At 55.1% G+C, this 57,671-nt stretch carries 54 protein-coding genes, 5 tRNA genes and 1 pseudogene (2 of these 60 only partly in view); 20 read left to right on the plus strand and 40 right to left on the minus strand.

Annotated elements, in window-relative coordinates:
• Window positions 1-210 carry the 3' portion of a galactose-1-epimerase gene (galM, locus tag AC2T6E_RS06615; RefSeq protein ID WP_214605442.1) on the plus strand. 834 nt of this gene lie to the left of the window's left edge, so only the last 210 of its 1,044 coding nucleotides appear in the window; its start codon lies beyond the left edge, outside the window; its stop codon occupies window positions 208-210.
• 275 nt (window positions 211-485) lie between these two features.
• Window positions 486-1,238, plus strand: a complete 753-nt coding sequence (gpmA, locus tag AC2T6E_RS06620) for a 2,3-diphosphoglycerate-dependent phosphoglycerate mutase (RefSeq protein WP_089598926.1) — start codon at window positions 486-488, stop codon at window positions 1,236-1,238.
• Window positions 1,239-1,299: 61 nt separating this feature from the next.
• Here the strand turns inward: gpmA and aroG are convergent, their stop codons facing one another.
• The gene (aroG, locus tag AC2T6E_RS06625; protein ID WP_486690984.1) at window positions 1,300-2,352 is read right to left on the minus strand and encodes a 3-deoxy-7-phosphoheptulonate synthase AroG; all 1,053 of its coding nucleotides are present in this window, start codon (window positions 2,350-2,352) and stop codon (window positions 1,300-1,302) included.
• 304 nt (window positions 2,353-2,656) lie between these two features.
• On the opposite strand from aroG, the gene AC2T6E_RS06630 reads away from it, so the two are divergent.
• On the plus strand, window positions 2,657-3,037 hold the full coding sequence (locus AC2T6E_RS06630; RefSeq protein WP_029485008.1) for a YbgS-like family protein: 381 nt from the start codon (window positions 2,657-2,659) through the stop codon (window positions 3,035-3,037).
• A gap of 99 nt (window positions 3,038-3,136) precedes the next feature.
• Window positions 3,137-4,072: a CDF family zinc transporter ZitB gene (zitB, locus tag AC2T6E_RS06635; protein ID WP_100165265.1), complete on the plus strand. Its 936-nt coding sequence runs from the start codon at window positions 3,137-3,139 to the stop codon at window positions 4,070-4,072.
• Here the strand turns inward: zitB and pnuC are convergent.
• The 20 genes from pnuC to mngA all read right to left on the minus strand — a co-directional run bounded on the left by pnuC (window position 4,069) and on the right by mngA (window position 20,951).
• Complete coding sequence (pnuC, locus tag AC2T6E_RS06640; protein ID WP_486690987.1) at window positions 4,069-4,788, minus strand: nicotinamide riboside transporter PnuC; 720 nt, start codon at window positions 4,786-4,788, stop codon at window positions 4,069-4,071. The genes zitB and pnuC overlap by 4 nt on opposite strands.
• Window positions 4,789-4,810: 22 nt before the next feature.
• Window positions 4,811-5,854 (minus strand): quinolinate synthase NadA, encoded by a 1,044-nt coding sequence (gene nadA / locus AC2T6E_RS06645; RefSeq protein ID WP_109081185.1) that lies wholly within the window; start codon window positions 5,852-5,854, stop codon window positions 4,811-4,813.
• 234 nt (window positions 5,855-6,088) lie between these two features.
• Window positions 6,089-6,164, minus strand: a tRNA-Lys gene (locus tag AC2T6E_RS06650).
• A 24-nt stretch (window positions 6,165-6,188) separates the two neighbouring features.
• A tRNA-Lys gene (locus AC2T6E_RS06655) sits at window positions 6,189-6,264 on the minus strand.
• 146 nt (window positions 6,265-6,410) lie between these two features.
• Window positions 6,411-6,486, minus strand: a tRNA-Lys gene (locus AC2T6E_RS06660).
• Window positions 6,487-6,489: 3 nt separating this feature from the next.
• Window positions 6,490-6,565, minus strand: a tRNA-Val gene (locus AC2T6E_RS06665).
• A 27-nt stretch (window positions 6,566-6,592) separates the two neighbouring features.
• Window positions 6,593-6,668: transfer RNA gene (locus tag AC2T6E_RS06670), tRNA-Lys, on the minus strand.
• Between the two features lie 161 nt (window positions 6,669-6,829).
• Complete coding sequence (cpoB, locus tag AC2T6E_RS06675) at window positions 6,830-7,624, minus strand: cell division protein CpoB (protein ID WP_100165267.1); 795 nt, start codon at window positions 7,622-7,624, stop codon at window positions 6,830-6,832.
• 9 nt (window positions 7,625-7,633) lie between these two features.
• Window positions 7,634-8,155, minus strand: a complete 522-nt coding sequence (gene pal, locus AC2T6E_RS06680; RefSeq protein ID WP_003858578.1) for a peptidoglycan-associated lipoprotein Pal — start codon at window positions 8,153-8,155, stop codon at window positions 7,634-7,636.
• Between the two features lie 35 nt (window positions 8,156-8,190).
• The gene (gene tolB / locus AC2T6E_RS06685; RefSeq protein WP_486691221.1) at window positions 8,191-9,483 is read right to left on the minus strand and encodes a Tol-Pal system beta propeller repeat protein TolB; all 1,293 of its coding nucleotides are present in this window, start codon (window positions 9,481-9,483) and stop codon (window positions 8,191-8,193) included.
• 134 nt (window positions 9,484-9,617) lie between these two features.
• Window positions 9,618-10,871 carry a cell envelope integrity protein TolA gene (gene tolA, locus AC2T6E_RS06690; protein ID WP_486690990.1) on the minus strand — a complete coding sequence of 418 codons (1,254 nt, stop codon included), beginning with the start codon at window positions 10,869-10,871 and terminating at the stop codon, window positions 9,618-9,620.
• 28 nt (window positions 10,872-10,899) lie between these two features.
• Window positions 10,900-11,328, minus strand: a complete 429-nt coding sequence (gene tolR / locus AC2T6E_RS06695) for a colicin uptake protein TolR (protein ID WP_003858589.1) — start codon at window positions 11,326-11,328, stop codon at window positions 10,900-10,902.
• 3 nt (window positions 11,329-11,331) lie between these two features.
• A complete protein-coding gene (tolQ, locus tag AC2T6E_RS06700; RefSeq protein ID WP_089598919.1) occupies window positions 11,332-12,024 on the minus strand; it encodes a Tol-Pal system protein TolQ in 693 nt (230 codons plus the stop codon).
• Window positions 12,021-12,425, minus strand: a complete 405-nt coding sequence (ybgC, locus tag AC2T6E_RS06705) for a tol-pal system-associated acyl-CoA thioesterase (RefSeq protein ID WP_003858593.1) — start codon at window positions 12,423-12,425, stop codon at window positions 12,021-12,023. The genes tolQ and ybgC overlap by 4 nt, the downstream gene beginning before the upstream one ends.
• Window positions 12,426-12,573: 148 nt before the next feature.
• Window positions 12,574-12,864 carry a cyd operon protein YbgE gene (gene ybgE, locus AC2T6E_RS06710; RefSeq protein WP_010428735.1) on the minus strand — a complete coding sequence of 97 codons (291 nt, stop codon included), beginning with the start codon at window positions 12,862-12,864 and terminating at the stop codon, window positions 12,574-12,576.
• A complete protein-coding gene (gene cydX, locus AC2T6E_RS06715; RefSeq protein ID WP_003858598.1) occupies window positions 12,864-12,977 on the minus strand; it encodes a cytochrome bd-I oxidase subunit CydX in 114 nt (37 codons plus the stop codon). The genes ybgE and cydX overlap by 1 nt, the downstream gene beginning before the upstream one ends.
• Before the next feature lie 14 nt (window positions 12,978-12,991).
• Complete coding sequence (gene cydB / locus AC2T6E_RS06720; protein ID WP_010428732.1) at window positions 12,992-14,131, minus strand: cytochrome d ubiquinol oxidase subunit II; 1,140 nt, start codon at window positions 14,129-14,131, stop codon at window positions 12,992-12,994.
• Window positions 14,132-14,146: 15 nt separating this feature from the next.
• Entirely contained in the window at window positions 14,147-15,715 is a 1,569-nt protein-coding gene (gene cydA / locus AC2T6E_RS06725; RefSeq protein WP_108415875.1) for a cytochrome ubiquinol oxidase subunit I, read from the minus strand.
• A gap of 674 nt (window positions 15,716-16,389) precedes the next feature.
• Entirely contained in the window at window positions 16,390-19,020 is a 2,631-nt protein-coding gene (gene mngB / locus AC2T6E_RS06730) for a mannosylglycerate hydrolase (protein ID WP_486690994.1), read from the minus strand.
• Between the two features lie 23 nt (window positions 19,021-19,043).
• Window positions 19,044-20,951: a PTS 2-O-a-mannosyl-D-glycerate transporter subunit IIABC gene (gene mngA, locus AC2T6E_RS06735; protein WP_486690996.1), complete on the minus strand. Its 1,908-nt coding sequence runs from the start codon at window positions 20,949-20,951 to the stop codon at window positions 19,044-19,046.
• 170 nt (window positions 20,952-21,121) lie between these two features.
• Here mngA and AC2T6E_RS06740 point away from each other — a divergent pair, with 170 nt between their 5' ends.
• On the plus strand, window positions 21,122-21,838 hold the full coding sequence (locus AC2T6E_RS06740) for a GntR family transcriptional regulator (RefSeq protein WP_108415872.1): 717 nt from the start codon (window positions 21,122-21,124) through the stop codon (window positions 21,836-21,838).
• An 83-nt stretch (window positions 21,839-21,921) separates the two neighbouring features.
• Here AC2T6E_RS06740 and sucD read toward each other — a convergent pair whose 3' ends face one another.
• From sucD to sdhC, 8 genes are all read right to left on the minus strand, one after another.
• The gene (gene sucD, locus AC2T6E_RS06745) at window positions 21,922-22,791 is read right to left on the minus strand and encodes a succinate--CoA ligase subunit alpha (RefSeq protein ID WP_008501094.1); all 870 of its coding nucleotides are present in this window, start codon (window positions 22,789-22,791) and stop codon (window positions 21,922-21,924) included.
• The gene (gene sucC, locus AC2T6E_RS06750; RefSeq protein WP_047347067.1) at window positions 22,791-23,957 is read right to left on the minus strand and encodes an ADP-forming succinate--CoA ligase subunit beta; all 1,167 of its coding nucleotides are present in this window, start codon (window positions 23,955-23,957) and stop codon (window positions 22,791-22,793) included. Before sucC ends, sucD begins: the two co-directional genes overlap by 1 nt.
• Window positions 23,958-24,074: 117 nt before the next feature.
• A complete protein-coding gene (gene odhB, locus AC2T6E_RS06755; RefSeq protein WP_089598913.1) occupies window positions 24,075-25,295 on the minus strand; it encodes a 2-oxoglutarate dehydrogenase complex dihydrolipoyllysine-residue succinyltransferase in 1,221 nt (406 codons plus the stop codon).
• Window positions 25,296-25,309: 14 nt separating this feature from the next.
• Window positions 25,310-28,117 (minus strand): 2-oxoglutarate dehydrogenase E1 component, encoded by a 2,808-nt coding sequence (sucA, locus tag AC2T6E_RS06760; protein ID WP_089598912.1) that lies wholly within the window; start codon window positions 28,115-28,117, stop codon window positions 25,310-25,312.
• A gap of 238 nt (window positions 28,118-28,355) precedes the next feature.
• On the minus strand, window positions 28,356-29,072 hold the full coding sequence (gene sdhB, locus AC2T6E_RS06765; protein WP_010428707.1) for a succinate dehydrogenase iron-sulfur subunit SdhB: 717 nt from the start codon (window positions 29,070-29,072) through the stop codon (window positions 28,356-28,358).
• 15 nt (window positions 29,073-29,087) lie between these two features.
• A complete protein-coding gene (sdhA, locus tag AC2T6E_RS06770; RefSeq protein WP_089598911.1) occupies window positions 29,088-30,854 on the minus strand; it encodes a succinate dehydrogenase flavoprotein subunit in 1,767 nt (588 codons plus the stop codon).
• Window positions 30,854-31,201, minus strand: coding sequence for a succinate dehydrogenase membrane anchor subunit (sdhD, locus tag AC2T6E_RS06775; RefSeq protein ID WP_010428702.1), 348 nt, complete (start codon window positions 31,199-31,201; stop codon window positions 30,854-30,856). The genes sdhA and sdhD overlap by 1 nt, the downstream gene beginning before the upstream one ends.
• Window positions 31,195-31,599 (minus strand): succinate dehydrogenase cytochrome b556 subunit, encoded by a 405-nt coding sequence (sdhC, locus tag AC2T6E_RS06780; protein WP_020684965.1) that lies wholly within the window; start codon window positions 31,597-31,599, stop codon window positions 31,195-31,197. The genes sdhD and sdhC overlap by 7 nt, the downstream gene beginning before the upstream one ends.
• Window positions 31,600-31,971: 372 nt before the next feature.
• Here sdhC and AC2T6E_RS06785 point away from each other — a divergent pair.
• Together AC2T6E_RS06785 and AC2T6E_RS06790 are read left to right on the plus strand one after the other, a co-directional pair.
• Window positions 31,972-32,034 (plus strand): annotated as a pseudogene (locus AC2T6E_RS06785) (hypothetical protein); the annotation flags it as partial.
• A 204-nt stretch (window positions 32,035-32,238) separates the two neighbouring features.
• A complete protein-coding gene (locus tag AC2T6E_RS06790; RefSeq protein ID WP_010428698.1) occupies window positions 32,239-33,522 on the plus strand; it encodes a citrate synthase in 1,284 nt (427 codons plus the stop codon).
• A gap of 84 nt (window positions 33,523-33,606) precedes the next feature.
• Here the strand turns inward: AC2T6E_RS06790 and nei are convergent, their stop codons facing one another.
• From nei to AC2T6E_RS06825, 7 genes are all read right to left on the minus strand, one after another.
• On the minus strand, window positions 33,607-34,398 hold the full coding sequence (gene nei / locus AC2T6E_RS06795; protein ID WP_108415870.1) for an endonuclease VIII: 792 nt from the start codon (window positions 34,396-34,398) through the stop codon (window positions 33,607-33,609).
• An 18-nt stretch (window positions 34,399-34,416) separates the two neighbouring features.
• Window positions 34,417-35,157, minus strand: a complete 741-nt coding sequence (pxpA, locus tag AC2T6E_RS06800; RefSeq protein WP_320741747.1) for a 5-oxoprolinase subunit PxpA — start codon at window positions 35,155-35,157, stop codon at window positions 34,417-34,419.
• Window positions 35,144-36,076 (minus strand): 5-oxoprolinase subunit PxpC, encoded by a 933-nt coding sequence (pxpC, locus tag AC2T6E_RS06805; protein ID WP_214594364.1) that lies wholly within the window; start codon window positions 36,074-36,076, stop codon window positions 35,144-35,146. Before pxpC ends, pxpA begins: the two co-directional genes overlap by 14 nt.
• Window positions 36,070-36,726, minus strand: a complete 657-nt coding sequence (gene pxpB, locus AC2T6E_RS06810; protein WP_100165275.1) for a 5-oxoprolinase subunit PxpB — start codon at window positions 36,724-36,726, stop codon at window positions 36,070-36,072. The genes pxpC and pxpB overlap by 7 nt, the downstream gene beginning before the upstream one ends.
• A gap of 14 nt (window positions 36,727-36,740) precedes the next feature.
• A complete protein-coding gene (locus tag AC2T6E_RS06815; protein ID WP_120159168.1) occupies window positions 36,741-37,484 on the minus strand; it encodes a type 2 GTP cyclohydrolase I in 744 nt (247 codons plus the stop codon).
• A gap of 10 nt (window positions 37,485-37,494) precedes the next feature.
• Complete coding sequence (gene phrB, locus AC2T6E_RS06820) at window positions 37,495-38,907, minus strand: deoxyribodipyrimidine photo-lyase (RefSeq protein WP_486691004.1); 1,413 nt, start codon at window positions 38,905-38,907, stop codon at window positions 37,495-37,497.
• Window positions 38,908-39,506: 599 nt separating this feature from the next.
• Window positions 39,507-39,713: a YbfA family protein gene (locus tag AC2T6E_RS06825; protein WP_003858637.1), complete on the minus strand. Its 207-nt coding sequence runs from the start codon at window positions 39,711-39,713 to the stop codon at window positions 39,507-39,509.
• A 309-nt stretch (window positions 39,714-40,022) separates the two neighbouring features.
• Here AC2T6E_RS06825 and kdpF point away from each other — a divergent pair, with 309 nt between their 5' ends.
• The 9 genes from kdpF to potE all read left to right on the plus strand — a co-directional run bounded on the left by kdpF (window position 40,023) and on the right by potE (window position 51,954).
• Window positions 40,023-40,112 carry a K(+)-transporting ATPase subunit F gene (gene kdpF / locus AC2T6E_RS06830; RefSeq protein WP_014069365.1) on the plus strand — a complete coding sequence of 30 codons (90 nt, stop codon included), beginning with the start codon at window positions 40,023-40,025 and terminating at the stop codon, window positions 40,110-40,112.
• Window positions 40,112-41,791, plus strand: a complete 1,680-nt coding sequence (gene kdpA / locus AC2T6E_RS06835; RefSeq protein WP_486691007.1) for a potassium-transporting ATPase subunit KdpA — start codon at window positions 40,112-40,114, stop codon at window positions 41,789-41,791. Before kdpF ends, kdpA begins: the two co-directional genes overlap by 1 nt.
• 18 nt (window positions 41,792-41,809) lie before the next feature.
• Window positions 41,810-43,858, plus strand: a complete 2,049-nt coding sequence (kdpB, locus tag AC2T6E_RS06840) for a potassium-transporting ATPase subunit KdpB (RefSeq protein ID WP_486691009.1) — start codon at window positions 41,810-41,812, stop codon at window positions 43,856-43,858.
• A gap of 12 nt (window positions 43,859-43,870) precedes the next feature.
• The gene (gene kdpC / locus AC2T6E_RS06845) at window positions 43,871-44,446 is read left to right on the plus strand and encodes a potassium-transporting ATPase subunit KdpC (RefSeq protein ID WP_260663055.1); all 576 of its coding nucleotides are present in this window, start codon (window positions 43,871-43,873) and stop codon (window positions 44,444-44,446) included.
• A complete protein-coding gene (gene kdpD / locus AC2T6E_RS06850; RefSeq protein WP_486691012.1) occupies window positions 44,447-47,134 on the plus strand; it encodes a two-component system sensor histidine kinase KdpD in 2,688 nt (895 codons plus the stop codon).
• Window positions 47,131-47,808: a two-component system response regulator KdpE gene (gene kdpE, locus AC2T6E_RS06855; RefSeq protein ID WP_182402575.1), complete on the plus strand. Its 678-nt coding sequence runs from the start codon at window positions 47,131-47,133 to the stop codon at window positions 47,806-47,808. The genes kdpD and kdpE overlap by 4 nt, the downstream gene beginning before the upstream one ends.
• Window positions 47,809-48,086: 278 nt before the next feature.
• A complete protein-coding gene (speFL, locus tag AC2T6E_RS06860) occupies window positions 48,087-48,191 on the plus strand; it encodes a leader peptide SpeFL (protein WP_003858645.1) in 105 nt (34 codons plus the stop codon).
• A 254-nt stretch (window positions 48,192-48,445) separates the two neighbouring features.
• Complete coding sequence (gene speF / locus AC2T6E_RS06865) at window positions 48,446-50,644, plus strand: ornithine decarboxylase SpeF (RefSeq protein ID WP_486691015.1); 2,199 nt, start codon at window positions 48,446-48,448, stop codon at window positions 50,642-50,644.
• Window positions 50,641-51,954, plus strand: a complete 1,314-nt coding sequence (gene potE, locus AC2T6E_RS06870; RefSeq protein ID WP_108415862.1) for a putrescine-ornithine antiporter — start codon at window positions 50,641-50,643, stop codon at window positions 51,952-51,954. The genes speF and potE overlap by 4 nt, the downstream gene beginning before the upstream one ends.
• A gap of 144 nt (window positions 51,955-52,098) precedes the next feature.
• Here potE and pgm read toward each other — a convergent pair whose 3' ends face one another.
• Window positions 52,099-53,739: a phosphoglucomutase (alpha-D-glucose-1,6-bisphosphate-dependent) gene (gene pgm / locus AC2T6E_RS06875; protein WP_148401320.1), complete on the minus strand. Its 1,641-nt coding sequence runs from the start codon at window positions 53,737-53,739 to the stop codon at window positions 52,099-52,101.
• A gap of 24 nt (window positions 53,740-53,763) precedes the next feature.
• Entirely contained in the window at window positions 53,764-54,312 is a 549-nt protein-coding gene (seqA, locus tag AC2T6E_RS06880; protein WP_010428659.1) for a replication initiation negative regulator SeqA, read from the minus strand.
• A 183-nt stretch (window positions 54,313-54,495) separates the two neighbouring features.
• Between seqA and ybfF the strand changes: the two genes are divergently transcribed.
• From ybfF to fur, 4 genes are all read left to right on the plus strand, one after another.
• Window positions 54,496-55,269 (plus strand): esterase, encoded by a 774-nt coding sequence (gene ybfF / locus AC2T6E_RS06885; RefSeq protein ID WP_486691019.1) that lies wholly within the window; start codon window positions 54,496-54,498, stop codon window positions 55,267-55,269.
• A 128-nt stretch (window positions 55,270-55,397) separates the two neighbouring features.
• Entirely contained in the window at window positions 55,398-55,685 is a 288-nt protein-coding gene (ybfE, locus tag AC2T6E_RS06890; RefSeq protein ID WP_010428654.1) for a LexA regulated protein, read from the plus strand.
• Between the two features lie 155 nt (window positions 55,686-55,840).
• Window positions 55,841-56,371 carry a flavodoxin FldA gene (fldA, locus tag AC2T6E_RS06895; protein ID WP_089598899.1) on the plus strand — a complete coding sequence of 177 codons (531 nt, stop codon included), beginning with the start codon at window positions 55,841-55,843 and terminating at the stop codon, window positions 56,369-56,371.
• 291 nt (window positions 56,372-56,662) lie between these two features.
• Window positions 56,663-57,109, plus strand: coding sequence for a ferric iron uptake transcriptional regulator (gene fur / locus AC2T6E_RS06900; protein ID WP_010428651.1), 447 nt, complete (start codon window positions 56,663-56,665; stop codon window positions 57,107-57,109).
• 102 nt (window positions 57,110-57,211) lie between these two features.
• Here fur and chiQ read toward each other — a convergent pair whose 3' ends face one another.
• Window positions 57,212-57,538 (minus strand): ChiQ/YbfN family lipoprotein, encoded by a 327-nt coding sequence (chiQ, locus tag AC2T6E_RS06905; protein WP_010428646.1) that lies wholly within the window; start codon window positions 57,536-57,538, stop codon window positions 57,212-57,214.
• A gap of 47 nt (window positions 57,539-57,585) precedes the next feature.
• Window positions 57,586-57,671, minus strand: the 3' portion of a protein-coding gene (chiP, locus tag AC2T6E_RS06910) for a chitoporin ChiP (protein WP_486691023.1). 1,312 nt of this gene lie beyond the right edge of the window; 86 of the gene's 1,398 nt are visible here — the last part of the coding sequence; its start codon lies off the right edge, out of view; the stop codon is at window positions 57,586-57,588.

The raw sequence follows: 57,671 nt of genomic DNA on the forward strand, positions 1-57,671 counted from the left end.
CCTGCCCTGCAGTTCTATTCAGGCAACTACCTCGGCGGCACGACGGCGCGCGAGCACGAGGAGTACAGCGACTGGCAAGGGCTGGCGCTGGAAAGCGAGTTCCTGCCCGACAGCCCGAACCATCCGGAATGGCCGCAGCCGGACTGCGTGCTGCGCCCGGGTGAAGAGTACGTGAGCGTCACAGAGTATCATTTCACTCCGCGCGCTTAATGCCCGGCGGCGCTACGCTTGCACGGGCCTACGGGTAGGCCGGATAAGCGAAGCGCCATCCGGCAAAAAATGCCAGCCCTCACAGCGAGGGCTTTTTTCTGCTCGTCTTGCTGAAAATACCGCCGATCGCAGACAAAATCATAACCCTGGATTCACAAGCATCTTACACTCAGAGACTATTTTCGCTATGGTTAGGGTTAAGCGTTGCTGCTGGCACGTCCACGGCAATATAATGAGAATTGTTATCATTCAATAAAGCTTATGAGGAGTACGATATGGCTGTAACTAAGCTGGTTCTGGTGCGCCACGGCGAAAGCCAGTGGAACAACGAAAACCGCTTCACCGGTTGGTACGACGTTGATCTGTCTGAGAAAGGCGTAAGCGAAGCCAAAGCGGCAGGTAAACTGCTGAAGGATGAAGGCTTCACCTTTGATTTTGCTTACACCTCTGTGCTGAAACGTGCCATCCACACCCTGTGGAACGTGCTGGACGAACTGGATCAGGCCTGGCTGCCGGTTGAGAAATCCTGGAAACTGAACGAGCGTCACTACGGTGCGCTGCAGGGTCTGAACAAAGCGGAAACCGCTGAGAAATATGGCGACGAGCAGGTTAAACAGTGGCGTCGCGGCTTCGCGGTAACCCCGCCAGAGCTGACCAAAGATGACGAGCGCTACCCGGGTCACGACCCACGTTACGCTAAACTGACCGACGCAGAACTGCCGCAGACTGAAAGCCTGGCGCTGACCATCGACCGCGTTGTGCCTTACTGGAATGAAACCATTCTGCCACGCCTGAAAAGCGGTGAGCGCGTGATCATCGCCGCTCACGGTAACTCCCTGCGTGCGCTGGTGAAATACCTGGACAACATGGGTGAAGACGAAATCCTCGAGCTGAACATCCCAACCGGCGTACCGCTGGTGTATGAGTTCGACGAAAACTTCAAACCAATCAAACATTACTATCTGGGTAACGCGGACGAGATCGCAGCGAAAGCAGCGGCTGTCGCGAACCAGGGTAAAGCGAAGTAATTTCCGCAAGGCATAAAAAAAGCGCGGAGCCTTCCGCGCTTTTTTATTTGTGCCTGAGGACTCAGCCGCGACGCGCTTTTACCGCATTCGCCAGCTGACGCAGGATGGCGTCGGTATCGTCCCAGCCAATGCAGGCATCGGTGACGCTCTTACCGTAAACCAGCGGTTCACTGCCTTCCAGATTCTGGTTACCTTCAACCAGATGGCTTTCAATCATCACCCCGATCACCGCTTTCTCACCGCTGGCGATCTGCTGGCAAACGTCTGCCCCCACTTCCATCTGCTTTTTAAACTGCTTGCTGGAGTTGGCGTGGCTAAAGTCGATCATCACCTGCGGCGACAGTCCGGCTTTTTCCAGCCCGACTTTCACTTCCGCGACATGTTTAGCGCTGTAGTTTGGCTCTTTGCCGCCGCGCAGAATGATATGGCAGTCGCCGTTACCGCTGGTGTTCACGATGGCGGAATGACCCCATTTGGTCACGGAGAGGAAGCAGTGCGGCGCGCCCGCTGCGTTGATGGCGTCGATAGCCACCTTAATGGTGCCGTCAGTGCCGTTTTTGAAGCCAACCGGACAAGAGAGACCGGACGCCAGCTCGCGGTGAACCTGAGATTCCGTGGTGCGGGCACCAATTGCGCCCCAGCTCATCAGGTCTGCCAGGTATTGTGGCGTAATCATGTCCAGGAACTCACCCGCGGCAGGCAGGCCGCTGTCGTTGATTTCCAGCAGCAGCTTGCGGGCAATGCGCAGACCGTCGTTGATCTGGAAGCTGTTATCCATATGCGGATCGTTAATCAGCCCTTTCCAGCCCACGGTGGTGCGCGGTTTTTCAAAATAGACGCGCATCACGATTTCCAGCTCGCCTTTCAGCTCTTCACGCAGGGTGAACAGGCGGGCAGCATACTCTTTCGCGGCAGCAGGGTCGTGAATAGAGCACGGGCCAATCACCACCAGAAGACGATCGTCGCTGCCTTTCAGGATCTTGTGGATCGCTTTGCGGGCATGAGACACCGTATTTGCAGCATTTTCAGTGGCGGGGAATTTTTCAAGGAGTGCTACAGGAGGTAATAACTCATTGATCTCTTTAATGCGTAAATCGTCGTTCTGATAATTCATCTTCTTTCCGGCTCTGCCATATCTTTAGTAGTGAAAGCAATGCTTTCAATCTAACTTGTCGGCCAGGAAGTGTAAACGGGCTTTTACACTTCACGCAGATAATTCCTGGAATTCGCCTAAAAATCGCCACAAAATAGCGAAAAATGAGATCTAACCTAAGCTTTTTAACTGTAACAACCATTTTTGTGTGATTAAACACGATTCCATACTGACGTAAGTCCGTATGCTGGTATCTTTCGCCTTTGAACAAGATGCACTGTTGGAGAATGTTATCCAGCGTAACGAAAAGAACAGGAGCAGCATGATGAAAATGACGAAACTGGCAACTCTCTTTCTGACCGCCACACTCACCCTGGCAAGCGGTAGCGTCCTGGCCGCTGACACGGGCTCATCAGACAGCAACGGCGATGCCAATGCAGCCGCCGCTGCGGGCCAGGTCGCCCCTGATGCTAAACAAAACATCGCACCAAATAATGTCGATAACAGTCAAATCAATTCCGGAAATACCCAAACCGGCGGCACCATGCTACATCCCAATGGTACGGATTCCGGCACGATGAATCACGACGGCATGACCAAAGATGAAGTGCACAAAAACTCCATGTGTAAAGACGGCCGCTGTCCGGATCCAAATGACAAAGTCGGCAGTGATGCGGATACCAAAACTGACGGTACCACGCAGTAACGCTGAGTAATCTGAATAAAGGAGAGCGCGTGCTCTCCTTTTTTATTTAAGCTCTTAAAAACGCTACACTAAAAATAATAACAAATCAGGAAAGATGACATGGCGCACACACACTCCCCTTCCCCCACCTCCGGCGATGAAAATGCCAAACGGCTGCTGTTGGCGTTTGGCGTCACGGCAACGTTTATGGTTATCGAGGTCATTGGGGGGATAATCTCAGGTTCTCTGGCCCTGCTGGCAGATGCGGGACATATGCTTACCGATGCGGCTGCCCTGCTGTTTGCTCTGCTCGCCGTCCAGTTCTCACGCCGTCCACCCAATGCTCGCCACACGTTTGGCTGGCTCAGGCTCACTACGCTTGCCGCTTTCGTTAACGCAATTGCGCTGGTGGTAATTACCATCCTGATCGTCTGGGAAGCCGTTCAGCGCTTCAGACACCCGCAGCCCGTCGCCGGAACCACCATGATGGTCATCGCAATAGCGGGCCTAATTGCCAATATTCTGGCGTTCTGGATTTTGCATCGCGGCAGCGGGGAAAAGAATCTCAATGTGCGTGCCGCGGCATTGCATGTTCTGGGGGATCTGCTGGGCTCCGTTGGGGCGATTGTGGCTGCGCTGATTATTCTCGGGACGGGATGGACACCCATCGACCCGATTCTTTCGGTGCTCGTCTCCTGTCTGGTGCTACGCAGCGCCTGGCGGCTGTTGAAAGAGAGCGTCAATGAGTTGCTGGAAGGTGCCCCCACGTCAATTGACATTGGTGAGCTGAGACGAAATCTGAGCCGCTCGATTCCGGAAGTGCGAAACGTCCACCATGTTCACGTGTGGCTGGTCGGAGAAAAGCCTGTCATGACGCTGCACGTTCAGGTGATCCCACCCCACGATCACGACGCGCTGCTCGAACGTATCCAGCATTTTCTGGAACATCACTATGAGATTGCCCATTCGACGATCCAGATGGAGTATCAGCCCTGTAGCGGGCCAGACTGCCACCTGAACGAGGCGCAGTCCGGCCATTCACATCATCACCATTAGTGGGAAAGCGCGCGAGAGCCACGCTCACGCGCGCTGTTAATCCACATACGGCTGCCGTTCAGGGCAATGAAGGTTAGCAGCAGATATTCCAGCGACATGGCATAGACGCCCTGCAGGGCGAAAATCACCACGCTAATGACATTGATGATGACCCACAGCAGCCAGTTCTCGACATATTTTCGGGTCATCAGGATCATCGCCGCAATCGACAGCACCATCATGCAGGAATCCCAGAACGGGAAGGCATCCGGCTGGAGTTCAGGCATTGTGACACTCAAACCGAGTCCGGACATGGCCGAAACGGCAACGCGCGTCAGAAACGCAAACACCGGGTTGATATAAACGGTCATCAAACCAATGGCCGCCACGCAGGCGACAAGCCAGGCGATGGCTTTCGGCAACGGCAGCCAGCGGATCTGCAGCTCGGCTTCCTGCTGGCTGTTTTGACGCGACCACGCGTACCAGCCGTAAATATTGGCGGCAAAGAAAAACAGCTGCAATAGCAGGCTGGCGTAGAGCTGGATCTGGAAGAAGATAATCGCAAACAGCGTGACGTTAATCAGCCCGAACGCGTAATTGCTGATCTTCTCCAGGCTCGCCAGCCAGATGCAAAGTAACCCCGCCAGCGTGCCAACGGCTTCAATCCATGACAGGTCATAGCCACCCGCACCAATCGGTATATGAACCAAAATGTTTTGCGTGCTAAAAAAATCCATCTTTTCCCCGGTTCTGAATAAGTTAAGTACGTAGTGTAGCCGCAAAATCCAGCATGCGGTTAAGCGGAATTAACGCACCTTCCCGCAACGCCGCATCAACATGAATTTCATGCGCTGCCCCGCCCGTCTCGAGCCCTTCGGCAATCGCTTTCAGGCCGTTCATCGCCATCCACGGGCAGTGCGCACAGCTGCGGCACGTTGCCCCCTCGCCTGCGGTTGGCGCTTCGAGTAGCTCTTTTTCCGGCACCGCCTGCTGCATTTTGTAAAAGATACCGCGATCGGTAGCCACGATAAGCTGCTTGTGAGGCAGCGTCCTGGCCGCGTTGATAAGCTGGCTGGTTGAGCCAACCGCATCGGCCATATCGACAATCGACTGAGGCGACTCTGGATGCACCAGAATGGCCGCTTCCGGGTACAGCGCCTTCATACGCGTCAGCGCCTGAGTCTTAAATTCGTCGTGAACGATACACGCGCCCTGCCAGCAGAGAACATCTGCGCCGGTTTGCTTCTGAACGTAATTACCGAGATGGCGGTCAGGCGCCCAGATAATTTTCTCGCCCAGGCTATCCAGATGTTCAATCAGTTCAACGGCGATGCTGGAGGTCACCACCCAGTCTGCGCGGGCTTTTACCGCCGCAGACGTATTGGCATAGACCACCACGGTGCGGTCAGGATGGGCATCGCAGAATGCGGTGAACTCCTCAACAGGGCAGCCGAGATCGAGAGAACACTCTGCGTTGAGCGTCGGCATCAGAATAGTTTTTTCCGGGCTGAGAATTTTTGCCGTTTCACCCATAAAGCGCACGCCAGCAACCAGCAGCGTGGAAGCGGGATGCTTTGCACCGAAGCGTGCCATCTCCAGTGAATCAGAAATACACCCGCCGGTCTCTTCCGCCAGCTGCTGGATTTCCGGGTCGGTGTAGTAATGGGCCACCATTACCGCATCTCGTTCTTTGAGAAGACGCTTGATCTTCTCGCGGTAGAACTGCTTTTCATCCTGGCTCAGCGGGACAGGCTTTGGCGGAAACGGATAGATTGCGGCTTCGGGATCAAACATCACACTCATTATGGCTTCTCGTTTTACTGGCTTAACAATATTGCCTTTATTTTGCGCAACATAGCAAAACAGTCGGCAATTGTGTTTTGTATACTAAACAAGATAGCGAATTTGAGAAGAAAAGTCACCGGGTATAGGTGCGGTTAGCATTTGTCGGGTGGCGGCTTCGCCTTACCCGACCTACAAGAGAGGATTCTGAAACTTCAGATAGCAAAAAAGCGCCTTTAGGGCGCTTTTTTACATTGGTGGGTCGTGCAGGATTCGAACCTGCGACCAATTGATTAAAAGTCAACTGCTCTACCAACTGAGCTAACGACCCCTTGCGGGATTTTTTTCTTCGAAGTGGTGGGTCGTGCAGGATTCGAACCTGCGACCAATTGATTAAAAGTCAACTGCTCTACCAACTGAGCTAACGACCCATTCGGGTGCTGACTTCGAAGATTTTTACTCGGTACCACCGGAAAGTGGTGGGTCGTGCAGGATGACTCGGCTTCGCCTCGCCCTTCGGGCCGTTGCTAAAGCAACGTTATCCTTCACGTTTAATATCTCAGTAAGATATTAAAATTGGTGGGTCGTGCAGGATTCGAACCTGCGACCAATTGATTAAAAGTCAACTGCTCTACCAACTGAGCTAACGACCCGAGTGGTGGGTGATGACGGGCTCGAACCGCCGACCCCCTCCGTGTAAAGGAGATGCTCTACCAACTGAGCTAATCACCCACTCTGTACTACTGGTTTTGCGTTAAGTGGTGGGTCGTGCAGGATTCGAACCTGCGACCAATTGATTAAAAGTCAACTGCTCTACCAACTGAGCTAACGACCCACTTTTACGCTGTTTTCACGTTGTTTGATATCCCGTGGCAACGGCGGCATATATTACTGATTTAAGAATTCTGCGCAACAAAAATTTCGATGAAGATCACTTAACTGCTTACGAATCATGCGGCACGACCAGAAATAACACGATTTCTGGTCATGCGATAATCATCCCATCGAACTCAGACGTTTTTGCGCCTGTTTGGCACCTTCGGTACCCGGGAATTTTGTGACAACCTGCTGATACACCGCTTTGGCCTTCGCAGTGTCACCTTTGTCCTGCATGATCACGCCGACCTTATACATCGCATCCGGCGCTTTTGGCGATTTCGGGTAATTTTTCACCACTGAGGCAAAATAAAACGCCGCATCGTCCTTTTTACCCTTGTTGTAATTCAACTGACCGAGCCAGTAGTTCGCATTTGGCTGGTAAGTGGAATCAGGGTACTTCTTCACGAAGTTCTGAAACGCAACGATAGCGTCGTCCTGGCGAGATTTGTCCTGTACCAGGGCGATAGCCGCGTTGTAGTCAGTATTCGCGTCACCGCTCTGTACAGGCGCGCCTGAAGAGGCTGGCGCATCTGCTGTCGGAGCAGGTGTCGCTGTCGCCGCACCGCTTTGGTCGCCCGCAGCTGGCTGTGCTGCTGCACCACCGCTACTCAGGCTATCCATCTGCAGTAAGATCTGCTTCTGGCGTTCCACAACCTGGTTCAACTGATACTGGCTTTCCTGGATCTGGCCGCGGAGAGAGTCAATATCATTTTGGTTATCGGAAAGCTGCTGCTGGAGTTGGGTTAAAAGCTGACTGTGAGCGTTAGAAATACGCTCGAGTTGAGTGACCCGGTCTTCTACCGAGCCTGAGCCGACACTACTGATTGGTGCCTGAGCAAAAGCGGCCCAGGGGGCCGCTATTCCAACCAGTAACGACAGACTCATGAGATGATGTCTGAAGTTACTGCTCATGCCATTCTCTTAGTAAACCAGTACGGCACGACGGTTTTTGGAGTAAGCCGCTTCGTCGTGACCCAGTACTGCAGGTTTTTCTTTACCGTAAGAAACGATGGAGATCTGGTCAGCAGAAACGCCTTTACCCTGCAGGTACATTTTAACAGCGTTAGCACGACGTTCACCCAGGGAGATGTTGTACTCTGGAGTACCACGTTCGTCCGCGTGACCTTCTACGGTGACTTTGTAAGACGGGTTGCTACGCAGGAAGTTAGCGTGAGCATCCAGCATCGCAGCGAAATCAGAACGGATGTCGTATTTATCCAGATCGAAGTAAACGATGTTGTTCTGCTGCAGCTGCTGCATCTGAAGACGCGCTTGCTCTTCAGAAGACATGTTGCCATTGCCGTTAGCGTCCATACCGGTGCCGGCACCCATCATGCCTTCACCGCTCTGGTCATTGCTTGCGTTCTTGTTAGAAGAACACGCTGCGATTGCCATTACAGGCAGAGCGATCATCAGCCCCTTCAGCACTTTGTTCAGTTGCATTTCTAAGATTCCTTTAGTAATCAATTAATTATTATTTACAGATACGGCGACCAGGCAGGTGATTTTACCTGTCCATCAGTTGCCGGAATACGCGCTTTGAAACGCCCATCTGTAGAAACCAGATTCAGCACAGATCCCATCCCCTGAGAAGAGCTGTAGATTACCATCGTGCCGTTAGGTGCCAGACTTGGCGTTTCATCCAGGAACGTTGACGAGAGAACTTGCACGCCACCCGTTACCAGATCTTGTTTGGCAATGTGCTGCTGACCACCCGCAGAACTGACCATTACCATCGTTTTACCATCGGCACTGACGTCAGCATCCTGGTTCTGAGAACCTTCCCAGGTAATACGCTGCGGCGCTCCGCCGTTGATATTCACTTTATAAACTTGTGGACGACCGGCCTGGTCGGACGTGAAGGCCAGGTTCTGGCTGTCCGGGAACCAGGTTGGTTCGGTGTTGTTGCTACGGCCATCCGTCACCTGACGAATCTGACCAGAACCGATGTCCATCACGTACAGGTTCAGGCTACCGGTTTTAGACAGGGCAAAGGCCAGTTTTGAGCCATCCGGAGAGAACGCAGGCGCACCGTTGTGACGTGGGAACGACGCAACCTGACGCACGGCACCATTAGACAGCGTCTGGATAACCAGCGCAGAACGACCGCTTTCGAAGGTTACGTAGGCCAGTTTGGAACCGTCAGGAGACCACGCCGGAGACATCAGCGGCTGTGGAGAACGGTGAACGGTGAACTGGTTGTAGCCATCGTAGTCAGAAACGCGCAGCTCATACGGGAACTGACCGCCGTTGGTCTGAACCACGTAAGCGATACGAGTACGGAATGCACCTTTAATACCGGTCAGCTTCTCAAACACTTCGTCACTTGCGGTGTGGCCCGCATAGCGCAGCCACTGCTTGTTCACTTTATAAGTGTTCTGAGCCAGAACGGTACCTGGCGCACCGCCGGTATCGACCAGCTGATAAGCCACGTTGTAGCCACCGTCTGGGGCAGGCGTTACCTGACCGACTACGATCGCATCAATACCCAGCGCAGACCACGCCGCAGGCTGTACTTCCTGCGCGGTACCCGGCTGCTGTGGCAGGCGAGAACGATCTAATGGGTTGAATTTGCCGCTGTTACGCAGGTCAGCGGCTACAATGCCGCCGATGTCTTCAGGCGCCGCACCCGGGCCAGCCCACTGGAACGGAACAACGCCGATTGGGCGCGCCGAGTCCACCCCCTGGGTGATCTCGATACGTACTTCTGCATGCAGCACAGCTGCCCACAGCATTAAAAAACCAAATGCTACACGTAATGCCTGCTTCATCATATCTCCCTTATCTGGGTAACCTTACCCACGATAATTTAGCAGAATGTTAACAAACTCAAATAGACAAAACTACCTGAACCCTGTGACTAAACCTGGTCTATTTTCCCCCGTTTGCACGGGGAAAATGTAACTTAAGGTTTGAAGTCCAGTGGCGCATTTTTAAAGACTTCATACACGGCCTGAGAAGGCGGTTTTGGCATCTTCGCCTGACGCGCTGCAGCCAGTGCAGCAGTACATAAGGCTGGATCGCCACCTTCAGACTGAATATCGAGCAGCATCCCATCCGGCGCCAGTTTTATACGCAGCGTACACGTTTTACCGGTGTAGGAAGACGCATCATAAAATCGGCTTTCGATAGCGGATTTAATCTGCGCGGCATAACCGTTGATTTCAGCGCCTGATGCACCGTTACTCTTAGTGTTACCACTTCCAGACGGCGCTGCGTTGTTTCCTTTCGCTCCGCCACCCGTTTTCGGTGCATTCTTACCTGAACTGAGATCGCCCAGCAGATCGTCAACGCCTGCAGCAGCGGCAGCTTTTTCAGCGGCAGCAGCCTTTTTCGCAGCGGCTTTTTCGGCGGCTGCTTTCTTATCGGCAGCGGCCTTCGCGGCTGCAGCTTTTTTATCGGCTGCGGCTTTTTCTGCTGCGGCCGCTTTTTCAGCTGAGGCTTTCTCGGCAGCAGCCGCTTTCTTCGCCGCCTCGGCAGCAGCTTTCTTCTCTGCTTCCTGAGCGGCTTTCTTCGCGGCTTCCGCTTCGGCTTTCTTCTGAGCATCAGCAGCGGCTTTCTTCGCGGCTTCCGCTTCAGCTTTCTTCTGAGCATCGGCAGCGGCTTTCTTCGCGGCTTCCGCTTCAGCTTTCTTCTGAGCGTCAGCAGTGGCTTTCTTCGCAGCGTCTGCGGCTAATTTAGCCTGCGCATCTGCCTGTGCTTTCGCATCCGCAGCGGCTTTGGCCGCAGCCTCCTCCGCCTGTTTCTGCTGTTCTTGCGCTTTCTTCGCTGCGGCTTCAGCCTGTTTCTGCTGCTCAGCCTGCTCTTTCGCCGCGTCCTGCGCCTGCAAACGCTCTTTCTCAAGCTGCTTCAGACGCTCCTGCTCCGCGGCCTGCTTTTCACGCAGTTCTTCCGCTTGCTGTTGCGCCTGTTTTTCACGCTGCTCTTCAGCACGTTTTGCACTCGCCTGCTGCTGTTGCTGACGATTATAGTTCTGCACTACCGCACCGGGATCCACCATGACGGCATCGATGGAAGACCCCCCACCGCCGCCAGCTGATGCATCAATGTGCTCGTCGAACGAACTCCAGATCAGCGCTGCAAAAAGAATAACGTGCAGTACTGCGGAGACGATTATCGCTCGCTTAAGCTTGTCGTTCTGTTCGGTTGCCTTTGACACTATCGGTTCCCAAAAACTACGCAGATGATCAAATAGGCTGAGTCATTAAGCCAACAGACTTAACGCCCGCACTATGTAGCAAGTTCAGCGCTTTAATAATTTCATCGTAAGGCACGTCTTTCGCGCCACCGATTAAGAAGACCGTTTTCGGATTTGACTCCAGGCGTCGTTGCGCTTCAGCAATAACCTGCTCGGGCGGCAGTTGATCCATACGATCTTTCTCGACCACTACGCTGTACTGCCCTACACCGGAAACCTCAATGATGACCGGAGGATCGTCATTGGTGCTTACCGCCTGTGATTCTGTCGCATCCGGCAGATCAACTTCCACGCTTTGGGTAATGATGGGCGCTGTCGCCATAAAGATCAGCAGCAGTACCAGCAGTACGTCCAGCAGTGGAACGATATTGATTTCGGACTTGAGCTCGCGACGACCTCGTCCACGCGATCTGGCCATGGTTTACCCCTTGTTGCTCTCGGTACTGGTAAACGCCTGACGGTGCAGAATCGCGGTGAACTCTTCCATAAAGTTGTCGTAGTTCAGTTCCAGTTTGTTCACGCGCTGGTTCAGACGGTTGTAAGCCATAACCGCCGGGATTGCCGCAAACAGACCGATAGCGGTCGCAATCAGTGCTTCAGCGATACCCGGCGCAACCATCTGCAACGTCGCCTGCTTCACCGCGCCTAACGCGATAAAGGCGTGCATGATCCCCCACACGGTACCAAACAGACCGATATACGGGCTGATGGAACCCACAGTGCCGAGGAACGGAATGTGCGTCTCAAGGGTTTCCAGTTCGCGATTCATGGAAATGCGCATCGCACGCGACGCACCTTCTACTACCGCTTCCGGCGCGTGGTTATTCGCGCGGTGTAAGCGGGCAAACTCTTTGAATCCGCTATAGAAAATTTGTTCGGAGCCTGAAAGATTATCACGGCGCCCCTGGCTTTCCTGGTACAGACGAGAAAGTTCGATACCCGACCAGAACTTGTCTTCAAACGCTTCGGCTTCACGGCCAGCGGCATTAAGAATACGCGTTCTCTGGATAATGATGGCCCAGGATGCGATTGAAAAACCAATCAAAATCAACATGATAAGTTTAACCAGAAGGCTAGCCTTCAGGAACAAATCAAGGATATTCATGTCAGTCACTGCTTAAACTCCGCGACAATAGACTTAGGAAGCGCACGAGGCTTCATTATGGTTGGATCAACACAGACAATCAGTACTTCAGCTGAGTTCAGTACGGTGTTCTCTGCATTGACTATCCGCTGCGTGAAAACCAGTGAGGTTCCGCGCATTGATGTAATTTCAGTTTGGACTTCGAGCATATCGTCGAGTCTGGCAGGCGCAAAATACTCAAGCGTCATCTTGCGTACCACGAAGGCAACTCGCTCAGCCAACAGCACCTGTTGACTAAAGTGATGATGGCGCAGCATCTCTGTGCGTGCCCGTTCATAAAAAGCAACGTAGCTGGCGTGGTAGACCACACCACCGGCATCGGTATCTTCGTAGTAGACACGAACCGGCCATCGAAACAGCGTTGTATTCACTTTACATCCCGGTAAAACATGAAAAGTTGGGGCTTTCAAACTTCGCTACTATACGCGCGGGAATGATGGTTTGGAATGGGAGAAAGTAAACGGAGAGTAAATTTTTATGGGCTCGGGTAAGCCCATATCGTTATAGGACATTTCTTATTCAGAAGAAGAAGAAAATCAGACCAGCAAGGAGAACCAAATCGGCAATCAGCGGGCAGAAAATTCCCTGCCAGTGAACGGCTTTCGGACGAAAGCCCACGCCGTGAATGACCCCTGCGCACACCGCCCACATGATGAGGAAGCCGTGCCAGATCTCAAGTTCGCTGGTCTTTGCCGCGAAGCGCGACGGGTCCCAGAAGATGCAGCCCGCCAGCAGTAATGCCATCACTAAAGAAAGCGCCCGTAACGGGCGCTTGTCCATTACCGCATATAACGTTGCGATAATATTCATTAGTGTTTTTCTTCACCCGCTTTGGTCGCTTCGACGTGCTCAAGCGCCAGGGCAGTGATGACACCAAATGCGCAGGCAAGAAGCGTCCCTAAAATCCATGCGAAATACCACATATTCAGCTCCTTACTTAGTACATAGAGTGGGTGTTGCTTTCGATATGTTCTTTGGTGATACGACCGAACATTTTCCAGTAACACCAGGCGGTGTAGAGCAGAATAATCGGTACGAACACGCAGGCAACATAGGTCATCAGGTTCAGCGTCAGCTGGCTGGAGGTTGCATCCCACATGGTCAGGCTAGCATTCATCATAGTGCTGGATGGCATGACGAACGGGAACATCGCAATACCTGCCGTCAGAATGATGCACGCCAGTGTCAGTGAAGAGAACACGAACGCCAGAGCGCCTTTTTCCAGACGAGAGGTCAGCACGGTCAACAGTGGCAACAGTACGCCCAGCGCCGGGATAGCCCACAGAGCAGGGGTATTGTTGAAGTTCACCATCCAGGCACCCGCCTGACGCGCGACTTCTTTCGTCAGCGGGTTAGACGGCGCAACATGGTTGATCGCAGACGTCACCACGTAACCATCGATACCGTACACCACCCACACACCGGCCAGAGCGAAGCAAACCAGAGTAACCAGCGCCGCGACCTGAGCCGTTGCACGGGAACGCAGGTGCAGTTCACCCACGGTACGCATCTGCAGATAGGTCGCGCCCTGAGTAATGATCATCGCCACGCTAACAACACCTGCCAGCAGACCAAACGGATTCAGCAGCTGGAAGAAGTTACCGGTGTAGTAAAGACGCATATATTCATCGATGTGGAACGGTACGCCCTGCAGCAGGTTACCGAATGCCACGCCAATCACCAGCGGCGGAACAAAGCTACCGATGAAGATGCCCCAGTCCCACATGTTACGCCAGCGGGTATCTTCAATCTTGGAACGGTAGTCGAAGCCTACCGGACGGAAGAATAAAGACGCCAGTACCAGAATCATCGCCACGTAGAAGCCGGAGAACGCAGCCGCGTAGACCATCGGCCAGGCAGCGAACAGCGCGCCACCTGCGGTGATCAGCCACACCTGGTTACCGTCCCAGTGAGGGGCGATGGAGTTGATCATGATTCGACGCTCGGTGTCATTACGACCGAGGAAACGGGTAAGCATCCCTACCCCCATGTCGAAACCATCAGTGACCGCAAAACCGATCAGCAGAACGCCGATCAACAGCCACCAGATAAAACGCAATACTTCATAATCGATCATTTGATGACTCCTGTCTTAGCGTGCCGGCTGAGTAGTCGCGGTGGACTGCTCGTAGTGATAGCGACCGGTTTTCAGGCTGCTTGGGCCAAGGCGCGCGAACTTGAACATCAGGAACAGTTCAGCCACCAGGAACAGGGTGTACAGACCGCAAATCAGCAGCATGGAGAAGATCAGATCACCCGCAGTCAGGGACGAGTTCGCTACTGCCGTCGGCAGCACCTCACCGATTGCCCATGGCTGACGGCCATACTCCGCAACAAACCAACCGGATTCGATAGCAATCCATGGCAGTGGAATACCGTACAGCGCGGTGCGCAGCAGCCATTTTTTCTCACCGATACGGTTGCGAATCACGGACCAGAAGGACGCCGCGATAATCAGCAGCATGATGATGCCGCAGCCCACCATGATACGGAACGCGAAGTACAGCGGTGCAACGCGTGGAATCGAATCTTTGGTTGCCATCTGAATTTGCGCTTCCGTCGCGTCGGAGACGTTCGGGGTATAGCGTTTCAGCAGCAGGCCGTAACCCAGGTCTTTCTTCACGTCGTTAAACTGATCGCGAACGGCCTGATCGGTTGAACCGGCGCGCAGCTGTTCCAGCAGCGAGTAGGCTTTCATCCCGTTACGGATACGCTCTTCGTGCTGCACCATCAGATCTTTCAGGCCAGTCACCTGTTTGTCGACGGAGCGTGTAGCGATGATGCCCAACGCATAAGGGATCTGAATGGCGAAGCGGTTTTCCTGTGCTTCCTGATCGGGAACACCGAACAGGGTAAATGCCGCCGGAGCCGGTTGGGTTTCCCATTCTGCTTCAATAGCGGCCAGCTTGGTTTTCTGCACGTCGCCCATTTCGTAACCGGATTCATCACCCAGAACAATAACAGACAGAATTGCCGCCATACCGAAGCTTGCTGCGATAGCAAAGGAGCGTTTTGCGAAAGCGAAGTCGCGACCGCGCAGCATGTAGTAAGAGCTGATGCCCAGTACGAACATCGCACCGCACACATAGCCAGAAGCCACGGTGTGAACGAATTTAACCTGAGCAACCGGGTTCAGGACCAGCTCAGCAAAGCTGACCATCTCCATGCGCATGGTTTCGAAGTTGAAATCGGACGCGATTGGGTTCTGCATCCAGCCGTTCGCCACCAGAATCCACAGCGCGGACAGGTTAGAGCCTAATGCCACCAGCCAGGTTACCGCCATATGCTGGACTTTACCCAGACGGTCCCAACCGAAGAAGAACAGACCTACAAAGGTGGATTCGAGGAAGAAGGCCATCAGACCTTCAATGGCCAGCGGCGCACCGAAGATATCCCCTACATAGTGGGAATAGTAAGACCAGTTAGTCCCGAACTGGAACTCCATGGTCAGACCGGTTGCCACGCCCAGTGCAAAGTTGATACCAAACAACTTGCCCCAGAACTTGGTCATATCTTTATAAATCTGTTTGCCGGAGAGGACGTAAACCGTTTCCATGATGGCCAGCAGGAACGCCATACCGAGCGTCAGCGGCACAAACAGGAAGTGGTACATCGCGGTCAAGGCAAACTGTAAGCGCGACAGTTCGACTACGTCTAACATTATGACTCCTTGCTCATCGCATGAAGACTCCGAGAGTGAACCCCGTCAGAGAGAGATCCACACGCATGCCCCAATACAAATTATTCGCATCCTTGTCGTCGTTATTACCCTGGAGAAGGATAAAAACGATGACGTCAGGTTACAAATAGGTTAATAAAAAACTCAAATTGATCCCGCAAATATAATACGCTGCAAAACCCTTACAATAAACAGGTTTTTATTGAATCACATTTACGTTTTTCGACGACGATCAATTTATAGCAAAATTACCACTTTTCGACCATTTTGATCCGGGACAATTTAGCGCCTTTTGATGGGTTTTTCCAAGGATTAAACTTTGATTTAAATCAAAAACAACCATTGATGTTAACCATGTTTAATCATGGTGAGAATGGTAAAAACCATGTTAATGATATGTGCATGAAAGATGAGATTGGTTATCGAAGACGGGAAAAAATATAAACAGAAGTGATTTTAATTAACGCGAAAGAAAACAAGATTTCAACGGGGGACAAACAATAAAGCGTAGTCGGGCCAGGTTATTTTTCCATTGCATTTATGCAACCCTCCGAAATTACATTTAATTTACTTTTGACACCCCATAAGTTAACACCGCTGTGTGACTATTTAATGAAAAAAGGCCGCCTTCTCTGCAGCCTTTTTGTATCGCGGGTTCAGGCGAAAAGAATACTAAAGGTGCGCGACTGCCCCGGCCTGAATGCCCCGACAATACCCTTTTCTTCACACCGATCCATTATCCGTTCGTTCATGTCCGTTTCGCGCCACCGTTTCACCGTTGGATTCATGGATAACGTCGTGTCACATGCGCTGGACGCCGAAGGGTTGAACAGGCGGAGAATGAGCTCATCACGATCTTCAGCCTTTTTGAGCGCACTGAGCACGCATCCCGTTGGCGAAAGCGCTAACAGACTGTAACTTTCCGGTGTGATAAACGACGCGCGATTCAGTTTCATCGCATCCCAGGGAATTTTGTTATAGCACTGCACCGGCGTTAACCACGATTTAGCCTGCTGTGCGACGCCCGCGTTTTCTGGCGTACCACTAAAGCTGAAGAGGCTAAAGCGACAGGTTAACGGCCCGCGTACCTGAGAGTCAGGAACAGGCATTTTGATCCCAGAAGGTCTGCCTGGACGCAACAGCAAATCTTCTTTCCCGAGCAGCCCCACGCCGCGCAACAAGGTTAAGGCGAATGCTTTTTTGTCATCGCCCACCACTTCAAACTCGCGCAGTCCCTCGGTGAAGAGCGCCAGCCCGTTGCGCTTTTCCTGCAGGACGGCATAGTTGAGTAAATTCCAGACGGGAACCGGCGCTTCTTTCCAGCCCTCCTCACGCCAGGTCGCCATCGCTGCGTCCTGCACCGGCCGAATGAGCGAGCCAAACTGCGTATCCGCTAATACGTCCTCTGTCATAAACGGCGTTGGGATCAGTACGCGAACGCGGTGGTCGTTAGCCTGGTTATCCAGCCGCACGGCCACATCAATGCGCCTGCTGTTATGGCTAAGCGTGACGTCAAACTCCACGTTGAGTGAGCCGTTTCGCTGACGCGCCGCGCGTTCAGCCAGATTTGCCGGAACGGCGATCCGATGGCGGATAGCCGCCCTGCTCTGCCAGCCTTCGTGCGTGACCTCAACCTCATGCTCGCCCTGCGCTGACGTGAGCCTCCACTCTTCCCGGGAAGGCGAGTAGTCGTACTCATCGCCATCGTCCGAACTCTCTTCGATTTCCAGTACGCGGTCATAAATAAGCCCGCTTTCTTTATCGCGCAGGCGCAGCGTGCCGTCGCCATTTAAATCAATCTGCCAGAAGGCATTTTCAAGTAAGGATTCGGCATTTTTCTCCGCCGGGAGCACCTTCCCGGCCACGTTCGGCTCGATATACAGCGTACGGTAGCCCATCGATGGCAGTATCTGGCTGAGCTGAATATCAAACTCCATAAACGGTTCGTAATTGCCGTAATGGACAATCTGCCGGTCAATAAGGCCAGGGTCGAGTTCGCGCGCGCTGCGAATGAAATAGGGGATCTCGTTGCCTTTTTCATCCCGCAGTCTGAACTGGCTGGCCCGCAGCCGAATCGTGGTGTTCATCACCTCTTCACGCGGCCAGGGCATCAGGTTGAACATCACCAGCTTATCGGCGTCGCTTTGCGGCATGTTGTCGACAATCTTGCGCATATAGAAACGCACCAGGTTGTCCGCCATGTCCTCAGCCAGCTCAAAGCGGGAGACAATCTCGCGGTGCACCTTATCGCTGCAGCAGCAGCCGATGCTGTCGTGAGCATGGTTTTTGAGGATCTCTTTCCACATCTTCTCCAGCAGGCCGTGGTGGTAGTCGAAGCCCAGCGTCCAGGCAAGCGCCGCCAGCGGCTCGAGGATATTGACAATTTTGTTCTCAATACGCGCGTGGGCGATTTTAATGTCCATGCGCGTGGAGCCGATGGTGCGGTGAACGCGCATGTATTTCCCGTCGATAAACTCTCCTTTCAGCGTCGCCAGTTCGTCGCGGTGCGCGTCGATACAATCAAACACCTCTTCAAACCGGCTCATCACGAACTGACGCTGGGGATAGATTTCACGAAGCTTACCCATCACCGCGAAAATATTCTGCTGCAGCGGCATCTGGTCGTGACCGTTGGGCAGTAAAATCTCTTTGGTAACGGAGGCGTTTTCCAGTACCTCGAAATAGCTGTCGAGCCGTTTTCTCAGCCCTGCTTCGTCCTCCGGTAAGTACTTACCAATCGCATAGCCCAGCGGCAGTACCTGCGCCGTCACTTCACTGCCGTCCTGGCTCTGCCAGAGAAACTCGGTTTTGTCGGTCCCGTGTCGTTCCGAGCAGCCGCGCCAGAACATCGTGCGGGTAATGCCAAATCCGTTATAGATATGCGGAAGCTGGCCGGACATACCAAACGAATCCGGCAGATAGCCGATCTTCATCGGCTCGCCGAACGCCATACAGTCGCGCATGCCGTACATAAGATTGCGGACAATCGACTCACCGCTGACAATCGTGGTATCGGTCTGGGTATACCAGGGGCCGATAATCAGCTTTCCGCGCGCCACAAGCGCTTTCACCCGAGAGCGGTTTTCAGGCACGACGGAAAAATAATCCTCCAGCACCGCCGTCTGTCCATCGAGGACATAATATTTATACTCGTCATCCTGCTCCAGACGGGTCAGGATCTCTTCCATATTATTGACCAGAAGAATACGCGACTCTTCGGTGGTGAAGTACCACTCACGGTCCCAGTGCATATGCGGCGTGATATGAACGCGAGATACAGCTTTCATCTTCGTTTCCTGTTTGTGCGTTGTTACGGTATGGCGTCTTCAGTGACGTAGCTGCCCTTTTTCACCGCCTGGCGTCGCCAGAGCAGCAGAATAAAGGTGGAGATTGCGGTACCCACCAGCGCCGCGCCAAACCAGCCCGCCGCCGCAACCACACCGCTCACCCCGGCATCGTGAAGTAAAAATAGAGAGAAAATACCGGCCCCCGGCGTGGACAACCCGATTCCCATCGCGCCGACAATCGCGCCTGTTACCATGGAGCCGAGCACAAATGAACCAATGACGCGAAGCGGATCTTCAATCGCCATCGGAATCGCCCCTTCGGTGATGCCCGCGAGTCCAAGCAGCCAGGTGGATTTACCGGTTTCAATTTCAAACGGTTTAAACAGTTTCGGTGCCAGCAACGTTGACGCCGTGACGGTGAAGGCCGACACCATTTTGACGGAGGCAAAGATGGCATAGGGACCGTATACCCCGTTAGCCATCGCGCCCAGACAGAACGCGTAAGAGGCTTTGTTGACCGGGCCACCCAAATCGAATGAGCACATAAACCCGAGGATCGCCCCCAGGAGCAGCGCATTCGCGCCGGACAAACCGTTAAGCCAGGCGGTGAGCGTAGTATTAAGCCAGGCCACCGGCTCACCGATCACAAACAGCATCAGGCTGCCCGCCCCCAGTACGCCAATAACCGGATAGAGATAAAAAGTTAAAAAACCGTTGAAGCGGCTACTCAGGCGAATGTGATTTTTCACCCAGCGCATCAGGTAACCCGCAATCAGCCCGCCGATGATAGCCCCCAGAAAACCGGAGCCGATCATATTGGCCGCAAGACCGGCAGCAAAGCCCGGCGTCAGCGCGGGTTTATCCGCCAGCGAGTAAGCGGTGTAGGCCGCCAGAACAGGGACCATCAAAATGCCGAGCATGCCGCCACCAAGCTTGCGGTACATCCACAGCCATGAGTTTTCCTGGTCGAATAGGTGCTGCAGGCCAAGGATTTGCGCCAGCAGTACCGATACGGCGAGTACCGTCCCGCCGGCGACGATCAGCGGCACCGCAAAGGAGATACCGCTAAGGAGCGCCTGCTTGAGCTCAGTTTTAACGCTCTTTTTTTCTGCCTGTCCGGGGTGCGCTTCAGACGAAGACGGTAATGCCAGCGCGCGCTCAATGAGCGCTTCAGCATGGCGCAGGGGTTCCGCGACGGGCACGGAAATAGCGGGGATCCCCTGAAAACGCTCGCTCTCTTTGATCGCCACTTCTGCGGCAAAGATACACGCTTTGGCCTCCTGCAACTGCTGCTCGGTGATGCGCCCCTCAATGCCATTCGCCCCCTGCTTTTCGACCACAACGTTGACGCCCAGCTTACGTCCCGCTTTTTCCAGGTACTCAGCTGCCATATAGGTATGGGCAATCCCGGCCGGACAGGCGGTGACGCAGATGACGGTTGGTGCATTCACCAATGTGGCAACCTCGTCTTCCTGCGAGCCACCGTTCAGAGCATCAAGCAGATCCTCCGCCGTCGCTGCAGCCATAACGCGTTCCCGGAGTGCATCATCTGCCAGGCGAGACGTCAGCGCCGTCAGTACCTGGATATGCGTGGATCCCGCTTCAGCAGGCGGGATGGCAAGCAGGACGATCAGCTCAACGTTTTCAGGGCCGTCCACCCCCTCCCACTCCAGCGGTTCGCTCAGCGTAGCAACCGCAAAAGCCGCTTCGTTCACCGCGCTCGATTTACCATGCGGAACAGCCAGCCCTTCCCCGAGTGCGGTCGGTCCTTGTGATTCACGACGGTAAACCTCCGCCAGAAACGCATCGCCATCGGTAATTTTGCCCAGCGCCACCAGTCGCATCGTAAGCTGGCGAATTGCCTCATCACGGCTGGCATAGTGCGCCTGCACGCAGACAGCGCTGGAGTGGGTCAGAGTCGTCAGGTTCATAAGATCCTCACACGTAACTTGTTATTGTCTGGCGGCAATTGTGGCAGGCAATGCAATACATTTATGTGATCACTTTCACTAACAGTGCAAATTTGTATTTAACTTGTATTATTTACAAATTTTACGCTGAAGGCATAATTCCGTGAAAAGGTATTAGAAAGGCAGATTCTATGGGTAACAAACCGATGTACCGGCAGATAGCCGATGCGCTTCGCGAGAAAATCAATGCGGGCGAGTTAAAACCTGGCGATGCGTTACCGACGGAATCCAGCCTTCAGGAGGCGTTCAACGTGAGCCGTGTAACGGTGAGGCAGGCGCTGAAGCTGCTGACGGAAGAGCAGATCGTCGAGAGTATTCAGGGCAGCGGCACCTACGTAAAAGAAGAGCGCGTTAACTACGACATTTACCAGCTCACCGGCTTTTACGAAAAGCTGGCGGACCGAAACGTCGACACGCACAGCGACGTCAGCGTCTTCGAAGTGGTGAAAGCCGATGAGAGACTCGCAGCAAGGCTGACGATCAACCCGGACGATAAAGTCTGGCACGTCAAACGCGTCCGCTTTATCAAACAAAAACCGGTGAATCTGGAAGAAACGTGGATGCCGCTGGCGATGTTCCCCGACCTCACCTGGGAAGTGATGGAGAATTCGAAATACCACTACGTTGAGCAGATCAAAAAGCTGGTTATCGATCGCAGCGAGCAGGAACTGGTGCCGATCATGCCGTCAGAAGAGGCGATTGCCGCGCTGTCGCTCGATCCAGCGAAACCGATCCTGGAAAAAGTCTCGCGCGGGTTTCTGAAGGACGGACGGGTATTTGAATACAGCCGCAACGTGTTCAATACCGACGATTACAAGTTCACGCTTGTTGCCAAACGCAGGCAATAAAAAAGGCCGCTTTACAGCGGCCAACCATGTCGAAACGGACATTTTTTTATTTCAACGCGCCCCATCCAGGGCGCAGAGAGGACTTACTTAATGATGGATTTCAGTGCTTCGCCGATATCCGCCAGGCTGCGAACGGTCTTCACGCCCGCGGCTTCCAACGCTGCGAATTTCTCATCAGCCGTACCTTTACCACCAGCGATGATCGCGCCTGCGTGACCCATACGCTTGCCTTTCGGCGCGGTCACACCCGCGATGTAACCCACAACCGGCTTGGTCACGTGCTCTTTGATGTACGCAGCCGCTTCTTCTTCTGCGCTACCGCCGATCTCACCGATCATCACGATCGCTTCGGTCTGTGGATCTTCCTGGAACAGCTTCAGGATGTCGATGAAGTTAGAACCCGGGATCGGGTCACCGCCGATGCCCACACAGGTGGACTGGCCGAAGCCGTAATCGGTAGTCTGCTTAACCGCTTCATAGGTCAGCGTACCGGAACGGGAAACGATGCCCACTTTGCCCGGCTTATGAATGTGACCCGGCATGATGCCGATTTTGCATTCGCCCGGGGTGATCACGCCTGGGCAGTTCGGTCCGATCATGCGCACGCCTGCTTCATCCAGCTTCACCTTCACGGTCAGCATATCCAGCGTCGGGATACCTTCGGTGATGGTGATGATCAGTTTGATGCCTGCGTCGATCGCTTCCAGAATGGAGTCTTTGCAGAACGGCGCTGGAACGTAGATCACGGTCGCGGTTGCGCCCGTCGCTTCTACCGCTTCACGCACGGTGTTGAACACCGGCAGGCCCAGGTGCGTGGTGCCGCCTTTGCCTGGCGTTACGCCGCCAACCATCTGCGTACCGTAGGCAATCGCCTGTTCGGAGTGGAATGTCCCCTGGCTACCGGTGAAGCCCTGGCAGATAACCTTGGTATCTTTATTAATTAAAACTGACATTATTTCCCCTCCACTGCGGCAACAACCTGCTGAGCTGCATCCGTCAGACTTTTCGCTGCAATAATATTCAGGCCGCTGTCAGCCAGTTTTTTCGCGCCGAGTTCAGCGTTGTTACCTTCCAGACGCACAACAACCGGTACGTTAACACCCACTTCTTCTACCGCACCGATGATGCCGTCGGCAATCAGGTCGCAACGCACGATGCCGCCGAAGATGTTAACCAGAACCGCCTTCACGTTATCGTCAGAGAGGATGATTTTGAACGCTTCGGTTACGCGCTCTTTGGTTGCGCCACCGCCTACGTCGAGGAAGTTTGCTGGCTCACCGCCGTGCAGCTTAACGATGTCCATGGTGCCCATTGCCAAGCCCGCACCGTTAACCATGCAGCCGATGTTGCCATCCAGCGCGACGTAGTTCAGCTCCCACTGAGCAGCCTGTGCTTCACGCGGATCTTCCTGAGACTGATCGCGCATTTCACGCAGATCGGACTGGCGGAACAGCGCGTTGCCGTCAGCGCCCAGCTTGCCGTCGAGGCAGATCAGGTCGCCCTGGGTGGTGATCACCAGCGGGTTGATCTCGATCAGCGCCAGATCGCGCTCCAGGAAGATGTTCGCCAGACCCATGAAGATCTTGGTGAACTGCTGAACCAGCTTGCCTTCCAGGCCCAGTTTGAACGCCAGCTCGCGACCCTGGTAAGGCATTGGGCCCGCCAGCGGATCGATAGCCACTTTGTGGATCAGGTGCGGGGTTTCTTCCGCCACTTTTTCGATTTCCACGCCGCCTTCGGTAGACGCCATGAACACTACGCGACGGGAGCTACGGTCAACAACCGCGCCCAGGTACAGCTCTTTCGCGATGTCGGTCGCGGCTTCAACCAGGATCTGGTTAACTGGCTGACCGTTTGCATCTGTCTGGTAGGTCACCAGACGTTTGCCGAGCCAATGTTCAGCAAACGCACGAATTTCTTCTTTGCTCTTAACAACCTTCACACCGCCCGCTTTACCACGGCCACCAGCGTGAACCTGACACTTAACTACCCACGGGCCGGCACCGATTTTAGATGCGGCTTCTTCTGCTTCACGCGGGGTAGTACAGGCATAACCCACCGGAGCCGGTAAGCCATACCGGGCAAACAGCTGTTTGGCCTGATATTCATGTAAGTTCATGTGTTCTATCCATCCTTCAGGGTAATCGTTATCTTCAAACCTGTAGACCGGCGCGGTGTGTGTGCCGGATGGCGCTACGCTTATCCGGCCTACAGGGCAGGTGACGCTAAAACGTTACTAGACGTCCAGCAGCAGACGCGTTGGATCTTCCAGCAGCTCTTTAATCGCTACCAGGAAGCCCACGGACTCGCGGCCGTCGATCAGGCGGTGGTCGTAAGAGAGCGCCAGGTACATCATCGGCAGGATCTCAACTTTACCGTCTACCGCCATAGGGCGATCTTTAATGGCATGCATACCCAGGATCGCGCTCTGCGGCGGGTTAATGATCGGGGTAGACATCAGCGAACCAAATACGCCGCCGTTGGTAATGGTGAAGTTACCGCCGGTCAGATCGTCTACGGTCAGCTTGCCGTCGCGGCCTTTCACAGCCAGCTCTTTGATGTTTTTCTCAATATCAGCCATGCCCAGGGTATCTACGTCACGCAGAACCGGGGTCACCAGGCCACGCGGGGTAGAAACCGCCATGCTGACGTCGAAGTAGTTGTGGTAAACCACGTCATCGCCGTCAATAGACGCGTTCACTTCCGGGTAGCGTTTCAGCGCTTCAACCACCGCCTTCACGTAGAAGGACATAAAGCCCAGACGGATACCGTGACGTTTTTCAAACGCATCGCCGTACTGCTTACGCAGGTCCATGATTGGCTTCATGTTCACTTCGTTGAAGGTGGTCAGCATCGCGGTGGAGTTTTTTGCTTCCAGCAGACGCTCGGCCACACGCTTACGCAGGCGAGTCATCGGCACGCGTTTTTCGCTGCGTGCGCCCAGAGCAGGCTGCGCTGCCGGTGCTGCCGCAGGGGCTTTGGCTTCTGCTTTCGCAGGCGCTTTCGCCAGGTGCTTTTCGATATCTTCGCGCGTCAGACGGCCACCCACACCGGTGCCTTTAATGGCTGCCGCGTCCAGGTTGTGCTCAGCCAGCAGACGACGGATCGCCGGGCTCAGTGCGTCGTTGGTTTGCTCTTCCAGAGACGCCTGCTGGCGCTGCGCTGGGGTAGAGGCTTTCTCATCAGACTTGGCGCTGGACTCTTTGCCCGCGCTGTTGCCTTCACGCAGGCGACCCAGGATCTGACGAGAGGTGACGGTGGTACCTTCATCTTCCAGCACCGCGTCCAGAACGCCATCCGCCGAAGCCGGTACTTCCAGTACCACTTTGTCAGTTTCGATTTCTACCAGCACTTCATCGCGCTTAACGGCATCGCCCGGTTTTTTGTGCCAGGTGGCGACGGTCGCATCTGCTACGGATTCAGGCAGGTCGGGAACAAGAATATCTACGCTACTCATTATGTATCCTTTAATTAATCGACGTTCAGCGCGTCATTGACCAGATCTTGTTGCTGCTTCTGGTGAACGGACATATACCCTACCGCCGGAGAGGCGGAGGCCGGGCGACCTGCATAACGCAGAGCAGACCCAAATGGAATCACTTCACGGAAATGATGCTGGCTGCAGTACCATGCGCCCTGGTTAAGCGGCTCTTCCTGGCACCAGACAAAATCATGTACGTGAGCGTACTGTTTCAGCACGTCCTGCATCGCCTGATGCGGGAACGGATAAAGCTGTTCGATACGCACGATGGCGACATCTTTCTGATCGTTCTTGCGGCGCTGTTCCAGCAGGTCGTAATAAACCTTACCAGAACACATCACGACACGCTTAACGCCCTTCGGATCCAGTTCGTCAATCTCGCCGATGGCTGGCAGGAAGGTGCCGTTGGCCAGTTCATCCAGGCTTGAAACAGCCAGCGGATGACGCAGCAGCGATTTTGGTGACATCACCACCAGCGGACGGCGCATACCGCGCAGCGCCTGACGACGCAGCATGTGGTACACCTGAGCCGGGGTAGACGGCACGCAAACCTGCATGTTCTGCTCGGCGCAGAGCTGCAGATAACGTTCCAGACGCGCGGAAGAGTGCTCCGGACCCTGTCCTTCATAACCGTGCGGCAGCAGCATCACCAGACCACACATGCGGCCCCACTTCTGCTCGCCGGAGGAGATGAACTGGTCGATAACCACCTGCGCACCGTTGGCGAAGTCACCGAACTGCGCTTCCCAGATGGTCAGGGTGCGAGGTTCTGCGGTGGCGTAGCCGTATTCGAAGGCCAGTACCGCTTCTTCAGACAGCACGGAGTCCCAGACCTTGAACTGGCCCTGACCGTTGTGCACGTGCTGCAGCGGGGTGTAAGTTGAACCGTTGGACTGGTTGTGAACCACCGCGTGACGGTGGAAGAAGGTACCACGGCCCGCATCTTCACCGGACAGACGAACAGGAATACCTTCGTCAACCAGGGTCGCATAGGCCAGGGTTTCTGCACCGCCCCAGTCGAACAGCTTCTCGCCTGCCGCCATGGCCTGACGGTCGCCGTAGATTTTCGCTACGCGAGACTGCATTTCGATAGCGTCCGGTACGGTGCTGATGCGTTTAGCCAGCTCCTGCAGGCGCTTCATCTCAACCTTGTTCGGGTAGCTCTCATCCCACTCGTGGTTGAGGTACGGCGACCAGGTAAAGGAGTGCATGTTCATTGGGCGCAGCTCTTTCACTACGCATTCACCCGCATCCAGCGCGTCGCGGTAAAGATTGACCAGCTCGGTCGCATCTTCCAGCGTCGCCACTTTGTCCGCTTCCAGCTTGTCAGCATAGATTTTGCGCGGGGTCGGGTGTTTTTTGATTTTCTGATACATCAACGGCTGGGTTGCACTTGGCTCATCAGCTTCGTTGTGGCCGTGACGGCGGTAGCAGAACAGGTCGATCAGCACGTCGCGTTTAAAGGTGTTACGGAAGTCGAGCGCCAGACGGGTGACGAAAGCGACCGCTTCCGGGTCATCCGCATTCACGTGGAAGATTGGCGCCTGCACCATCTTACCGATGTCGGTGCAGTATGGGGTAGAACGCGCGTCCAGCGGGTTAGAGGTGGTGAAGCCCACCTGGTTGTTGATCACGATGCGAACGGTACCGCCCACTTCGTAACCACGCGCTTTCGACATGTTCAGGGTTTCCTGAACCACGCCCTGACCGGTAATCGCCGCATCACCGTGAATGGTGATTGGCAGAACTTTGTTGCTGCTCGGTTCGTCCAGACGATCCAGACGCGCACGCACAGAACCGATAACCACCGGGCTAACGATTTCAAGGTGCGACGGGTTAAACGCCAGCGCCAGGTGAACCAGACCGCCTTCGGTTTCGATATCAGACGAGAAGCCCATGTGGTACTTCACGTCGCCGGTGCCGAGGTGTTCTTTGTGTTTGCCCGCGAACTCGTCGAACAGGTCCTGCGGCTTTTTACCCAGCACGTTGACCAGCACGTTCAGACGACCGCGGTGCGCCATGCCCAGTACCACTTCACGGGTACCGCTGTTGCCCGCGTGGCGAATCAGCTCTTTCAGCATTGGCACTAACGCGTCACCACCTTCCAGCGAGAAGCGTTTTGCACCCGGGAATTTCGCGCCCAGATAGCGCTCAAGGCCTTCTGCTGCAGTCAGTTCGCTGAGGAAACGTTTTTTCTCGTCAGCGGAGAATGTCGCGTGGCCCGCCACGGATTCGATACGCTGCTGGATCCAGCGTTTCTCTTCGGTAGAGGTGATGTGCATGTATTCCGCGCCGATGGAGCCGCAGTAGGTTTGCTTGAGCGCGTTAATCAGTTCGCCCAGCTTCATCGTGTCTTTGCCGATGGCAAAGGAACCTACGTTAAAGCTTTCCTGGAAATCGGCCTCGGTCAGATCGTGATACGCCGGATCGAGATCGGCCACACGTTCCTGCTGCCACAGTCCCAGCGGATCGAGATTCGCATGCTGGTGACCGCGGAAGCGATAAGCGTTGATGAGCTGCAGGACTTTAACCTGCTTCGCATTGGTGTCAGGGTCGGAAATCGCAGAAGAGTAACGTGAGGCATCCTTCGCCAGACGGCGGAAATAATCACGTGTTTTGGAGTGGAATTGATCCGGTTTGACTCCCGTGCCAGGCAACTCCTGGAACATGGAACGCCAGTTTGCGTCCACTGAGTCAGGATCGGTTAAGAAGTCTTCATAGAGCTGTTCAATCCAGCTCTGGTTCGCACCAGAAAGGAAAGAAGAGTCCAGCCAGGCTTTCATTGCGCCGTTCTGCATCGTGATCCCTTAAGCATTTTTATGCTTACTTTCGCCGTAGAAACTACCACGCACACCACGTGTACGTGCCGGGGTTCACCTGCGAGCTCTTTTCATTTGGCCCGCGAAGGAACCTTTAGAAACTGTCTAGACTTCAGGGCAGTTTTTAAAGGTTTCTGCAATTTGCCCGGTGGCGCTACGCTTACCGGGCCTACTGTTACGTAGGCCGGATAAGCGCAGCGCCATCCGGCGTTTTTACTTACGCACTGCGCTGCAGCAGCATCGACTTAATATGGCCGATGGCACGCGTCGGGTTTAGCCCCTTAGGACACACACTGACGCAGTTCATGATGCTATGGCAGCGGAATACGCTGAAAGCGTCACTCAGTCCTTCCAGACGGTTATCGGTTTCGGTGTCGCGGCTATCGATCAGGAAGCGATAGGCAGCCAGCAGACCGGCCGGGCCGATAAACTTGTCCGGGTTCCACCAGAACGACGGGCAGGACGTAGAACAACATGCGCAGAGAATACACTCGTACAGCCCATCGAGTTTTTCACGCTGCTCAGGAGACTGTAAATGCTCGCGAGCCGGTGGATTTTGCCCATTATTCAATAAGTAAGGCTTAATCTTCTCATATTGTGCATAGAATTGCCCCATGTCTACCACCAAATCACGCACGACCGGCAGACCTGGCAGAGGACGGATAACAATTTTCTGACCAGGACGCTGCAACGCTGAAATTGGCGTGATGCAGGCCAGACCATTTTTGCCGTTCATGTTCACACCGTCAGAGCCACAGACCCCTTCACGGCAGGAGCGGCGGAACGACAGCGTTGGATCTTTTTCTTTCAGCTGCATTAAGGCATCCAGCAGCATCATGTCGCGACCTTCTTCCGCTTCCAGGGTGTAATCCTGCATACGCGGAGCGTCGTCTACATCCGGGTTATAACGATAAACTGAGAATTCGAGTTTCATTATCCTGTCTCCGCATTAGTAAGTACGAATCTTCGGCGGGAACGCCGGACGCAGTTTCGGTTCCATGTTGACGCTACGACGCGTCATGGATTCCGACTCTGGCAGATACAGGGAATGGCACAGCCAGTTTTCGTCATCACGATCCGGGAAGTCGAAGCGGCTATGCGCGCCACGGCTTTCGGTACGGAAGTTTGCCGACACCGCAGTGGCGTAAGCGGTTTCCATCAGGTTATCCAGCTCCAGGCACTCTACGCGCTGGGTGTTGAACTCGCTTGAGGTATCGTCCAGACGGGCATTTTTCAGACGCTCGCGGATCGCTTTCAGCTGTTCAAGGCCTTTGGCCATCGCGTCACCTTCGCGGAATACCGAGAAGTTATGCTGCATGCATTCCTGCAGCGCTTTACGGATTTCCACCGGATCTTCGCCGTTACGGTTACCGTTCCAGCGGTTGAGGCGCGCAAGAGAGGCATCAATTTCGTCATCGGTCGCATCGCGCAGTGCGCCCTGCTCGGCAATGGATTCCTGCAGATGCAGACCCACTGCACGACCAAACACCACCAGGTCCAGCAGGGAGTTGCCGCCCAGACGGTTTGCGCCGTGTACGGATACGCAGGCAATTTCGCCTACCGCGAACAGGCCCGGGATGACCACGTCTTCGCCCTGCTCGTTCACGGTTAGTGCCTGACCGGTCACTTTGGTCGGAATACCGCCCATCATGTAGTGGCAGGTCGGGATAACCGGAATCGGCTCTTTCACCGGGTCAACGTGTGCGAAGGTGCGGGACAGTTCCAGGATGCCCGGCAGACGGGACTCCAGCACCTCTTTACCCAGGTGGTCGAGTTTCAGCTTCGCGTGTGGACCCCATGGGCCGTCACAGCCGCGGCCTTCACGGATTTCGATCATGATGGAACGCGCCACCACGTCACGACCCGCCAGGTCTTTCGCATTCGGGGCATAACGCTCCATGAAGCGCTCGCCGTGCTTGTTCAACAGGTAACCGCCTTCACCACGGCAGCCTTCTGTTACCAGAACGCCTGCACCGGCGATACCGGTCGGGTGGAACTGCCACATTTCCATATCCTGCACCGGCACGCCCGCGCGGATAGCCATACCGACACCGTCACCGGTGTTGATGTGGGCGTTGGTGGTGGACTGATAAATACGGCCTGCGCCGCCGGTCGCCAGCACGGTAGCGCGGGCTTTGAAGTAAACCACTTCACCGGTTTCGATGCACAGCGCGGTACAACCGACGATTGCGCCATCGGCGTTTTTCACCAGATCCAGCGCATACCACTCGGAGAAAATTGTGGTGTGGTTTTTCAGGTTCTGCTGATACAGAGTGTGCAGCAGTGCGTGACCGGTACGGTCAGCCGCTGCCGCAGTACGTGCCGCCTGCTCGCCGCCGAAATCTTTCGACTGGCCGCCAAACGGACGTTGATAGATGGTGCCATTTTCCAGACGGGAGAACGGCAGACCCATGTGGTCCAGCTCCAGAATCGCTTCCGGGCCGGTTTTACACATATATTCGATGGCGTCCTGGTCACCGATGTAATCGGAACCTTTTACCGTGTCGTACATGTGCCATTCCCAGTTATCTTCATGGGTATTACCCAGCGCAACGGTGATACCGCCCTGAGCAGACACGGTGTGCGAACGGGTTGGGAACACTTTAGAGAGCAGCGCACAGGTTTGGCCGCTCTGGGAAATTTGCAGTGCAGCACGCATACCTGCGCCACCCGCACCAATCACTACAGCATCAAATTCTCTGACTGGCAGTTTCATTACACACCCCACACCACAACGAATCCATAAATAACGTAAACCACCAGGGCAACAACAATAACCAGCTGCAGAGGAAGGCGAATCGCCAGTGGTTTAACGTAATCGGTCAACACCTGCCACATGCCAATCCAGGCATGAATAAGGATGGAGAACAGCGCCAGCAGGGTGAACACTTTGGTGAAGGCAGATCCGAAGAACCCGCTCCAGATTTCCCACGTCAGCGTGCCGCTGGTCGCGAAGAAACCGATCATATAGATGATGTAAAGGGTGAGAACGATGGCGGTAGCACGGACCAGGATGAAGTCATGTACGCCGTTGCGTCCTAATGCGGAGGCGTTGCTTACCATACGAGAACTCCTGCGAGAAGTGAAAGCACGACAGTGATCACAAATGAAATGTTAGCGGAGCGTTTCCCGGCTTCGAATGTCTCTTCAAGGTAGCCAAAGTCCATCAGCATATGGCGAACACCCACCACAACGTGGTACGCCAGCGCGGTCAGAATGCCCCACATGATAAATTTCACGAAGAAGCTGTTCATAATGGCAGAGGCCTGGAGGAATCCTTCAGGAGATGAGAGGCTGGTTCCCAGTAACCACAGCAAAATACCCACCGCCACAAACGTAATCACACCGGAGACGCGGTGCAAAATGGACGCTATTGCTGTTACAGGGAATCGGATCGTTTTGAGATCCAGATTGACAGGTCTTTGTTTTTTCACATTTCTTATCATGAATAACGCCCACATGCTGTTCTTATTGTTTCCTTCCTCCGGACTGCGATGCGGGTCAAGCAGCGTTCCTTTTCTATAACTGCGCGTCATGCAAAACATTGCTTCCAAATGCTAAAACGACACGTTACAACGCTGGGTGGCTCGGGATTGCAGGGTGTTCCGGAGACCTGGCGGCAGTATAGGCCGTTCACAAAATCATTACAATTAACCTACATACAGTTTGTCGGGTTTTCTCTGGAACAGTGATCAGGGTCACGATAACAACATCTTTTTAATTTTTAATCATCTGATTTGACAAATGTTAAACAATATTGTTACAAACGTCATCAGAAAAGGCATATAATGCGCAAAAGTTATGAGGTCTCACTTTCACCTGACAAATAGTTATGTAACAGTGTGATGGTATTGACCGAAGTTATCAGGACAGTTATTAGTGGTATACAGGTTTGAATAATTCGGACTGCAAAAACGCTGATTTGCTGTTGTTTCACTGATATTTCATTCGTTTACCTGCAAGGCGCCATAGCTCTGTACCCTGGTTTGTCCTCGTGAGCTGAGCGGTAAGCCAAATAACAATCTGGTAACGGTGATTAACAGCTGAAAGCAAATCCGGTAAAGCGCAGTCTTAAGCATAAGGCGCTAAGGAGACCGTAAATGGCTGATACAAAGGCAAAGCTCACCCTGGGTGGTGACACTGCTATTGAACTGGATGTGCTAAAAGGCACGCTCGGTCAGGATGTTATTGATATCCGTACGCTGGGTTCCAAAGGAGTTTTCACCTTTGACCCTGGATTTACCTCTACCGCATCTTGCGAATCCAAAATCACCTACATTGACGGTGACGAAGGTATCCTGCTCCATCGCGGCTTCCCCATCGATCAGTTAGCCACCGAATCCAACTATCTGGAAGTGTGCTACATCCTGCTGAACGGCGAAAAACCGACGCAGGCCCAGTACGATGAATTCAAAACCACCGTGACCCGTCACACCATGATCCATGAGCAGATTACCCGTCTGTTCCATGCGTTCCGTCGTGACTCTCACCCGATGGCGGTGATGTGCGGGATTACCGGTGCGCTGGCGGCGTTCTACCACGACTCCCTTGACGTGAATAACCCGCGTCACCGCGATATCGCGGCGTTCCGCCTGCTGTCCAAAATGCCGACCATGGCGGCGATGTGCTACAAATACTCCATCGGCCAGCCGTTTGTGTATCCGCGCAACGACCTCTCCTACGCGGGTAACTTCCTGCGCATGATGTTCTCCACGCCGTGCGAAGAGTACGAAGTGAATCCGGTACTGGAACGCGCGATGGACCGTATTCTGATCCTGCACGCTGACCACGAACAAAACGCTTCGACCTCCACCGTCCGTACCGCAGGCTCTTCAGGCGCGAACCCGTTCGCCTGTATCGCTGCGGGCATCGCCTCCCTGTGGGGACCGGCGCACGGCGGCGCGAACGAAGCGGCGCTGAAGATGCTGGAAGAGATCAGCACCGTTGAGCACATTCCTGAGTTCGTGCGTCGTGCGAAAGACAAGAATGACTCCTTCCGCCTGATGGGCTTCGGTCACCGTGTTTACAAAAACTACGACCCGCGCGCGACCGTCATGCGTGAGACCTGCCATGAAGTGCTGAAAGAGCTGGGTACCAAAGATGACCTGCTGGAAGTGGCGATGGAGCTGGAACACATCGCGCTGAACGACCCGTACTTCATCGAGAAGAAACTCTACCCGAACGTCGATTTCTACTCTGGCATTATTCTGAAAGCGATGGGTATTCCGTCTTCCATGTTCACCGTAATCTTCGCCATGGCCCGTACCGTAGGCTGGATTGCGCACTGGAACGAAATGCACAGCGAAGGCATGAAAATCGCCCGTCCTCGTCAGCTGTATACCGGCTACGAGCAGCGTGATTTTAAGTCTGATATTAAGCGCTAAAAGACACGCCCGGCGGCGCTTCGCTTGCCGGGCCTACAAGTGCGAAATGTAGGCCGGGTAAGGCGTAGCCGCCACCCGGCTTTTTTATTTCTGGCAGTGCGGGCACCAGTAAAAAGGTCTCGAAGAGAGCATAATCCTGTCGATAATCCCGCCGCATCGCTCGCACTTTTTCCCCGCCCGATGAAACACCTTAAAGCGGAACAGCGCCCCGTGATGCGTGTTGTCATCCACCACGCCGCGCGTGTTGTACGACAGTCGCGGAATATCCAGCAGCGCGTGGGATAACGCCTCCAGCTGTTCATCATTCAGCTGAGACGCTTTATGCTGCGCCGCCAGCCCCACTTCCCACAGAATTTCCACCCGCAAATAGTTACCTAGCCCTGCCAGGAACGCCTGATCGAGCAATAACCCGGAAAATTGCCGGTTGCGGAATTTGGGGGATAACAAGCGGGTTTTAACATCGTTTGCCGTCAGGCGCATGTCCAGCACGTCCGGCCCGACCCGCTGTAAGAACGGGTGAGTGAGCAGTTGCTCCGGCGTTAACATTTCGATATCCGACGCGCTGTAAAGCAGGATTGCTTTATCCGCCGTTTGCAGCCTGACGCGCAGTACGCGGGTGGTTTGCGGCTGCTCGTCCGCCTCTACCACTCTCCAGACGCCGTACAGCTGGTTATGGCTATATAACGTCAGGTTATGGGAAAAGTGCGTAAGCAAGGCCTTGCCGCGCGTTTCAATATGGGTCACCGTCTGCCCCACCAGCTGTGATTCAAACGGTTTTAGCTGAGGAAAAGCAAACCACACATTCGTCAACGGTTTGCCCTTTATCGCCGCCTCCAGGCTATCCGCCGCGCGGCGGATCTCCGGACCTTCTGGCATGTTATTGTCCTTTCATGATTATTCTGCGCTGACCAGAATGCCCTCTTCAGAGAACGCCGCCCGTAAGCGGCGCGCGAACTGGAGCGCATGCTCGCCGTCGCCGTGTAAACACACCGTATCGGCCTGAACGTTTGCCGGTGTTCCGTCCACGGCGGTCACCCGCCCGGCGCACACCATCTCCAGCGTCTGCGCCAGCGCTTTACCTTCATCGGCTATCATCGCCCCGGCCTGCGTGCGCGGGACCAGACTGCCATCGGGCTGATAGCCGCGGTCGGCAAAGACTTCCTGACGCGTAGTCAGCCCCAGCCGCTTCCCGGCGCGAATCAGCTCGCTACCGGCCAAACCTACAAGGATAAGCTGCGGATTACTGTCCCGCACCGCGCGGGCAATCGCCTCCGCCAGCGCCGGATCTTTCGCCGCCTGATTGTAGAGCATGCCGTGCGGCTTCACGTGGCGCATCACACCGTTCTCCGCACGCACCATCGCCTCCAGCGCGCCGATCTGGTAGAGCACCTGAGCGTAGACCGTCTCCGGCGGGAGATCCATCGCCGTGCGGCCAAAGTTTTCCCGATCGGGGAAGCTGGGATGTGCGCCAATCGCCACGCCGTTTTTGATGGCATTACGCACGCTCTCCAGCATGGTTTGCGCATCGCCCGCGTGAAAGCCACAGGCGATGTTGACCGAGGTGACCAGCGTCATCAGCGCCGCATCGGCGCTGCCGCCCTCTCCCAGATCGGCGTTTAAATCAATCTTTACCATCAAGCCTCCACGCCAGCTGTTCGAGATAACGCTGCTGATCCTGCCGCGCCTTGAGCGCCTCCTCCAGCGAACACTGCACGAAGTGAATCGGCTGCCCGAGAGGAATTTGCGCCAGATGGTAGCGATCGGCTTCAATGATGCAGGCAATTCGCGGGTATCCGCCCGTGGTTTGCGCATCGTTCATTAACACGATGGGCTGACCGTTGCCCGGCACCTGAATGACCCCCGGCAATAACCCGTGGGAGAGCAGTTCCCGGTCCGTCGTGCGGGTCAGCGGCTGTCCCTGAAGTCGATAGCCCATGCGGTTACTCTGCGGGCTGAGCTTCCACGGCGAGCGCCAGAAGGACTCTTTGGAAGCCTCGTCAAACTCGTGATATTCCGGCCCCGGTAAGGCGCGGATCTGGTTTCCCCACAGCAACTGCTTTACGCCCTGCGTGGTCGAGAAATGGCGCGCGGAGGACTTGATTGCCAGCCGGTCGCCGTCGCGCAGCAGACGCCCTTCATGCCCGCCGATGCCCGCCTTCTGATCGGTACTGGATGAGCCCAGCACCTCCGGCACGTCAATGCCGCCAGCCACCGCGAGATAGCTCCGCACACCGTGTAGCGGTCGCTTGAGCGTCAGACGCTGTCCGGCTTTCGCCCGCAGCCGCCAGCCGGTCCACACCGCTTTACCATCCAGCGTGGCCTCACAGCCTGCGCCGGTTAAGGCAAACCAGGTCTCCTGACCAAACTCAATCACACACTGGCCGAGCGTAATTTCGAGCGCGGCCGTACTGCCGGGGTTGCCCACCAGCACGTTAGCAATCTCCAGTGCAGGCCTGTCCAGCGCACCACAATAGCTCACGCCGGACTGACGCAGGCCAAAACGGCCTGCATCCTGCACAGAAGTGTAAAGCCCTGCGCGAATAAGCGTTAACATACCCCCTCCTTTTGCGGGATAAAGCGAAGGGTATCGCCGGGACGCAGGAGTATTGGCGTCTCCCGTCCGGGTTCAAATAACGGCGTAGCCGTGTGCCCAATAAGCTGCCAGCCGCCGGGCGATGCCAGCGGATAAACGCCGGTTTGCTCGCCGCCGATAGCCACCGTCCCCGCCGGTACGCTCAGGCGCGGTTCGGCACGACGCGGCGTATGCAGCTGGGGAGACAATCCGCCCAGATAGGGGAAGCCGGGCTGAAATCCCAGGAACCAGACCACGTAGTTAACCGAACTGTGCAACTCAACCACCTGCTTTTCTGTTAATCCGCAGTGCGCTGCCACAACGCCAAGATCCGGCCCCCCTGTGCCGCCATAGACGACCGGGATCTCAATGGCACGCGATTCCGGCTCCAGCGCTTCGCTCTCTTCCCACCAGCGCTGCAGGCGTTCGATGGCATCCAGTGCTTTCGTGTGCGGGTTGCGCAGCACGACGGTGATATTGTTCATGCCCGGAATGGTTTCAACCACTTCAGGTATATCGGCCAGACGCTGCGTCAGCCGCCAGATACGCTTTTGCGTGGCAAGCGTGACCGGAGGTTCAAGCTCCAGTACGACGGCGGTTTCACCCAAAAGATAACAACGCGCTCTCTGCACTCGGGCACCTCTCATCAGGCCGGATTGGGGATATCAATAAAGGTCACATCCAGATCGGTATTTTCCGTCAGCCACTCGCTGAGGGCGCGAATGCCGCCTCGTTCGGTTGCATGGTGACCAGCCGCGTAAAAATGAAGCCCCTGCTCGCGGGCGGAGTGAACCGTCTGCTCAGACACTTCCCCGGTGATAAAGGCATCGACGCCGAAACGCGCGGCGCTATCGATAAAGCCCTGCCCGCCCCCGGTGCACCAGGCCACACGCTTCACGGTATCGGGCCCCGTGTCGCCACACCACAGCGGACGACGTCCGAGGCGCGCTTCGATCCACGACGCCAGCTCGAGACCCGGAACCGGCATCGCCAGTTCGCCCCACGGCACCAGCGGTTCGATTTCCCCCATCACGGTAATACCCAGCAATTGCGCTAACTGCACGTTGTTACCCAGTTCCGGGTGCGCATCCAGCGGCAGGTGATAACCGTACAGGTTGATGTCATTTGCCAGCAATGTTTTCAGGCGGTTGCGCTTCATGCCGCGAATAATGGGGGATTCGTTCTTCCAGAAATAACCGTGGTGAACGATGACCGCATCGGCTTCCTGACGCACGGCTTCATCCAGCAGCGCCTGGCTTGCCGTCACGCCGGTGATAATTTTCTGCACCGTTTCGCGCCCTTCCACCTGCAGGCCGTTCGGGCCGTAGTCGCTGAAGGAGGCGCTGTTCAGTTTTTCGTTAATCAGGCTTTCCAGTTCGCTGTTTTTCATCATCACTCTCTCATACTTTGCGCGCGGCTTCGTACGCCGCCAGCGTGGCGACGCGTGCCTGTTTGTGGTCGACAACCGGACGGGGATAATCGAGCTTTACGCCCTGTTTATCCGCCCATGTCCATGGGTCGTGGATCGCTTTCGCGGGGACAACGTTAAGTTCAGGTACCCACTGGCGGATAAACTCGCCGTCCGCATCAAATTTTTGTCCCTGCGTCGTCGGATTAAAAATCCGAAAATAGGGAGCCGCATCGGTACCGGTGGAGGCCGCCCACTGCCAGCCACCGTTATTCGCCGCGAGATCGCCATCGATCAGCTGAGAAATAAAATAGCGCTCTCCGATACGCCAGTCGATAAGCAGATCTTTCACCAGAAAGCTGGCGGTAATCATCCGCAGGCGGTTGTGCATCCATCCGGTTTCATTGAGCTGACGCATGGCGGCATCGACAATGGGGAAACCCGTCTGTCCGGATTGCCAGGCTCTGAGCTGCTTATCATTCGACTGCCACCTTACATTATCAGTCCATTGAATGAATGGGCGATGTTTACATAAATCAGGGTGATACGTCATCAGGTGGCGATAGAACTCGCGCCAGATAAGTTCATTGAGCCAGACAGCCCCTGCACCACCGTCCAGCGCCTGCGGCTGTTCTGCCAGCAGGCGATGCAAACACTGGCGGGGAGAGATCGCACCCAGCGCGAGACAGGCCGACAGACGGCTGGTGCCTTCAACGCCGGGGAAATCCCGACGCGCTTCGTAATCAGCCGCATTCTGTTTACAGAACTGCCGGAGTTGGGCAATGGCCGCTTTCTCATCGGCGGGAAACAGCGTTTCATCAAACGCCTGCTGAGGGTAATCAAACGTCAGCTCTGGCAAATCCGTCACGGGCTCGCCCCGCGCGGCAGGCGCGGCAACGCACTCCGGCAGCGCCTCCTTCAGGCGTTTGATAAAGGCGTTTTTAAACGGCGTAAAAACTTTATACATCTCGTGGTTGCCGGTCATCACGCTGCCCGGTGCCAGCATCACGCTGTCGTCAAACCCTTCACAGACGACCCCTTCCAGCACGTTCTCCAGCTGACGATCCCGCTGCTGCTCGTTGAATTCATACTGGTAGTTATAAAAAAGATGCGCGACGTCATGCTGCTTACAGATCTCCTGCAGCGTCTGGAGCTGCGCAGCAAAATCACTCACCTCTTTATAGAGAAGCGGTATGCCTTTTCCGGCAAGCGAGTGCTGCAGATCGTTCAGATACGCCCGGAGCAAGGCCGCCTGTCGGGGGGCCATATCGTGCTGCCGCCACTGCTCGGGCGTAGCCATAAACAGTGCCAGTACGTTAGCGTCTTTGGCGCGGCAGGCTGCCGCAAGGGCGATATTGTCATGTACGCGCAGGTCCGCGCGAAACCAAACCAGATGGGTGGGCATAAAACTCCAGGCAATTGTCCATTATGTCCGTAAGGGCATGCCGTAAAAGGAAAAAGCATGCATTGAACTACTTTGCCATGAAGTGTAGACGGGATGAAATAAAAAAGGCCGCCCGAGGCGGCCTTAACGCTACTTGTCCTGCGCTATCGTGGTAAATGCAACAAACACGGTCGGTTCATCACTTTTCACAACGAGTACGCTGGCGACAATGAACGCGATGCAAAAATAGCGTTTCATTATGCGGTCCCTGCAGCTAACCGCTCCACCGTTCACCACCGGTGATAAGTCGGTGGACACAAGCTCTGACGAGAGCCTGACTTACGGTTGTGGTAACACCTCTCCCGGGACCGGCGCCCATGTGCGAGATGGCGGAAAGGGACGCTGCATAGTAGTTGGCCCAGGGACAAAACGTAATCCACTGAAAAGGTTTTTAAGATTATATTTAGGGCGTTGCAGTTTGATTACTTAAGGACCCGAGATATTCTTGTAAGCCTCTGACGAGAGTTTGAAAGCCACCCAACGGTCCGCGAATCCCGAGGGACAAAAAAACCGCCACATTGCTGTAGGCGGTTTTTTTATTGCTGTGTGTAGTCTTCGTATCAGTAGAAATCGCAGGTCGCTTTCTCGGCCTGATCCATCCACACCGGCTTCTCGCTGGTTTTCGCCCAGACGCGGTGCAGATAGCTATAAAAACGTGCCCGATCTTTCCAGAACAGCATTACCGGCAGTGCCAGCACGCCAGCCACTACGGCGAAAGTGCGACGCATGAAAATGATATGAGCCGGAAACTCTTTATAAAGATCCATATTTTTCTCCCCTATAGTTGGCCGGAAACGTCATCCGGAAAATTCAAAATCTGTGACCTGGCTAAAATAATATCGCTTTGTTTGTAATTTTACTACTCATCCGACCACTTATTTTTATCCATTTAGTGAATATTTACATTCACACCGTAATTAAGTTACAAAAAAGTTAACGATTTACTTATCAATAGTTAAATTGTGGGTATCTCCATTTTTATACTTTTTTTACACCCTCCCGCCTGATTTTTGCGAAATCTTTGCGCCGTAAATCCTACCTTTAGCACAAATACAAATGTCACCCGGAGGTGGATTGTGAGTGCAGGTTTGATTGCCGGCATTGTGCTGGTGTTCCTGTTATTGGGTTATCTGGTCTACGCCCTGATTAATGCGGAGGCCTTCTGATGGCTGCTCAGGCGTTTTTGCTTATCGCCAGCTTTTTACTGGTGTTGTTCATACTGGCAAGGCCATTGGGAACAGGACTGGCACGGCTGATCAACAACGTCCCCTTGCCCGGTACGGGAAGCGTTGAAAAAGGGATTTGGCGCGTACTGGGAATAGACGATCGGGAGATGAACTGGCGTCAGTATCTGATGGCCATTTTGCTGCTAAACATCGTCGGGCTGGTTGTTCTCTTCGCCATGCTGATGCTGCAGGGGAGCCTGCCGCTTAATCCGCAGCAGCTGCCGGGCCTGTCCTGGCATCTGGCGTTGAACACAGCGGTAAGCTTTGTAACCAACACGAACTGGCAATCCTATGCCGGTGAAACCACGCTCAGCTATTTCAGTCAGATGGCTGGCTTAACCGTGCAAAACTTCCTCTCTGCGGCAAGCGGGATAGCGGTGATCTTCGCCCTGACGCGTGCATTTGCTCGTCAGAACATTGGCACGTTGGGCAACGCCTGGGTCGATCTGACGCGCATAACCCTGTGGGTGCTGGTGCCTGTGGCACTGTTGATTGCGCTGTTCTTTATCCAGCAAGGATCCCTGCAAAACGTGCTGCCTTATGCCCCATACACCTCACTGGAAGGCGCAAAAGAACTCCTGCCGATGGGGCCAGTGGCCTCGCAGGAAGCGATTAAAATGCTTGGGACTAACGGCGGCGGGTTCTTCAATGCCAACTCATCGCATCCCTTTGAAAACCCAACGGCGCTGACCAACATGGTGCAAATGCTGGCGATCTTCCTGATCCCCGCCGCGCTGTGTTTTGCCTTTGGCGATGTGGTTAACGATCGCCGTCAGGGGCGCACCCTGCTGTGGGCAATGTCGCTAATCTTCGTGGTTTGCGTGGCGCTGGTGATGTGGGCCGAATGGAACGGTAACAGCCACTTCATGCAGTTGGGCGCCAACAGCAACATCAATATGGAAGGGAAAGAGAGCCGCTTTGGCATTCTCGCCAGCAGCCTGTATGCGGTGGTCACCACGGCGGCGTCGTGCGGGGCGGTTAACGCCATGCACGACTCCTTTACCGCCCTCGGCGGCATGATCCCAATGTGGCTAATGCAAATTGGCGAAGTGGTCTTTGGCGGCGTCGGCTCGGGGCTGTACGGCATGCTGCTGTTCGTTCTGCTCGCCGTATTCATCGCCGGTTTGATGATTGGCCGTACTCCGGAATATCTGGGAAAAAAAATCGACGTCCGCGAGATGAAATTAACCGCCCTGGCGATTCTGGTCACCCCTGCCCTCGTTCTGATCGGCACCGCGCTGGCGCTGATGACCGACGCCGGACGCAGCGGCATCTTTAACCCAGGCATTCACGGTTTTAGCGAAGTGCTTTACGCCGTCTCGTCTGCCGCCAACAACAACGGCAGCGCCTTTGCAGGCTTAAGCGCTAACTCACCGTTCTGGAACTGTCTGCTGGCGTTTTGCATGTTCGTGGGGCGTTTCGGCGTGATTGTGCCAGTGATGGCGATCGCGGGAGCGCTGGTGAGTAAAAAAATCCAACCGACCACCACCGGTACGTTACCGACACACGGCGCGCTGTTTATCGGCCTGCTGATTGGCACCGTGCTGCTGGTCGGTGCCCTGACCTTTATCCCCGCCCTCGCGTTAGGCCCGGTCGCGGAAACCCTCTCTTTACGCTGATTTTGCGGAGAATTTGTCATGAGTCGTAAACAACTGGCCCTGCTCGAACCGACGTTAGTTCGTCAGGCCCTCATGGATGCGGTGAAAAAACTGAGCCCACGCGTGCAGTGGCACAACCCGGTGATGTTTATCGTCTGGATAGGGAGTTTACTCACCACCGCGCTGGCAGTTGCGATGGGTACGGGGCATCTTCCGGGTAATGCACTCTTTACCGGTGCCATCAGCCTGTGGCTGTGGTTTACCGTGCTGTTTGCCAACTTCGCAGAGGCGCTGGCGGAAGGGCGCAGTAAAGCACAGGCTAACAGCCTGAAAGGGGTCAAAAAAACCGCCTTCGCGCGCAAATTACGTGAACCTAAACACGGCGCGCATATGGACCACGTTCCGGCAGATGAACTGCGTAAAGGCGACGTGGTGCTGGTCGAGGCCGGTGACATCATCCCGTGCGACGGGGAAGTCATTGAAGGCGGCGCATCGGTGGACGAAAGCGCCATCACCGGGGAATCCGCGCCGGTTATTCGTGAGTCTGGCGGTGACTTCGCCTCAGTCACGGGCGGGACGCGCATTCTCTCCGACTGGCTGGTGATCCAGTGCAGCGTTAACCCGGGCGAAACATTCCTTGACCGGATGATCGCCATGGTGGAGGGCGCGCAGCGTCGCAAAACGCCGAACGAGATTGCCCTGACCATTCTGCTGGTCGCCCTGACTATCGTTTTCCTGCTGGCAACCGCGACGCTGTGGCCGTTCTCCGCCTATGGCGGCACGGCGGTCAGCATCACCGTACTGGTGGCGCTGCTGGTATGTCTGATCCCAACCACCATTGGCGGATTGCTGTCCGCTATCGGTGTCGCCGGGATGAGCCGTATGCTGGGCGCGAACGTCATCGCCACCAGCGGACGCGCCGTTGAAGCCGCCGGAGACGTCGACGTACTGCTGCTGGATAAAACCGGGACCATCACCCTCGGCAACCGCCAGGCCTCTGATTTCTTGCCCGCACCGGGCGTGGATGAAAAAACGCTCGCGGATGCCGCACAGCTCTCCTCTCTGGCCGATGAAACGCCGGAAGGTCGCAGCATCGTGATTCTGGCTAAGCAGCGTTTCAATCTGCGCCAGCGTGACGTGCAAAGCCTGCATGCCACTTTCGTCCCCTTCACCGCGCAGACCCGCATGAGTGGGATTAATATTCAGGACCGAATGATACGTAAAGGCTCCGTTGACGCCATTCGTCGCCATATCGAAGCCAACAACGGCCACTTCCCGCCTGAAGTAGACAAATTGGTCGAAAGCGTCGCCCGACAGGGGGCCACGCCGCTGGTGGTGGCGGAAGGCTCGAACGTGCTGGGCGTGATTGCCCTGAAGGATATCGTTAAGGGCGGCATCAAGGAGCGTTTTGCACAGCTGCGCAAAATGGGCATCAAAACGGTGATGATCACCGGGGATAACCGTCTTACCGCAGCCGCCATTGCCGCCGAAGCGGGCGTGGATGATTTTCTTTCTGAAGCGACGCCGGAAGCGAAGCTGGCGCTGATCCGCCAGTATCAGGCGGAAGGCCGTCTGGTCGCGATGACCGGGGACGGCACCAACGATGCCCCTGCCCTGGCGCAGGCCGACGTGGCGGTGGCGATGAACTCCGGCACGCAGGCGGCAAAAGAGGCGGGCAACATGGTTGACCTCGACTCTAACCCGACCAAGCTGATTGAGGTAGTGCACATCGGTAAACAGATGCTGATGACGCGGGGTTCACTGACCACGTTCAGCATCGCCAACGACGTGGCGAAGTATTTCGCCATCATTCCGGCGGCGTTTGCGGCAACCTATCCACAGTTGAATGCGCTGAACGTGATGCACCTGCACTCCCCGGCATCGGCCATTCTCAGTGCGGTTATCTTTAACGCCCTGATCATTGTCTTTCTTATTCCGCTGGCGCTGAAAGGGGTGAGCTATAAGCCGCTGACGGCGGCCGCCATGCTTCGCCGCAACCTGTGGATTTACGGTCTGGGCGGGCTGGTTGTGCCCTTTATTGGTATTAAGGTTATCGACGTGCTCCTGACGCTGTTCGGGCTGGTCTAAAAGGTGAATCAAATGACGATGTTACGTCCCGCTATACTGTTATTTATTCTGCTGTCTCTTATTACCGGCGGGCTTTACCCGCTGGCGACTACCGCGCTGGGTCAGTGGTGGTTTGCCGAGCAGGCTAACGGCTCACAGATTATCCAGAACGGAGAATCCCGCGGTTCACGCCTGATTGGTCAGAACTTTACGGACGCGCGCTACTTCCAGGGCCGCCCTTCCGCCACCGCGGAAAGCCCGTATAATCCGATGGCATCCGGCGGCAGTAACCTGGCGGGCAGCAACCCGGAGCTGGATAAAGCCGTTGCAGAACGCGTTGCCGCCCTGCGCGCCGCCAACCCGCAGGCCAGCCGTGAAGTCCCTGTTGAACTGGTCACCGCCTCTGCCAGCGGGCTGGACTACAGCCTGACGCCACAGGCGGTGGCATGGCAAATTCCGCGCGTCGCTGCGGCCCGTCAGTTAACCATTGAGCAGGTGAGCCAGCTGGTCGCTGAGCATACGCAAAAGCCGCTGGTCAGCTTCATCGGCATGCCGGTAGTGAATATTGTTGAGCTGAATCTGGCGCTGGACGCGCTAAGGAAAAACTAAATGACCGACGAGCCCATGCGCCCGGATCCGGACAGGCTGCTAGAACAGACGGCTGAAGCCCATCGCGGCAAATTGAAAATTTTCTTTGGCGCCTGCGCAGGCGTCGGGAAAACCTTCGCCATGCTGACGGAAGCCCAGCGGCTTCGGGCGCAGGGGCTCGATATTCTCATCGGCGTGGTGGAAACCCATGGCCGTAAAGAGACTGCGGCGCTGTTGAAAGGACTTGCCACACAGCCGCCACGACGTATTAGCCATCGTGGACGGCTGGTCACGGAGTTCGATCTCGATGCCGCCCTCGCCCGCCGTCCTGCACTTATCCTGATGGACGAATTGGCACACAGCAATGCGCCAGGCTCGCGTCATCCGAAACGCTGGCAGGACGTGGAAGAGTTGCTGGAAGCCGGCATCGACGTGTTCACCACCGTTAACGTCCAGCATCTGGAGAGCCTGAACGACGTGGTGAGCGGCGTTACCGGCATTCAGGTGCGAGAGACAGTGCCCGATCCCTTCTTTGACTCCGCCGATGAGGTGGTGCTGGTCGATCTGCCGCCGGACGACCTGCGCCAGCGCCTGCACGAGGGCAAAGTCTACATTGCCGGCCAGGCCGAACGCGCCATCGAACATTTCTTCCGCAAAGGCAACCTGATTGCCCTGCGCGAGCTGGCCCTGCGCCGTACCGCCGACCGCGTTGACGACCAGATGCGCGCCTGGCGCGACCTGCAGGGGCAAGAACGCGTCTGGCACACCCGCGACGCCATTCTGCTGTGCATCGGGCACGGTAGCGGCAATGAGAAACTGATCCGCACCGCCGCGCGGCTTGCAGCGAAATTTGGCAGCGTCTGGCATGCGGTGTATGTCGAAACGCCGCAGCTGCATGCTCTGCCCGAACATCAGCGGCGCGCCATCCTCAGCTCGCTGCGGCTGGCGCAGGAACTGGGTGCCGAAACCGCCACCCTTTCCGATCCTCAGGAAGATAAAGCCATCCTGCGCTACGCGCGCGAGCATAACCTGGGAAAAATTGTCATTGGTCGTCGCCAGCACCGCCGCTGGTTCAGCCGTGAATCCTTCGCCGATAAGCTGGCCCGCCGCGCGCCGGACCTGGATCTGGTGATCGTGGCGCTGGATGACAAGCCCACGCCCCTGCCCAACCGTGCGCCGGATGCCCGCGCCTTTGGTGATAAATGGCGGATCCAGATCCGCGGTTGCCTTGTCGCCGTCGTGCTCTGCGCCCTGATTACCGTGATTGCCAGCCAGTGGCTGATCGCCTTCGACGCCGCCAACCTGGTGATGATTTACCTGCTCGGCGTGGTGGTGGTGGCGCTCTTCTACGGACGCTGGCCGTCCGTGCTGGCGACGGTCATCAACGTTGTCAGCTTCGATCTTTTCTTCATTGCCCCGCGCGGAACGCTTGCCGTGTCCGACGTGCAGTACATTCTCACCTTTGGCGTGATGCTCACCGTCGGGCTGGTGATTGGTAATCTGACGGCGGGCGTTCGCTATCAGGCGCGTATTGCACGCTATCGCGAGCAGCGTACGCGCCATCTCTATGAGATGTCCAAATCGCTGGCAGTCGGCCGCACGCCGCTGGATATTGTCCAGACCAGCGAGCAATTTATTCGCTCTACGTTTAACGCCAGTAATCTTATCTTGCTCCCGGGCGAGCATGGCACCCTTCGTCCGCTCACCTCAGCCTCCGGCATGACGCCCTGGGATGAAGCCATTGCGCGCTGGAGTTTTGATAAAGGGCTGCCCGCAGGCGCAGGAACGGACACTCTGCCAGGCGTGCCTTATCAGATCCTGCCGCTACGCAGTGCGGATAAAAATCAGGGGCTGGTTATCGTTGAGCCGACCAATCTGCGCCAGCTGATGATCCCCGAACAGCAACGTTTGCTGGAAACCTTCACCCTGCTGGTCGCCAGCGCGCTCGAACGGCTGGCACTCACCGCCAGCGAAGAGCAGGCGCGGCTGGCAAGCGAGCGCGAAAGCATCCGAAATTCATTACTGGCGGCGCTCTCTCACGATCTACGCACTCCACTCACCGTGCTGTTTGGTCAGTCTGAGATCCTGACGCTGGACCTGGCTGCAGAAGGCTCAAAACATGCGATGCAGGCCAGCGAAATTCGCCAGCATGTGCTAAATACCACGCGGCTGGTGAATAACCTGCTGGATATGGCGCGCATTCAGTCTGGCGGGTTTAACCTCAAAAAAGAGTGGCTCACGCTGGAAGAGGTCGTCGGGAGCGCGCTGAAAATGCTGGAGCCCGGCCTGGGCGGCCGCCATATCGCATTGAACATGCCTGAACCGCTGACGCTAATTCACGTTGATGGCCCCCTGTTCGAGCGTGTGCTGATTAACCTGCTCGAAAACGCCGCTAAATATGCGGGGGCGAAAGCACAGATTGGCATTAACGCCACGGTGAACGCACAAACGCTGCAGCTGGAAGTCTGGGATACCGGGCCGGGTATTCCGGTCGGGCAGGAAAAGGCCATTTTCGAAAAATTTTCGCGCGGTAATAAGGAATCTGCGATCCCCGGCGTTGGGCTGGGTCTCGCTATTTGCGAAGCGATTGTTGACGTGCATGGCGGCACCATTTCGGCAGAGCACCGTCCGGAAGGCGGCGCACATTTTTGTGTTACACTTCCACTTGATACCCCACCAGAACTTGATGAATTACCAGAGGATTTGTGATTAACGTCCTGATTGTCGAAGATGAGCTCGCCATAAGCCGTTTTCTGCGTACCGCGCTGGAAGCCGACGGCCTGCGCGTTCATGAAGCCAGTACGCTTCAACGGGGGTTAATTGAGGCCGCGACGCGCAAGCCGGACCTGACGATCCTCGATTTGGGGCTACCGGATGGGGATGGCATTGATTTTATCCGAGAGGTTCGTCAGTGGAGCCAAATGCCGATTCTGGTGCTTTCTGCGCGAACGGAAGAAGCGGATAAAATCGCCGCGCTGGATGCAGGTGCAGACGACTACCTTATCAAGCCCTTTGGCATTGGTGAGTTGCAGGCCCGGCTTCGCGTCGCATTGCGTCGTCATAGTGCAACGACGCCTTCCGACCCGGTGTATACCTTCGGTGACATTCAGGTCGATCTTGCCGCTCGACGCATCACCCGGGCAGAAGAAGAGATCCACCTCACGCCTATCGAGTTCCGTCTGCTTGCCGTTTTGCTCAACAATCATGGCAAGGTGCTGACTCAGCGCCAGCTGTTAAGCCAGGTCTGGGGACCCAATGCCGTCGAGCATAGTCACTATTTACGCATTTATATGGGACACCTTCGTCAAAAACTTGAAGTTGACCCCGCGCGCCCTCGCCATTTATTAACTGAAACCGGTATCGGTTATCGGTTTATGATTTGAATAACTATTCATATTAATTTCAAATAAAGAAAACCACCTTCCAAAATAGACATAAAAATAATCCAGACGTTGTTTTACGGATTATTTCCGCCCAATAAAAACACCAAACAAACACAACATTAACACATCACCAACAAAGCAGCATTTTGATCTGCGTTATTCATCAAAAACGACTAATTATTTGTGAAATGATCGGTTAACGGTGATCTCCTTCACAGTTAATCGCCATTTCCTGGATAAAATGACCATGCTTTCAATTACTGAAAGGAAAATGAAACATGGAAAACAACAATCGTTTAATGCCCCATATAAGGCGGACAACACATATCATGATGTTTGCCCACCGAAACTGCTTTGACTTTCATCTCTTTAATGCCCGGTAGTCCTTCGACTTCTGGCGCACTCGCTTACAGGCCGTCCTAAAACACCTTACTTTACAGGCTATTGCCTGTGATCTCGTGCGCTCACTCATCTTGATTCAGACTCATCCGCACCGGGCGGACTGAATTTCAATCATCAAAAAAGCAATTCACTGATTTTAATCAGCGGTCATCCTTTGCTTTTTTTCCGGAAAATTATCGATTTCTTTCTTGCCAGAAATCGAGGGACGCTTATTACCTAAAATAAAGAGAGAAAGATGAAAAGTTTAAAAATCGCAGCCAGCCGTGCATGTCCGGATTGCTTTACTACCCAGCGTGAACTGGTGGATGTCCGCGCTTCTGATTATATTGATGTTGCCGCCATTGTTCTGGCGGTCACGGATATTGCCAGCGGTATTCTGGACGAAATAGAAGCCACCGGTTTTGGCATTCCTGTTTTTGTCGCGACGCACAAAGAAGAATTCATTCCGGCAGACTATTTATCGCGCATTCATGGCGTATTTGAGTATTCAGACACCAGCAACGATTTTTACGGACGCCAGCTGGAAGCGGCTGCACTGAAGTACGAAACCCAGCTTCGCCCACCGTTCTTCCGCGCCCTGGTCGATTACGTTAAACAGGGCAACAGCGCGTTCGACTGCCCGGGGCATCAGGGAGGACAGTTCTTCCGCCGTCATCCAGCCGGTAATCATTTTGTCGACTTCTTTGGTGAGACGCTTTTCCGCTCCGATCTGTGTAATGCTGACGTCGCAATGGGCGATCTGCTCATTCATGAAGGTGCGCCGTGCATCGCCCAACAGCATGCGGCAAAAGTCTTTAATGCCGACAAGACCTACTTCGTGCTGAATGGCACCTCGTCATCCAACAAAGTGGTGCTAAACGCCCTGCTCACGCCGGGCGACCTGGTACTGTTCGACCGTAACAACCACAAATCTAACCATCACGGTGCCCTCCTCCAGGCTGGCGCAACGCCGGTCTATCTGGAAACCGCGCGCAACCCATACGGCTTTATTGGCGGCATTGACGCCCACTGCTTTGAAGAAAATTATCTACGCGAGCTGGTGGCAGAGGTGGCGCCTGGCCGTGCACGCGATGCGCGTCCGTTCCGTCTGGCGGTGATCCAGCTGGGTACCTACGATGGCACCATCTATAACGCCCGTCAGGTGGTGGATAAGATTGGGCACCTGTGTGATTACATCCTGTTTGACTCTGCCTGGGTGGGCTACGAGCAGTTTATTCCGATGATGGCCGACTGCTCTCCGCTGCTGCTTGAGCTGAATGAAAACGACCCGGGGATCCTGGTCACTCAGTCCGTGCACAAACAGCAGGCAGGTTTCTCGCAGACTTCGCAAATCCACAAGAAAGACAGCCATATCAAAGGGCAACAACGCTATGTCCCGCATAAGCGGCTGAATAATGCCTTTATGATGCACGCCTCCACCAGCCCGTTCTATCCGCTGTTTGCCGCACTGGACATCAACGCCCGTATGCATGAAGGCCAGAGCGGCCGCAACATGTGGATGGACTGCGTGGTGAACGGTATCGAGGCGCGCAAGCTGATCCTGGAGAACTGTCAGTATCTGCGCCCGTTCGTGCCGGAAACGGTGGATGGCCGTCCGTGGGAAAGCTGGGACACGGCGGACATTGCGACCGATCTGCGCTTCTTCCACTTCGTGCCGGGTGAACGCTGGCACGCCTTTGAAGGCTACGCTGAGCACCAGTATTTTATCGACCCGTGCAAGCTGCTGCTGACCACGCCGGGCATCAACGCCCGCACCGGGGAATATGAGGGCTTCGGCGTGCCCGCCACTATCCTCGCCAACTTCCTGCGTGAAAACGGCATCGTGCCGGAGAAATGCGATCTCAACTCGATCCTGTTCCTGCTCACGCCTGCGGAGGACATGGGAAAACTGCAGCAGCTGGTTGCTCAACTGGTGCGCTTCGAAAAACTGCTCGAGAGCGATGTACCGCTGAAAGAAGTTCTGCCTTCTCTCTACAAACAGCATCCGGAGCGTTACGCCGGTTACACCCTGCGCCAGATCTGTCAGGAGATGCATGACCTGTACGCCCGCCACAACGTGAAACAGCTACAGAAAGAGATGTTCCGCAAGTCTCACTTCCCGCGCGTCATGATGAACCCGCAAGAGGCGAACTATGCCTATCTGCGCGGTGAGGTCGAGCTGGTTTCACTGCGTGACGCAGAAGGCCGTATCGCCGCTGAAGGTGCGCTTCCTTATCCACCGGGGGTGCTGTGCGTTGTGCCGGGTGAAGTCTGGGGCGGTTCTGTACTGCGCTATTTTGCCGCGCTGGAAGAAGGCATCAACCTTCTGCCGGGCTTCGCGCCGGAGCTGCAGGGCGTGTACGTCGAGGAGTGTGACGGTCGAAAACAGGTTCGCTGCTACGTCATTAAACAACCCGCCGCTCAGCCATCTCTGCTGAAAGGAGAAAAATTATGAGCAAGTCCAATAAGATGGGTGTGGTGCAGCTGACTATCCTCACCATGGTAAACATGATGGGCTCCGGGATTATCATGCTGCCCACCAAGCTGGCAGAGGTGGGTACCATCTCTATCATCTCCTGGCTGGTGACGGCAGTCGGCTCAATGGCGCTGGCGTGGGCGTTTGCCAAGTGCGGGATGTTCAGCCGTAAGTCTGGCGGCATGGGCGGCTATGCCGAATACGCCTTTGGCAAGTCGGGCAACTTTATGGCCAACTATACCTACGGGGTGTCGCTGCTGATCGCCAACGTGGCGATTGCCATCTCCGCGGTGGGTTACGGTACGGAGCTGTTTGGCGCGACGCTCAGCCCGGTACAGATTGGGCTGGCGACCATCGGGGTGCTGTGGATCTGCACCGTGGCTAACTTTGGCGGCGCGCGTATCACCGGACAGCTCAGCAGCATCACCGTCTGGGGCGTGATTATCCCGGTTGTCGGCCTGTGCATCATCGGCTGGTTCTGGTTTAGCCCGACGCTGTACGCCAACTCCTGGAACCCGCACCACGTGCCGTTCTTTACCGCAGTGGGCTCTTCTATCGCCATGACGCTGTGGGCCTTCCTCGGTCTGGAATCCGCCTGCGCGAACGCGGAAGTGGTAGAGAATCCGGAAAAGAACGTGCCGATTGCGGTCCTCGGCGGCACGCTGGGCGCGGCGGTGATCTATATCGTCTCGACTAACGTGATTGCGGGCATCGTACCGAATATGGATCTGGCAAACTCCACGGCGCCGTTCGGGCTGGCTTTCGCGCAGATGTTCACGCCGGAAGTCGGGAAAGTGATTATGGGTCTGATGGTGATGTCCTGTTGCGGTTCCCTTCTCGGCTGGCAGTTCACCATTGCGCAGGTGTTTAAATCCTCCGCAGATGAAGGTTATTTCCCGAAAATCTTCTCCCGCGTAAGCAAAGCCGATGCGCCGGTGCAGGGCATGCTGGCGATTGTCATCTTCCAGAGCGGATTGTCGCTGATGACCATTAGCCCATCGCTGAACAGCCAGTTCAACGTGCTGGTCAACCTGGCGGTTGTGACAAATATCATTCCGTACATTCTGTCGATGGCGGCGCTGGTGATTATTCAGAAAGTCGCGAAGGTTGATCCACGCAAGGCGAAGGTTGCGAACGTAGTAGCATTGATTGGGGCGATTTATAGCTTCTACGCGCTCTACTCATCCGGCCAGGAAGCGATGCTGTATGGCGCGATGGTGACCTTTATGGGCTGGACGCTGTACGGTCTGGTGTCACCGCGGTTTGAATTGAAGAATAAGCACAGTTAAAAAAAAGCCCGGTGGCGCTAGCGCTTACCGGGCCTACGAGGTCAATGCAAAACGGCAACCCAAGGGTTGCCGTTTTTAATGTTTTCTCCCTCTCCCAGTGGGAGAGGGCCGGGGTGAGGGCATCAGCCCGCACCAGATCACGACTTACGCGTTTTTCAGCACTTCACTAACAATCTCTACCGCTTCTTTCTCAATCTGCTGACGGTGCTCAGCGCCGAGGAAGCTTTCGCAATAGATTTTGTACGCATCTTCCGTACCGGATGGACGCGCAGCGAACCAGCCGTTCTCGGTCATCACTTTCAGACCACCGATAGACGCACCGTTGCCCGGCGCCGCCGTCAGACGCGCGGTGATCGGATCTCCCGCCAGGGTGCTTGCGCTGACCATCTCCGGAGAGAGTTTGGACAGGGCCGCTTTCTGGGCTGACGTCGCGCTAGCCTGAATACGGTTGTAGCTTGGCGCACCAAAACGCTCCGCCAGCGCGTTGTAATGTTCCTGCGGGTTCTTACCGGTGACCGCGGTGATTTCCGCCGCCAGCAGGCACATGATGATGCCGTCTTTATCGGTTGACCACGGCGTGCCGTCGAAGCGCAGGAAGGACGCGCCCGCGCTCTCTTCACCGCCGAAGCCGAAGCTGCCGTCGTGCAGACCGTCAACAAACCACTTGAAGCCCACCGGCACTTCCACCAGCTTGCGGCCCAGCGCCTCGACCACGCGGTCGATCATCGCGGAGGAGACCAGCGTTTTACCAACAGCCACCTCTTTGCCCCACTGCGGGCGATGCTGGAACAGGTAGTTAATGGCGACGGCCAGATAGTGGTTCGGGTTCATCAGCCCGGCAGGGGTGACGATACCGTGACGGTCGTAGTCCGGGTCGTTAGCAAACGCCAGGTCGAATTTATCACGCAGCGCCAGCAGACCCGCCATCGCGCACTCGGAGGAGCAGTCCATGCGGATCGCGCCGTCTTTATCGAGGTGCATAAAGCGGAAGGTCTGATCGACGTGATCGTTCACGATGGTCAGATCCAGCTTGTAATGCTCTGCGATGCGCTTCCAGTATTCAATACCGGAGCCGCCCAGCGGATCCACGCCCAGCTTCAGACCGGCTTTCTGGATGGCCGCCATATCGACGATATCCGCCAGCCCTTCCACGAACGGCTGAACCAGATCCTGCTCTTTCACATGACCGGACGCCATGGCGGCATCCAGAGAGATACGTTTAACGCCTTTTAGATCGTCGGCTAACAGGGCGTTCGCACGGTCTTCCACCACTTTGGTGACGTTGGTGTCTGCCGGGCCACCGTTAGGCGGGTTGTATTTAATGCCACCGTCGTCTGGCGGGTTATGAGATGGCGTAATGACGATACCGTCAGCCTGAGCGCCACCTTTTTTGTTGTGTACGAGGATTGCGTTAGAGACCGCAGGCGTTGGCGTGAAACCGTTGTTCTCCTGAACAATCACATCCACACCGTTCGCTGCCAGCACTTCCAGTACGGAAATAAACGCCGGTTCAGACAGGGCGTGAGTATCTTTCCCCACGTAGCATGGACCGGTGACGCCATTTTTGGCGCGCTCTTCCGCGATGGCCTGGGCAATGGCCAGAATGTGCGGTTCGTTAAAGCTATGGCGCGCCGCGCTACCGCGGTGACCAGATGTGCCGAACTTCACTGCGTGTTCTGCGTTGCCCACGACCGGCTTCAGCACGTAATACTGCGCGGTCAGTTGAGCGACGTTAATCAAATCGCTTTGTTGTGCAGGTTGGCCTGCACGGCTGTGATTTGCCATTGCCTGGTCCTTTTGATGCAAGGGTTAAATTGTACCGCAAACCTTTTCAATCAATTCCGCCGGGAACTGCATGGACTGCATGATGTGTTCAACCATGCTGCACTTGCGGCCCGTATTGGTATTGGTGATGACCCAGTACGGTGTGCCAGGGACATGTTTAGGTTTGGTTTGATTGCCATTTTGTAACAGCGTCTGTTCGTCGCCCGCGAAATAGACGCGGGTGCGACCGTGCAGCGACTCGGTCGCTTCAGCAAACGCTTTGTTATCCAGTGAATGAAGTGTAGACAGCACGAGCATAAAGCGGTTAACCGCCTTTTTCTGCTCTGCGTATTCATCAGACAGCAGCAGTTCACGTACTGCGCGCACTTTATCTTTTGCCGGTATTACGGCAGGTTTTGCTTGTGCAACAACGCTCGGCTGAGACACGACATCTTTTGTGACAGGGGTAGCAGGCTGTGAGGCGGCGGAAATTTTAAGCATACGCCGTAAAATGTCGGACGCGCTCTCCCCGATATGCCGCGTCTGGCTGGCAATAAACTGATAGAGTTCGTCATCAACTTCGATTGTTTTCATCTTAATCCAGTGCGATATCTTATCTGAATACAAGTCGTTGGGATTATAAGGTCAAATCCCAACAGCGGATAGCGTCAAACCCGGCAGGCGGCAAAAGTCAGATTAAACTGGATCCTTGCAGCCGGGCGGCAGAATGGTCAACATGATACCCTAACCTGACATACGTAAAAAAAGAACTTTGCCATGAAATTGAATACCCGAGCGCAATCTGCACAATCGCCGAACAATAATTCTCCCATCGTACTGGTTCACGGGCTGTTTGGCAGCCTCGATAACCTGGGCGTGCTGGCGCGCGATCTGGTTTCCGACCACGATATTTTACAGGTTGATATGCGCAATCACGGTCTTTCCGGGCGTTCCGACGAGATGACGTACGCGGCGATGGCGCAGGATCTGCTGGATACGCTGGATGCACATAACCTGCAGAAGGTAACGCTGATCGGGCATTCCATGGGTGGCAAAGCGGTGATGGCCCTGACGGCGCTCGCGCCAGAGCGTATCAACGGGCTGGTTGTCATTGACGTCGCGCCTGTGGATTACAACGTCCGCCGTCACGATGAGATTTTCGCCGCTATTAATGCGGTCACAGAAGCGGGCGTCGCAACACGCCAACAGGCCGCCGCCGTGATGCGTGAGCATCTGGATGAAGAAGGCGTCGTGCAGTTCCTGCTGAAGTCGTTTGTCGACGGGCAATGGCGTTTTAACGTGCCGGTGCTCTGGGAGCAATACAACAACATCGTGGGCTGGGGAAACGTCCCCGCGTGGCCACACCCTACCCTCTTTATTCGCGGCGGAAACTCGCCTTACGTTACCGATGCCTACCGCGACACGCTGCTGGCCCAATTCCCGCAGGCTCGCGCCCATGTGATCGCCGGTGCCGGGCACTGGGTTCACGCCGAAAAACCGGACGCCGTGCTGCGCGCCATTCGTCGCTATCTCTCTGATACTGCAAATTGATTAAAAAGAGAGCGACTGGAAGGTTGTGGGCTTCCAGTCGTTGGCGTGCCGTTTTCGGTGATGTATGATGGCGCGCTTATCGCCCGGGCATTAGCAGGGCGGCGTATTTCCCCCGAAGTCTCAGAATCATGGCCAAAGAACAAACGGACCGTACGACACTAGATCTGTTCGCGAATGAGCGTCGACCGGGACGACCGAAAACGAATCCGCTCTCGCGCGATGAACAGCTGCGTATTAATAAACGCAACCAGCTTAAACGCGATAAAAATCGTGGGCTTAAGCGTGTCGAACTGAAGCTGAACGCCGATGCTGTCGATGCACTAAATGAGCTGGCCGAGGCGCGTAACATCAGCCGCAGCGAACTGATTGAAGAGATGTTAATCACCCAACTTGAGACATTGCGCAGCAAGGCATAAGTCTGAAAATCCCCTTTATGACCCTTTTCATGTAGCACAGAGTGCAGTCCTGCGCGATAGCTGTTTCCGCAGGGTTGCCTGTTCTGCTATTATTGCCCTTATCCGTGGACAAATTGCGCCACCATACCATTAAGTTTCAAGAGGTTATTTTACTCATGGCAATCATCGGCATTTTCTTTGGCAGTGATACCGGCAATACCGAAAATATCGCAAAAAACATTCAAAAACAGCTCGGTAAAGACGTTGCCGATGTGCACGACATCGCCAAGAGCAGCAAAGAAGATCTCGAAGGCTATGACATCCTGCTGCTGGGTATACCGACCTGGTACTACGGTGAAGCGCAGTGTGACTGGGACGATTTCTTCCCAACCCTGGAAGAAGTTGACTTCAACGGTAAGCTGGTCGCGCTGTTCGGTTGTGGCGATCAGGAAGATTACGCAGAATACTTCTGTGACGCACTGGGCACCATCCGCGACATCATTGAACCACACGGTGCGGTGATTGTCGGCCACTGGCCAACGGCGGGTTACCACTTTGAAGCCTCTAAAGGCCTGGCAGACGACGACCACTTTGTCGGCCTGGCAATTGACGAAGACCGTCAGCCGGAACTGACCGCTGAACGCGTTGAGAAATGGGTTAAGCAGGTTCGCGAAGAACTGAACCTCGACGACATTCTTAACGCCTGATTTCCCGGTGGCGCAACTCCGGTTGCGCCCGCTTACCAGGTAAAACCGATTAAATTAATTGCTACAAACTTTTAACTTTTTCGTTCAGACCTGTACAATATCCCCCTGGTAAAAAGTGGATGCCATCGAACAAGTTTGTTGGTGATACCACGTTTTTATAAGCATACTTTGCTTGAGACTTGCAGTTTTCATTTAGTCATGGCAGTTCTATAATGAGACGCATTATCCCAAGTGCATTTTCTGTCACTTCTTCTTTAGAAGTGAATCGTTTAGCAACAGGACAGATTCCGCATGACTGACAACAATACCGCATTAAAGAAGGCTGGCCTGAAAGTAACGCTTCCTCGGTTAAAAATCCTTGAAGTGCTTCAGGGGCCAGACAATCACCATGTCAGTGCGGAAGACCTCTACAAACGTCTTATCGACATGGGTGAAGAGATTGGGCTGGCAACCGTGTATCGTGTGCTGAACCAGTTCGATGACGCGGGCATTGTTACCCGTCATAACTTCGAAGGCGGCAAATCCGTTTTCGAGCTGACCCAGCAGCACCATCACGATCACCTGATCTGCCTCGATTGTGGCAAGGTTATTGAATTCAGCGATGATTCCATCGAATCACGCCAGCGTGAAATCGCCGCACGTCACGGTATTCGCCTGACCAACCACAGCCTGTACCTGTATGGTCACTGTGCTGAAGGCGATTGCCGTGAAGACGACCACGCGCACGACGCGAAATAATATCGTGTTTATACTCTGAGCCAGCCGTAAGGTTGGCTTTTTTTTGCCTGTTTTTGGGCAAAAAAAAGCCCGGTGACGCAGCGCCACCGGGCGTAAAGCAACTTATTTATTGTTACTGCGAATATCGCTCCAGATCTTATCGCAACGCTTCGCCACTTCCTGATCGTTACCGGTTTTACGCGCCTGAATGCAGGCCTGGTAATCCATCACGCGGACGTTTTCCTGCGTCGCAAACTGCTCATGCGCTTTCTCTTTCTTCAGCACGTTCAGCACGCTCTGACAGGCTTCGATTTTCTCCGGCGACCCTTCCGCTGTATTGATACAGGCGCTATAGGCCTCCTTCAGGCGGGAATCTTCTTTTGGTGCCTCAGTCTGAGCACACGCCACCAGCCCTGATGCCAGCAACGCGACGATTACGATTTTTTTCATCATGTGCAGTCTCCATACCGGCGGGACGTTGCCCGCCGGTGTGTTCATCAGAAGATAGTAAATGGCGCGATAACCATGAATTTCACGTCACGTTCATCCTGGAAGATGTTGCCGTAACCGCCCGCGTAGCTCG

Source organism: Enterobacter sp. B79-1 (assembly GCF_057444735.1).

Coding starts and splice junctions, on each gene's coding strand:
- fur (WP_010428651.1), top strand. CDS start 56,663: ATGACTGACAACAATACCGCATTAAAGAAGGCTGGCCTGAAAGTAACG.
- fldA (WP_089598899.1), top strand. CDS start 55,841: ATGGCAATCATCGGCATTTTCTTTGGCAGTGATACCGGCAATACCGAA.
- sdhA (WP_089598911.1), bottom strand. CDS start 30,854: ATGAAACTGCCAGTCAGAGAATTTGATGCTGTAGTGATTGGTGCGGGT.
- sucA (WP_089598912.1), bottom strand. CDS start 28,117: ATGCAGAACGGCGCAATGAAAGCCTGGCTGGACTCTTCTTTCCTTTCT.
- pnuC (WP_486690987.1), bottom strand. CDS start 4,788: ATGGATTTTTTTAGCACGCAAAACATTTTGGTTCATATACCGATTGGT.
- cydB (WP_010428732.1), bottom strand. CDS start 14,131: ATGATCGATTATGAAGTATTGCGTTTTATCTGGTGGCTGTTGATCGGC.
- speFL (WP_003858645.1), top strand. CDS start 48,087: ATGGAAAACAACAATCGTTTAATGCCCCATATAAGGCGGACAACACAT.
- sucD (WP_008501094.1), bottom strand. CDS start 22,791: ATGTCAGTTTTAATTAATAAAGATACCAAGGTTATCTGCCAGGGCTTC.
- pgm (WP_148401320.1), bottom strand. CDS start 53,739: ATGGCAAATCACAGCCGTGCAGGCCAACCTGCACAACAAAGCGATTTG.
- nadA (WP_109081185.1), bottom strand. CDS start 5,854: ATGAGTGTGATGTTTGATCCCGAAGCCGCAATCTATCCGTTTCCGCCA.
- gpmA (WP_089598926.1), top strand. CDS start 486: ATGGCTGTAACTAAGCTGGTTCTGGTGCGCCACGGCGAAAGCCAGTGG.
- speF (WP_486691015.1), top strand. CDS start 48,446: ATGAAAAGTTTAAAAATCGCAGCCAGCCGTGCATGTCCGGATTGCTTT.
- AC2T6E_RS06630 (WP_029485008.1), top strand. CDS start 2,657: ATGAAAATGACGAAACTGGCAACTCTCTTTCTGACCGCCACACTCACC.
- zitB (WP_100165265.1), top strand. CDS start 3,137: ATGGCGCACACACACTCCCCTTCCCCCACCTCCGGCGATGAAAATGCC.
- cydX (WP_003858598.1), bottom strand. CDS start 12,977: ATGTGGTATTTCGCATGGATTTTAGGGACGCTTCTTGCCTGCGCATTT.
- AC2T6E_RS06740 (WP_108415872.1), top strand. CDS start 21,122: ATGGGTAACAAACCGATGTACCGGCAGATAGCCGATGCGCTTCGCGAG.
- phrB (WP_486691004.1), bottom strand. CDS start 38,907: ATGCCCACCCATCTGGTTTGGTTTCGCGCGGACCTGCGCGTACATGAC.
- ybfF (WP_486691019.1), top strand. CDS start 54,496: ATGAAATTGAATACCCGAGCGCAATCTGCACAATCGCCGAACAATAAT.
- cydA (WP_108415875.1), bottom strand. CDS start 15,715: ATGTTAGACGTAGTCGAACTGTCGCGCTTACAGTTTGCCTTGACCGCG.
- kdpC (WP_260663055.1), top strand. CDS start 43,871: ATGACGATGTTACGTCCCGCTATACTGTTATTTATTCTGCTGTCTCTT.
- sucC (WP_047347067.1), bottom strand. CDS start 23,957: ATGAACTTACATGAATATCAGGCCAAACAGCTGTTTGCCCGGTATGGC.
- seqA (WP_010428659.1), bottom strand. CDS start 54,312: ATGAAAACAATCGAAGTTGATGACGAACTCTATCAGTTTATTGCCAGC.
- AC2T6E_RS06790 (WP_010428698.1), top strand. CDS start 32,239: ATGGCTGATACAAAGGCAAAGCTCACCCTGGGTGGTGACACTGCTATT.
- odhB (WP_089598913.1), bottom strand. CDS start 25,295: ATGAGTAGCGTAGATATTCTTGTTCCCGACCTGCCTGAATCCGTAGCA.
- tolB (WP_486691221.1), bottom strand. CDS start 9,483: ATGAAGCAGGCATTACGTGTAGCATTTGGTTTTTTAATGCTGTGGGCA.
- chiQ (WP_010428646.1), bottom strand. CDS start 57,538: ATGAAAAAAATCGTAATCGTCGCGTTGCTGGCATCAGGGCTGGTGGCG.
- ybgE (WP_010428735.1), bottom strand. CDS start 12,864: ATGAATATTATCGCAACGTTATATGCGGTAATGGACAAGCGCCCGTTA.
- kdpD (WP_486691012.1), top strand. CDS start 44,447: ATGACCGACGAGCCCATGCGCCCGGATCCGGACAGGCTGCTAGAACAG.
- cpoB (WP_100165267.1), bottom strand. CDS start 7,624: ATGAGCAGTAACTTCAGACATCATCTCATGAGTCTGTCGTTACTGGTT.
- sdhC (WP_020684965.1), bottom strand. CDS start 31,599: ATGTGGGCGTTATTCATGATAAGAAATGTGAAAAAACAAAGACCTGTC.
- tolR (WP_003858589.1), bottom strand. CDS start 11,328: ATGGCCAGATCGCGTGGACGAGGTCGTCGCGAGCTCAAGTCCGAAATC.
- kdpB (WP_486691009.1), top strand. CDS start 41,810: ATGAGTCGTAAACAACTGGCCCTGCTCGAACCGACGTTAGTTCGTCAG.
- AC2T6E_RS06815 (WP_120159168.1), bottom strand. CDS start 37,484: ATGAAAAACAGCGAACTGGAAAGCCTGATTAACGAAAAACTGAACAGC.
- pal (WP_003858578.1), bottom strand. CDS start 8,155: ATGCAACTGAACAAAGTGCTGAAGGGGCTGATGATCGCTCTGCCTGTA.
- mngB (WP_486690994.1), bottom strand. CDS start 19,020: ATGAAAGCTGTATCTCGCGTTCATATCACGCCGCATATGCACTGGGAC.
- potE (WP_108415862.1), top strand. CDS start 50,641: ATGAGCAAGTCCAATAAGATGGGTGTGGTGCAGCTGACTATCCTCACC.
- sdhD (WP_010428702.1), bottom strand. CDS start 31,201: ATGGTAAGCAACGCCTCCGCATTAGGACGCAACGGCGTACATGACTTC.
- pxpA (WP_320741747.1), bottom strand. CDS start 35,157: ATGGTAAAGATTGATTTAAACGCCGATCTGGGAGAGGGCGGCAGCGCC.
- aroG (WP_486690984.1), bottom strand. CDS start 2,352: ATGAATTATCAGAACGACGATTTACGCATTAAAGAGATCAATGAGTTA.
- sdhB (WP_010428707.1), bottom strand. CDS start 29,072: ATGAAACTCGAATTCTCAGTTTATCGTTATAACCCGGATGTAGACGAC.
- pxpC (WP_214594364.1), bottom strand. CDS start 36,076: ATGTTAACGCTTATTCGCGCAGGGCTTTACACTTCTGTGCAGGATGCA.
- kdpA (WP_486691007.1), top strand. CDS start 40,112: ATGGCTGCTCAGGCGTTTTTGCTTATCGCCAGCTTTTTACTGGTGTTG.
- ybfE (WP_010428654.1), top strand. CDS start 55,398: ATGGCCAAAGAACAAACGGACCGTACGACACTAGATCTGTTCGCGAAT.
- mngA (WP_486690996.1), bottom strand. CDS start 20,951: ATGAACCTGACGACTCTGACCCACTCCAGCGCTGTCTGCGTGCAGGCG.
- AC2T6E_RS06825 (WP_003858637.1), bottom strand. CDS start 39,713: ATGGATCTTTATAAAGAGTTTCCGGCTCATATCATTTTCATGCGTCGC.
- nei (WP_108415870.1), bottom strand. CDS start 34,398: ATGCCAGAAGGTCCGGAGATCCGCCGCGCGGCGGATAGCCTGGAGGCG.